At 45.8% G+C, this 49043-nt stretch carries 39 protein-coding genes and 2 tRNA genes; 16 read left to right on the top strand and 25 right to left on the bottom strand.

Features of this window, described 5'->3' with window-relative positions:
- Positions 1 to 815, top strand: an 815-nt coding sequence (locus tag JGK39_RS21245; protein ID WP_293297257.1) for an aldo/keto reductase, incomplete at its 5' end; no start/stop codon positions are given.
- Between the two features lie 205 nt (positions 816 to 1020).
- Here JGK39_RS21245 and JGK39_RS21240 read toward each other — a convergent pair.
- Together JGK39_RS21240 and JGK39_RS21235 are read right to left on the bottom strand one after the other, a co-directional pair.
- The gene (locus tag JGK39_RS21240) at positions 1021 to 1158 is read right to left on the bottom strand and encodes a hypothetical protein (protein WP_293147539.1); all 138 of its coding nucleotides are present in this window, start codon (positions 1156 to 1158) and stop codon (positions 1021 to 1023) included.
- A gap of 372 nt (positions 1159 to 1530) precedes the next feature.
- Complete coding sequence (locus JGK39_RS21235; RefSeq protein ID WP_293256738.1) at positions 1531 to 3216, bottom strand: transglutaminase domain-containing protein; 1686 nt, start codon at positions 3214 to 3216, stop codon at positions 1531 to 1533.
- A gap of 422 nt (positions 3217 to 3638) precedes the next feature.
- On the opposite strand from JGK39_RS21235, the gene JGK39_RS21230 reads away from it, so the two are divergent.
- Together JGK39_RS21230 and JGK39_RS21225 are read left to right on the top strand one after the other, a co-directional pair.
- A complete protein-coding gene (locus JGK39_RS21230) occupies positions 3639 to 4502 on the top strand; it encodes a DUF928 domain-containing protein (RefSeq protein ID WP_293256741.1) in 864 nt (287 codons plus the stop codon).
- Positions 4503 to 4952: 450 nt separating this feature from the next.
- Positions 4953 to 6989: a ShlB/FhaC/HecB family hemolysin secretion/activation protein gene (locus JGK39_RS21225; RefSeq protein ID WP_293256744.1), complete on the top strand. Its 2037-nt coding sequence runs from the start codon at positions 4953 to 4955 to the stop codon at positions 6987 to 6989.
- 117 nt (positions 6990 to 7106) lie between these two features.
- Here the strand turns inward: JGK39_RS21225 and JGK39_RS21220 are convergent, their stop codons facing one another.
- Positions 7107 to 7505 (bottom strand): alr0857 family protein, encoded by a 399-nt coding sequence (locus JGK39_RS21220; protein ID WP_293256799.1) that lies wholly within the window; start codon positions 7503 to 7505, stop codon positions 7107 to 7109.
- Between the two features lies 1 nt (position 7506).
- On the opposite strand from JGK39_RS21220, the gene JGK39_RS21215 reads away from it, so the two are divergent.
- Positions 7507 to 7653: a hypothetical protein gene (locus JGK39_RS21215; protein WP_293202945.1), complete on the top strand. Its 147-nt coding sequence runs from the start codon at positions 7507 to 7509 to the stop codon at positions 7651 to 7653.
- 90 nt (positions 7654 to 7743) lie between these two features.
- On the opposite strand, the gene JGK39_RS21210 is transcribed toward JGK39_RS21215, so the two are convergent.
- A complete protein-coding gene (locus JGK39_RS21210; protein WP_293210828.1) occupies positions 7744 to 8259 on the bottom strand; it encodes an HNH endonuclease in 516 nt (171 codons plus the stop codon).
- A 571-nt stretch (positions 8260 to 8830) separates the two neighbouring features.
- Between JGK39_RS21210 and JGK39_RS21205 the strand changes: the two genes are divergently transcribed.
- The 3 genes from JGK39_RS21205 (at position 8831) to JGK39_RS21195 (ending at position 11417) form a co-directional block, all read left to right on the top strand.
- Positions 8831 to 9175 carry a ribbon-helix-helix domain-containing protein gene (locus tag JGK39_RS21205; RefSeq protein WP_293181586.1) on the top strand — a complete coding sequence of 115 codons (345 nt, stop codon included), beginning with the start codon at positions 8831 to 8833 and terminating at the stop codon, positions 9173 to 9175.
- A 228-nt stretch (positions 9176 to 9403) separates the two neighbouring features.
- Positions 9404 to 10744, top strand: coding sequence for a D-alanyl-D-alanine carboxypeptidase (locus JGK39_RS21200; RefSeq protein WP_293218979.1), 1341 nt, complete (start codon positions 9404 to 9406; stop codon positions 10742 to 10744).
- Between the two features lie 256 nt (positions 10745 to 11000).
- A complete protein-coding gene (locus tag JGK39_RS21195) occupies positions 11001 to 11417 on the top strand; it encodes a DUF2809 domain-containing protein (RefSeq protein WP_293218981.1) in 417 nt (138 codons plus the stop codon).
- 194 nt (positions 11418 to 11611) lie between these two features.
- On the opposite strand, the gene JGK39_RS21190 is transcribed toward JGK39_RS21195, so the two are convergent.
- On the bottom strand, positions 11612 to 12727 hold the full coding sequence (locus JGK39_RS21190) for an N-acetylmuramoyl-L-alanine amidase-like domain-containing protein (protein WP_293218983.1): 1116 nt from the start codon (positions 12725 to 12727) through the stop codon (positions 11612 to 11614).
- A 176-nt stretch (positions 12728 to 12903) separates the two neighbouring features.
- Positions 12904 to 13116, bottom strand: coding sequence for a hypothetical protein (locus tag JGK39_RS21185; protein WP_293218985.1), 213 nt, complete (start codon positions 13114 to 13116; stop codon positions 12904 to 12906).
- 94 nt (positions 13117 to 13210) lie between these two features.
- Here JGK39_RS21185 and JGK39_RS21180 point away from each other — a divergent pair, with 94 nt between their 5' ends.
- On the top strand, positions 13211 to 13396 hold the full coding sequence (locus JGK39_RS21180; protein ID WP_293218987.1) for a hypothetical protein: 186 nt from the start codon (positions 13211 to 13213) through the stop codon (positions 13394 to 13396).
- An 8-nt stretch (positions 13397 to 13404) separates the two neighbouring features.
- On the top strand, positions 13405 to 14526 hold the full coding sequence (locus tag JGK39_RS21175; RefSeq protein WP_293218989.1) for a serine hydrolase: 1122 nt from the start codon (positions 13405 to 13407) through the stop codon (positions 14524 to 14526).
- 261 nt (positions 14527 to 14787) lie between these two features.
- Here the strand turns inward: JGK39_RS21175 and JGK39_RS21170 are convergent.
- Both JGK39_RS21170 and JGK39_RS21165 read right to left on the bottom strand, forming a co-directional pair.
- Positions 14788 to 14859 (bottom strand) — tRNA-Gln (locus tag JGK39_RS21170).
- A gap of 101 nt (positions 14860 to 14960) precedes the next feature.
- Positions 14961 to 17744 carry a GAF domain-containing protein gene (locus tag JGK39_RS21165; protein WP_293297252.1) on the bottom strand — a complete coding sequence of 928 codons (2784 nt, stop codon included), beginning with the start codon at positions 17742 to 17744 and terminating at the stop codon, positions 14961 to 14963.
- A gap of 66 nt (positions 17745 to 17810) precedes the next feature.
- Here JGK39_RS21165 and JGK39_RS21160 point away from each other — a divergent pair, with 66 nt between their 5' ends.
- Entirely contained in the window at positions 17811 to 17993 is a 183-nt protein-coding gene (locus JGK39_RS21160; protein ID WP_293181608.1) for a hypothetical protein, read from the top strand.
- Positions 17994 to 18615: 622 nt separating this feature from the next.
- The gene (locus JGK39_RS21155; RefSeq protein WP_293157809.1) at positions 18616 to 19005 is read left to right on the top strand and encodes a response regulator; all 390 of its coding nucleotides are present in this window, start codon (positions 18616 to 18618) and stop codon (positions 19003 to 19005) included.
- Between the two features lie 178 nt (positions 19006 to 19183).
- Here JGK39_RS21155 and cheB read toward each other — a convergent pair whose 3' ends face one another.
- Together cheB and JGK39_RS21145 are read right to left on the bottom strand one after the other, a co-directional pair.
- Positions 19184 to 20275: a chemotaxis-specific protein-glutamate methyltransferase CheB gene (cheB, locus tag JGK39_RS21150; protein WP_293256802.1), complete on the bottom strand. Its 1092-nt coding sequence runs from the start codon at positions 20273 to 20275 to the stop codon at positions 19184 to 19186.
- A 166-nt stretch (positions 20276 to 20441) separates the two neighbouring features.
- Positions 20442 to 22934, bottom strand: coding sequence for a hybrid sensor histidine kinase/response regulator (locus tag JGK39_RS21145; protein WP_293256748.1), 2493 nt, complete (start codon positions 22932 to 22934; stop codon positions 20442 to 20444).
- Between the two features lie 15 nt (positions 22935 to 22949).
- Between JGK39_RS21145 and JGK39_RS21140 the strand changes: the two genes are divergently transcribed.
- The gene (locus JGK39_RS21140) at positions 22950 to 23093 is read left to right on the top strand and encodes a hypothetical protein (RefSeq protein ID WP_293256752.1); all 144 of its coding nucleotides are present in this window, start codon (positions 22950 to 22952) and stop codon (positions 23091 to 23093) included.
- Between the two features lie 67 nt (positions 23094 to 23160).
- Here the strand turns inward: JGK39_RS21140 and JGK39_RS21135 are convergent, their stop codons facing one another.
- The 9 genes from JGK39_RS21135 to JGK39_RS21095 form a co-directional block, all read right to left on the bottom strand.
- Positions 23161 to 25044 (bottom strand): methyl-accepting chemotaxis protein, encoded by a 1884-nt coding sequence (locus JGK39_RS21135; RefSeq protein WP_293256755.1) that lies wholly within the window; start codon positions 25042 to 25044, stop codon positions 23161 to 23163.
- 67 nt (positions 25045 to 25111) lie between these two features.
- Complete coding sequence (locus JGK39_RS21130) at positions 25112 to 26896, bottom strand: methyl-accepting chemotaxis protein (protein ID WP_293297249.1); 1785 nt, start codon at positions 26894 to 26896, stop codon at positions 25112 to 25114.
- 155 nt (positions 26897 to 27051) lie between these two features.
- Entirely contained in the window at positions 27052 to 28512 is a 1461-nt protein-coding gene (locus JGK39_RS21125) for a methyl-accepting chemotaxis protein (protein WP_293256760.1), read from the bottom strand.
- A gap of 239 nt (positions 28513 to 28751) precedes the next feature.
- Positions 28752 to 29870, bottom strand: coding sequence for a chemotaxis protein CheW (locus JGK39_RS21120; RefSeq protein ID WP_293256762.1), 1119 nt, complete (start codon positions 29868 to 29870; stop codon positions 28752 to 28754).
- Between the two features lie 117 nt (positions 29871 to 29987).
- The gene (locus JGK39_RS21115) at positions 29988 to 31658 is read right to left on the bottom strand and encodes a CheR family methyltransferase (protein ID WP_293256764.1); all 1671 of its coding nucleotides are present in this window, start codon (positions 31656 to 31658) and stop codon (positions 29988 to 29990) included.
- Positions 31659 to 32128: 470 nt separating this feature from the next.
- A complete protein-coding gene (locus tag JGK39_RS21110; RefSeq protein ID WP_293256767.1) occupies positions 32129 to 33913 on the bottom strand; it encodes a R3H domain-containing nucleic acid-binding protein in 1785 nt (594 codons plus the stop codon).
- 297 nt (positions 33914 to 34210) lie between these two features.
- Entirely contained in the window at positions 34211 to 35362 is a 1152-nt protein-coding gene (gene ldpA / locus JGK39_RS21105; RefSeq protein ID WP_293256770.1) for a circadian clock protein LdpA, read from the bottom strand.
- Between the two features lie 449 nt (positions 35363 to 35811).
- Positions 35812 to 37143, bottom strand: a complete 1332-nt coding sequence (locus tag JGK39_RS21100; protein ID WP_293256773.1) for a four-carbon acid sugar kinase family protein — start codon at positions 37141 to 37143, stop codon at positions 35812 to 35814.
- Between the two features lie 525 nt (positions 37144 to 37668).
- Positions 37669 to 38316, bottom strand: a complete 648-nt coding sequence (locus tag JGK39_RS21095) for a hypothetical protein (RefSeq protein WP_293256776.1) — start codon at positions 38314 to 38316, stop codon at positions 37669 to 37671.
- A gap of 96 nt (positions 38317 to 38412) precedes the next feature.
- Here JGK39_RS21095 and JGK39_RS21090 point away from each other — a divergent pair, with 96 nt between their 5' ends.
- Positions 38413 to 39582: an IscS subfamily cysteine desulfurase gene (locus JGK39_RS21090; protein ID WP_293256779.1), complete on the top strand. Its 1170-nt coding sequence runs from the start codon at positions 38413 to 38415 to the stop codon at positions 39580 to 39582.
- Positions 39583 to 39897: 315 nt separating this feature from the next.
- On the opposite strand, the gene JGK39_RS21085 is transcribed toward JGK39_RS21090, so the two are convergent.
- Positions 39898 to 40920 carry a glycosyltransferase family 2 protein gene (locus JGK39_RS21085; protein WP_366049491.1) on the bottom strand — a complete coding sequence of 341 codons (1023 nt, stop codon included), beginning with the start codon at positions 40918 to 40920 and terminating at the stop codon, positions 39898 to 39900.
- 78 nt (positions 40921 to 40998) lie between these two features.
- Here JGK39_RS21085 and JGK39_RS21080 point away from each other — a divergent pair, with 78 nt between their 5' ends.
- Positions 40999 to 41310, top strand: coding sequence for a hypothetical protein (locus tag JGK39_RS21080; RefSeq protein ID WP_293322373.1), 312 nt, complete (start codon positions 40999 to 41001; stop codon positions 41308 to 41310).
- A gap of 1 nt (position 41311) precedes the next feature.
- Here the strand turns inward: JGK39_RS21080 and JGK39_RS21075 are convergent, their stop codons facing one another.
- Entirely contained in the window at positions 41312 to 42073 is a 762-nt protein-coding gene (locus JGK39_RS21075; protein WP_293256782.1) for a C40 family peptidase, read from the bottom strand.
- A gap of 102 nt (positions 42074 to 42175) precedes the next feature.
- Here JGK39_RS21075 and JGK39_RS21070 point away from each other — a divergent pair, with 102 nt between their 5' ends.
- The gene (locus tag JGK39_RS21070; RefSeq protein ID WP_293256785.1) at positions 42176 to 43114 is read left to right on the top strand and encodes a serine hydrolase; all 939 of its coding nucleotides are present in this window, start codon (positions 42176 to 42178) and stop codon (positions 43112 to 43114) included.
- A gap of 156 nt (positions 43115 to 43270) precedes the next feature.
- On the opposite strand, the gene JGK39_RS21065 is transcribed toward JGK39_RS21070, so the two are convergent.
- The 4 genes from JGK39_RS21065 to alr form a co-directional block, all read right to left on the bottom strand.
- Positions 43271 to 43359 (bottom strand) — tRNA-Ser (locus JGK39_RS21065).
- A gap of 163 nt (positions 43360 to 43522) precedes the next feature.
- A complete protein-coding gene (locus JGK39_RS21060; RefSeq protein ID WP_293256788.1) occupies positions 43523 to 44650 on the bottom strand; it encodes a patatin-like phospholipase family protein in 1128 nt (375 codons plus the stop codon).
- A 148-nt stretch (positions 44651 to 44798) separates the two neighbouring features.
- Complete coding sequence (locus JGK39_RS21055; protein WP_293256791.1) at positions 44799 to 45638, bottom strand: mechanosensitive ion channel family protein; 840 nt, start codon at positions 45636 to 45638, stop codon at positions 44799 to 44801.
- Positions 45639 to 45899: 261 nt separating this feature from the next.
- Complete coding sequence (gene alr, locus JGK39_RS21050) at positions 45900 to 47102, bottom strand: alanine racemase (protein ID WP_293256794.1); 1203 nt, start codon at positions 47100 to 47102, stop codon at positions 45900 to 45902.
- 246 nt (positions 47103 to 47348) lie between these two features.
- Between alr and JGK39_RS21045 the strand changes: the two genes are divergently transcribed.
- The gene (locus JGK39_RS21045; protein ID WP_293256796.1) at positions 47349 to 48941 is read left to right on the top strand and encodes a peptidoglycan-binding protein; all 1593 of its coding nucleotides are present in this window, start codon (positions 47349 to 47351) and stop codon (positions 48939 to 48941) included.
- Positions 48942 to 49043: the final 102 nt, after the last annotated feature.

The raw sequence follows: 49043 nt of genomic DNA, 5'->3' as shown, positions 1-49043 counted from the left end.
AAAAGCCTCAAATGATTGCAGAGCAATTATTTGAGGTTTTGAGAATTCTGAATTCTTTTGAAATTAAATCCGATCGAATATCTGCGGAATGTGGGATCGAACTTGGCATTCGCTATTTTGACACGGCGGCCGACTACGGGCCCAGCGAAGAAAACTTAGGCAAAGTTTTGCCAAAATATCGATCGCGCCTGTTCTTGGCCACAAAAACAGCAGCTAGAGACAGAGATGGCGCCTGGAGAGACTTAGAACGATCGCTCAAAAGATTGAAAACCGATCGCCTCGACTTGTGGCAACTCCACCACGTCTCATTTCAAAACGAATTAGACCAGATTTTTAGTGCCAAAGGAGCAATAAAGGCAATCGAAGAAGCCAAACAGCAAAAAATAATTCGTTTTTCCGGCATCACCGGACACCACGAACCCGCTATTATTGTCGCAGGCTTGCAGCGCTATGCTTTCGATACAACATTAATCTCTCTCAACGCTGCCGAAAAACACCACCCGCGATCGTTTGTTACCAGCGCCTTACCCGTCGCCAAAGCCAAAAACATCGGCGTAATTGCCATGAAAATACCAGCTTACGGCAAATTATTTCAGAACGGTGTTTTAGATGGAATGCACCAAGCAATGGGCTATACGCTTTCACTCTCCGGCGTGCACTGCTGCGTCATCGCCGCCGACTCAGTAAAGCAACTCGAAGAAAACTTGAAAGTTGCCCAAGCATTCAAACCCCTGAACAAAACAGAAATGGCAGCAATTGAACAACGCACTGCCGCCGCTTGGCAAGAAAATACATTTTTCCGACAGTGGACTTAAAATCCTAAATCCTTTTTTTCATCTGTGTTGATTGTGCCGCGCGCCTCCCGCCCGTGAATCCTAAATCAAATAGGTTTGTAGTGAGGACTTTAGTCCGCATCAATTTCTGCGGACTAAAGTCCTCACTACAAACCTTTAAAGGCGACCAAGTATGTCGCCTTATTTATTATCATGAAAAATGCAATTTGTCAACAGCAAATAGCGACTATTTTTTCCGTTTAGCGTTATCTAACCGCCTGCGATCGCGCCACTCAACCGCTGTCAAATAGGCGACTCCGCCAGTTACAGTCAGCAACAGCACAAAGGCTACCAAAACCAGCAAATTAGCAATCGAAAATTCCACAACCCCTCCTGCTTGTCTTATACTTGAGATTATGTGCGATCGCACAAACGCAATAAAAAAGGTTTGTAGTCAGGACTTTAGTCCTCATAAAACTCTGCGGACTAAAGTCCTCACTACAAACCTCTTTGTAGTCAGGACTTTAGTCCATAAAACTCTGCGGACTAAAGTCCTCACTACAAACCTCTTTGTAGTCAGGACTTTAGTCCTCATAAAACTCTGCGGACTAAAGTCCTCACTACAAACCTGATAACGGTTATTGTACCGGACGTGCTCTGAATTAGGCGAGTGGGAGAGGATGAGGTAAGAAAAATCTTCCCTCTTCCCTCTTCCTTCTTCCTTCTTCCTTCTTCCTTCTTCCCTCTTCCTTCTTCCTTAAAACAACTCTTCCAAAATTGTAAACCGGACATGATTAATGGCCAGACTTCCCACGGAAACATCCTCCTTCTTCAAAGGAAGACCCCCGCTGGTGAGACTTTGGAAGCGAATTCCCTTGCCAATTTCCACGTGATACCAAGCTAAACCCATAAAAAACCGCAAAGGATAAGGGCCTCTGTCTTGAATGTCATCAGGATTAGATTCCATCGGTACCCAACCAAAACCGGGAATGTAAAACTCCAGCCAAACGTGATTGAAATCGGGTTCCAGCGGCACACCTTTTCTGTCAGCAAAAGCCGGACACTTGTAGCGCCCAATTGTGCGACAAGCAATCCCGTTCAATCTTGCCAAGGCCAACAACAAACCCACGTACTCGCCGCAAGAACCGACGCCGCGACGCAGTACAATATCGGGAGTGTCAATGTGAGGTCTAATTCCGTAAGAAAGTTGGTCGTAAACAAAATTGCGAATGCTCAGTAACTTCCTCAAAATGTTAGTTTCTGTGCCGATGGATGCCGCCGCAGCCGATCGCACAATCTCCGTATCCATCGCCAAATTATCATTGTCCACCAAATACTTAGCTGCAAACTCCGGCGATAGCGGCGGATTTTTTTCTACATCCCGAGGTGACAACTGATACTTAATCGATCGCACTTCTAACAATGCCTTCCAGCCAAAAATTCGCCGTTCCCCCTTCAGTAGGCGATCGAACTTAAACACCGCCACTCGTTCCCCTTCCTGAATTTCCTCAGTAAAAGGCATTCCAATCGGCGTAATTTTCCTCACTTTTTGCCGGTGAGTGTCCGAAGGTAAAGCAATCCGCCACTCCAATTTATCGATTTCTACCTCATCCAGAGGAGACAGTTCCTCCACATAGGACATTTCCATCAAAAAACCGTTTGACAGAGCGTAGCGTTCGGCTTCATTGTAGTGAAAAGATAAAGGGTGAACAAAAGTGCGATCGCGCTTCGTCAACTGAAAAGGATCTTCCGAATTCGGATCGTCCCGGATATACAGTTCATCCCCGGCATAAGCCACGTACAGAACATCTTCGCCCGTCTGAGCATCCTTGTGAAAAGCCAAACCAGAAGGCCACTCAAAGGGAGTCAAAACGCTAAATTTAATCTCCCCAGTTGCCCGTTCCAAACAGTAAACAGTTTGCTCAGTCTTGTCGCAAACCCAAAGTTCCTCATCCCGGACAGTGATATTTTCTATGCCAATACCCGGAGCGTAAAACCGAGTAATTTCCCGACCAGTTTTTACATCAAAAACCAGAATATAGCCCAATCTCTGGCAAGTCACATACAGCGTAGATTTCCAAACAGCAATCCCGTCAGCGGGATAATAAAGGGAAACAAAATGTTCCGGTTTGAGTTCAGCGATTGCCCCATCCCGAATTGCGCCCGGACAGCAACAAATATCCTCATCTCGGGAAAACCAGAGAGTATCTTCCCAAATCGCCAGCCCGGTTGCGCCCGCAAACTTAGCCGTTTGATGAGGATTTAAAACAGTGGTGTTGTCCGTTTCTCGATCGATCTCCAATAGCAGCCCTTCGGTGCGATCGACCGCGAACAACCTATTTCCTAAAAAAGCAATGCCGTGCAGTGCCAAGACTCCGATCGGTCTTACCATCCGCAGCCCCGAAGGCTGTTTGTCCGAGAGAACAGGTGAGTCGAGATTCATGCTAAATTTTTTTGCCGCTATTGTACAGAAAACCTGATTTGTTACTTGTAGCCGATCGCGTAAGACTCCTCAGCAAAATTGCCGAGGTTCCTGATATCCTGGACTGACGCATCAACCGATTTTTTTACGAAAAGACGCTTTTTAGCCTGCGGTCAGAGTAAAAAAAACCGGAATATTAGTCTTTCTCAAAATTGGGTTTGACAAGCTCAACCCAACCTGCTGCCGTGCAGGCAAGTAAGTATAACTACTAAGCTAGCACTGAAAAACGCGACACAGAATTCCATCTCGGTCAGAAGGACCAAACTAATCGTATCTGTTGGAAGATATAAATTAAGTACAACAGATTACTAGATCCGTCATAACCTTGGGTAGAATAAAATCGTGCGATCAAGTTCCTAGGTTCATTAGAAGGCAGGTTCGTCATGGCTTGGAAGTCTGCTCTAAACATCGGTGCTCTTTCCTTAATTCTGTCTTTAGAGGGAGTTGGCGTTGGTAGTTTAATACCAGGTCTTGCTCTCAACAGCCCCGGTAACAATGTTCACCGCCCCTCAAAACCGCAGCTACCGCTCAACTGGCAAACAGTTCAACCCCCGGAACTAAGCGGAAGCAGACCGAACAGCCAGCAATTGGGAGGCACGTGGAATAACTTTCAACCGCCGGAGCAGGGAGTACCCGGAAGGCGGGAAGGGGGAGGAACCCGCGGCTTAGAATGCACTGCCACAAATGCCTTAACTGCTTTGATTCCCCAATCAACTATGGGGCAAACAATATCAGCAAAGCCGACATTTTTCTACTACGTTCCCGTAGCCATCGACAAAACAGTTCAGTTTGAGTTAGCAGACGAAAGCGACAAAACAGTATACAAAAAAAGTTTTCGGATGGTAACGAGCCGTCCTGGTATCGTTAGCATCAACCTCGGCTCCGACGGCAACTCGCCAGCCCTGGAAGTTGGCAAAAACTATCAATGGTACTTTACTATCAAATGCAACCCAAAAAACTATAGAGATGAGGTTCTCGTTTCGGGGTGGATAAACCGCATCGCAGTGGCCCCAACCTTGAAAACAGAGTTGGATCGATCGCCCGACAGTCGCGCCAAGCTCAGCATCTTCGGCAAACAAGCTCTCTGGTACGAGTACCTCGAAACTCTAGCTAAATTGCGGAGTGAGTCTCCCGGCGATGACACTTTAGCCATCAAGTGGTCAGAAGTGTTGAGTGCAGTCGAACTCGGCAAAATCGCCCAAGAACCATTAGTCCCTAGTGAGTTAAAACCGATCGCCAAAAAATAATTCCATATTAGTTTCCCCCAAAAATGTAACGTTAGACCCAGGGTCCAAACCCCGATCGAGCAATCCTCGGATCTGAGTCTGAAAAGAACGCGACCCCTTGTATTGCTATAATCCTTGTAGGGTAAGGATTTCAGGTTTTCCAGTCCTGGAAAATCAATGAGGGTTGCTACAGTCATAAGTCATTGCCAATTCTCAAATCTCAAGTGGAAAATCTCAAATGGTGCGATCGCCCTATTGGGCAGCGCCACATATGATTTATGTGGCGTTGCAGATTTTTTTGGGCGATCGTCCTGCATAAATTAAAATTTTTGTGCTAACGAGCATCACGGTCTCCTTGTCTCTAGAAAGCCGGACTATTGAAAATTTTATGGTCAAATTCCGCCCGATAGTAAATGGTAAACTTGCATAGTGCAAGCAGCAGGCAAACTTATTTTACAAAAAATATTAATTATGCGCCCGAGAGCAAATATTGCAATATTTCGGTTGGGGATTTCACTTCTAACTGCGCTCCCCATTGCTTGCTTTGATGCCCATCAAGCTATATCCCAAACGGACGATATTTATCAGTTGCCCGCCGCCGCTGACAACTTAGCAGATCCGGGCAACGGAGTATTAGCGCTGCAAAAACTCGAAATCAAGCAGGATGAAACTGCAACTAACTTAAATCAACTGCCGGATTTTGCCGAAAACAACCCTCTTGACAATCAGGTCGATCGCTGTTCCACAATTAATGAAACGGGTTGTGATGCCCACCCGGAAACCGAAGCACAAAATCTAGTTGACAGCGAACCGAAATTGCCAAACCAGCTACACAGCAATGTTTTAGCCCAAAACCCACAAACTCCGCTTCCAAACCTGCCCGCTCCACCGACTCAGCCAGATCCAAATCGCGATCGATTTTTGCAACCCGCTCCCCAGCCTTCCCCACAACCTCCTGAAGTACCTCAACCAGTTGCGCCGGAGCGCCCGTCGCCAGTGCCCCTGCCACTGCCGAATCAGGTAATTGAGGTGCAGAAAATTCAAGTAGTTGGCAGCACAATTTTAAGCCCTGACGAAATTAATGCCTTAGTCAAACCGTTAGAGGGCCGTTCTGCCACGCTAGAACAGCTCAAACAAATCGCCGACAAAATCACCGAAATTTACCTCAATCGCGGCTACATCACTTCGAGAGCCGTCTTGCCGCCCCAAACTATCACCGCAGGAGCAGTCAAAATTCAAGTTATCGAAGGCAAGCTGACCAAAATAGAGGTAGAAGGAGCTAAAAGATTGCATCCAAGTTACATCCGCAGCCGGATTCGACTCGGTGCCCGAATGCCTTTAAGTACAGCTTCATTAGAAAACCAACTCCGGCTGCTGCGAGTCGATCCTTTATTTGACAATGTAGAAGCCAGCCTGCGGGCTGGGGATAATGAAGGAGAGAGCATTCTGATCGTCAGAGTTACGGAAGCTAATCCATTTCAATCTAGTTTCAGCATTGACAATTATTCGCCTCCCAGCGTCGGTTCTGAAAGATTGGGTGTTAGTTTGCGGCACCGCAATCTCACAGGAAATGGCGATGAACTTGCGGGTGCTTATTATCGATCGCTCGGCGATTCAGATGTCTTCGATTTCAGCTATCGCTTGCCGCTAAATGCGATGAACGGCACGTTGCAATTGAGGGCGGCGCCTAACCGTAACAGTATAGTACAAGAACCTTTTGATGCTTTTGACATTTCGGGAAAATCGCATTTATTTGAAGTTAGTTACCGCCAGCCGCTGCGGAGAACGCCGATCGAAGAATTTGCCGTATCTGCCGGTCTTACTTATCAGAAAGGCAGAACTTTTGTCGCCGGTGTACCGACTCCATTTGGCTTTGGCCCTGACTCCAATGGTGTCACGACTACCACTGCGATTAAGCTGGGACAGGACTACATTCGGCGCGATCCTCAGGGTGCTTGGGCTTTGCGATCGCAATTTACGATCGGCACAAGCTTGTTTGATGCTACTCAAAATGAAGGTTCTGTCCCTGACGGACAATTTTTGAGTTGGCTGGGTCAAGTGCAGCGAGTACAGCGATTAAATGATAAACATTTATTAATTTTGCAATCAGACTTACAACTTTCTGCTAATAGTTTGTTACCTTCGCAGCAATTTGTAATTGGCGGCGGGCAATCTCTGCGCGGCTACCGCCAAAATGTGCGTTCTGGCGATAACGGCTTCCGACTGTCGATCGAGGATCGGATTACTTTGCAGCGGGATGCTTCGGGAAATCCCAAACTTCAATTAGCTCCTTTTTTGGATGCGGGTACGGTATGGAACGTTGCGAACAATCCTAATAAATTAACCAATCAGACATTTTTAGCAGGTATGGGTTTGGGAATAATCTGGGAACCGATACGGCGGGTGAACTTGCGTGTAGATTATGCTTTTCCTTTGGTGAGAATTACCGATAAAGGCGACAATCTTCAAGATAAGGGCATTTACTTCAACCTAATTTATACACCCTGATCGGATGGGGAGAAGGGGAGAGTGGGAGAGTGAGAGAGTGGGAGAGTGTCAGATGAAGAAAATATTTCATTCAACATCTGACTAATGACTAATGACTAATGACTTCTTGATTTGATATTAATCGCCGACTTCCCCAACAACCTCGGCAGCAGCCTGAGTTTCGAGCCAGAGTCCGAGCAACAACCGCTCCGCCCGATCGCTCAAAACAGTCGCAAACACCCCCTGAGCGCCCTCAGACGCATCAGAAATCCACGTACCGCGCAGAGTCACCTCGACAAAATCAGCATCAGCAACACAAAGGTCGATCGAATCGGTATCATCTCGGCGCGCCTCAGATTCCAACAGAGACAGCGCCGGCAAATTCGCGGGCAGCAAAAATGCCGCAGTGCTCGGTTCGACGCTGATGCTTTGACCAACTCGCATAGCCAGCACAACTCGCAGCGCCACTAACTGTTCGGGAGATTGAGCCAAACGCTCCAGGTTAAAGCCCGTTTCAGTGTAAGTCAACTTCAGCATATTGACAGCCTTAAATTTGGAATTGAAAATTGAAAATTGGGAATTGGGAATTGGGCATTGGGAATCGGGAATTGGGAATCGGGAATTGGGAATTGGGAATTGGGAATTGGGAATTGGGAATTGGTCAAATAGGGAATTGGTCAAATAGGGAATTGGTTATTAGAAAAACCACTAACTATTACCCATGCCCCATGCCCCATGCCCTATTCCCCATGCCCCATTCCCCATGCCCCATTCCCTATTCCCCAATTTGGTATTCGTGCCAAAACATTTCGGCAAAAGCAACAGTGGGGTGAATGGGAGCCTTCGGCTTGGTTCGCAGAGACATTCCAGCTTCTATGGGAGTTCTGTCGCCCTTGCGAGAGTTGCACCGTTCGCAAGCAGTCACCACGTTGTCCCAAGTATGCGTCCCGCCCTTCGATCGGGGCATCACGTGATCCAGCGTCAAATGCCGGTTGTTGCCACAGTATTGGCAAGCATGGGCATCTCGGCGCAGAACTTCTCGCCGATTGACCGGCGGCACTTTCCACAGCCGTTCCCTGTTGCCAAAAGTCAAGCGGATTTGTTCGGGTACGTGGATGCTGGTGCTGGGCGATCGCACTAGATAGCCATTGCCGATGCTAAAATCCAGAGGTTCAGCCTTGCCCGTTACCAAAAGTACGATCGCCCGTTTGATGTTGACACGGCTCATCGGTAGGTAATTTTGAGAAAATACCACAACAGATTGCCTCAATACATCAGTTACTACGGTCACGGCTTGCTCCTCCTCATTTGGATTTTAGATTTGAGATTTTAGATTTGAGATTTGAGATTTGGAATGCTTCCCAGCATTGGCTACATCTAGTTTTTGCGAGTTCCCCAAGCCTTGCCAAATTGCTCCAATCTCCAATCAAATGCCCCCGCTTCTCTTACGAGTGAAGCGGGGGCTAGAAAAACTGCTTTCATGCAAATTTTCATCTTATGTTGGTACAGTCGTTAGCTGTACCTCCCGCTTCGCCTATCTTTATGGTGTGGCCGTGCCACTCCCAGACCGTCCCGGTCTACCTCGTTGTAATTAATTTCTGAAATTAGTCCTAATCCACTATAACCGGGTTTAATTGGGCTTGTCCCAGCCCACGAGGTCGCTGTAGGGGTTAGCAAACCTGTCATAAAGACTTGCCGTGAGGACTCAGCGCGACCCCTGGGGCGATCGCACTTGAGTTGATAAGTAGAGTAGGTGGGGAAAAATTTCACAGTAGGCAGAAAGTGATCTGAGACCTTTAAATCTAGCTTTAAACATACTACACTGATATTACAGATATGTCCACCCGTCACGGAGAAAAATTATGCATACCCTACCTAGAACCTCAACCACCGAAATGGAAGTCACCAGCATTCGATTGGAAAGAGAGCTCAAGGAGAGACTCAAAGAGCTCGCTGGCAATCAAGGCTATCAAGCTTTGATTCGAGATTTGCTCTGGAATTACGTCCAGCAGAAGTCTGGAGAGTATCGTCAGATGTTTTGTCGATCGGATATTCGAGCCAGCATTAATGCCACAGCACAGCAGGAGGAACGCTGCGCCCTTACAGGAGAGTTGATTCGAGTTAATGAGCCGATGTTATTAGGCCTGACGATGCACGGCGAAATGGTGCCGCTGAGTATGGGGAGTATGGGGAGTATGGCTGGATAAACCAGTCTAGCGAGAATTTTTGAGAGCGATCGGCCTGGGGTGAGAACCCCAGGCGCTGAAGATAAAATCCCGAAGCATTTCCAAGATATCTATTTTAACTAACCGCGTTGGCGTAGCCTGCGCGTAGCGCTTAGACGCGAAGTGCGCGAAGGAAGATCGAAGAAGGAAGAGGCGCCCGAAGAGTGCTAAACTTTCCATCGGGTGTGCCGAAAGACGATCGTAAGTTTGATGGAAAAGATGAAGGTAATGCTGAAAAACCGCTACTTGACTGCTGTAAGTTCGATCGGCCTTCTCGCAATTATCACCGGATGCGCCGCTACCGAATCGCCCCAACTTGCAACTCCCTCTCCTGTAGCCGAATCTTCCCCGCCGCCAGTTAAACCAAATCAGCCGTTAACAGTCTCTGTCAACAATCCCGAAACCGCCACAAATACCAAAATCCAGCAATATCTCAACGGATTGACGGCCCAAGGTTCTGCCAAAGAAGACCAAGGCATCTGGATGCAATCGGGCAATACCTTGCTAGCCAACCATCAAGGTACAGTTCCTCTGTCAGCCGCTTCCATTACCAAAGTAGCAACATCTCTGGTAGCGCTGCAACAATTCGGGCCGGAACATCAATTTATCACCGAAATTAGTACCAACGGCACAATCAAAGACGGCGTATTAACAGGCGATTTAGTTATTGAAGGCAGTGAAGATCCGTTGTTTGTCTGGGAAGAGGCGATCGCCCTCGGTAACATCTTAAATAAAAAAGGCATCAAGCGAGTCACTGGCACTTTAATCATTGTCGGTAAATTTTACATGAACTTTGAATTAAATCCCCTCAAATCAGGAGAATTGCTCAAACAAGCATTGAACAGTGAAATCTGGCCGGGCGAAGCCGCAGCCCAGTATCAAACACTTCCTCCCAATACACCGAAACCCCAAATAGTAATTGATGGTACTGTCAAAGTTTTGCCAGCACGTCCCAGCGCCGTACCCTTAGCCAAACATTATTCTTTACCCCTCGCCGAACTTATCAAAAAAATGAATCAGTACAGCAACAATCTCATGGCAGATATGCTAGCTGATACTGTCGGCGGCGCCAAAACAGTCGCGCAAAAAGCAGCAGCAGCAACCGGAGTTCCTCCCGCAGAAATTCAACTTGTCAACGGTTCGGGATTGAGCGACGACAATCGCATTTCTCCTAGAGCGGCCTGCGGGTTATTTATAGCTTTAGAACGCTACCTGCAACCTTACAGCATGACAGTTGCTGATGTCTTAACAGTAGTTGGCAAAGATAAAGGAATACTATCAGAACGGGCGCTGCCAAAGTTAGCAGTAGTCAAATCTGGCACGTTGGATAATGTTAGCGCTTTGGGCGGAGCGCTACCCACTCAAAAACAAGAAACAGTGTGGTTTGTCATTATGAATCGAGGGGCAAATGTCGAGGCATTTCGCACTCAGCAAGAGGTTTTATTGAAAAGCTTTTTGACTGAATGGGGAAGCGTTCAAGTTTCGCCGCCAGAACTAACACCAAATCCTGCTAGAAGTAGTAAGGTATCTCGCAGCGAACTTGTTCAATAATACCAGATTTGATGAATAATATTATGTTCGATTCTTGGCGAGCAGTCAATAGTTGGCACGGTGCGTCAGCACAGAGATTTTCAATAGGTATCTAAAATCGTGCCAACTGACGCACCCTACTACTAATACCAAATTCGGGTTTCCCGCCCCCGATAAGACTCGGCGATTGAAATCGCGTCTACACAAACACTCACGCGCCTGCGCGGGTTTAAGAAATAAAGGGGGTAAGAAACCCGGATTTGGTATAATACCTAAAATGGCATCACCTTTTAATCGCGCCCATCCCTTTTTTAACTATCGAGTTGCTCTTTTATTGACAATCATCCCTATTTTGATTGTCGGTTTAAGCAGCGAATTCTATTCCGGGCCGGGGCGAGAGTTCTTTAACGATTATTTTGGTGATTTTCTCTACCAAATTTTCTTGATTCTGCTAATTGTTTTGATATTTCCCCAAGTTTTTTCGAGTAAAATTGCCTGGGGAGTTTTCATTTTTAACTGTATCATTGAATTTAGCCAATTGTGGAAACCTCCTTTTTTGCAAGCTATTCGCGCTACATTATTTGGGCGTTTGTTCCTCGGTAGCGGTTTTTCGTGGGAGGATTTTATTGGCTATATTTTGGGATGTACTTTGGGGTGGGTTTTGGTGGTTTGGCTGAAGCAAAAAATTAGATAATTTGCTTTTTTGTCAAAGGTCGATCAGGTTTGTAGTGAGGACTTTAGTCCTTCATAAATCAGGTTTGTAGTGAGGACTTGTAGTGAGGACTTTAGTCCTTCATAAATCAGGTTTGTAGTGAGGACTTTAGTCCTTCATAAATCAGGTTTGTAGTGAGGACTTTAGTCCTTCATAAATGCGGACTGAAGTCCTCACTACGAACCAATTTGATTAGGTGTTTTCGCTCTTGCTACTACAATGCCGATCGCACTTTCGACTCTGCTAATATATCTCTGCAAGTCGTAAGCAACTGTCACAGCCCCAGCCGGCGAAGCGTGAATCAAGCCGAGATTCCCGTCTGCATTCCTGTACACAAAACCTGTGTGGGTGACATCCAATCCTTTAACATCCGTGGCTACCGCCACAATATCCCCAGGCTTTAACTGGGAATAAACACTTTTAATCCGATTTGTCGGGATGTAATTAACCGCAGTTTTGGCTAATTCTGCTTCTTGGCTGACTATGCACTGATAAGTTGCTTCATCTTTTACCATTGGCGGGTAACTGCTGCGGTGCTGGCTCATGAAATTTAGTGTTTTATTCATCGGCACTCCGCCCAATTGAACGGTAATGTTTTCTACGGTTTGCCGTTTTTGATTGTCGTTAATCCATTCGGAAAAATAGTGCAGGCGGCTGCAATAACCGTTCATTTTACCGTTTAAATACCGCTGTTCTTCTATGCGATTTACAAAATTTTGATAGTCGTAATCTTTTACTGCTACGCCTCGGGAAATAGCCAAAACCGTCTCTACAAATAGAACGCAATCAAATTTATTCAACGTTATAATTAACTTTTCTTCGCCGGATTTGTCCAGCAAACCCTCGGCGTAGGGTTTTCCTAGGAAGTTATCGCCGATCGCCTGGATGATTTGTCCGATCGGGCGATCGGGCAAATTTTCCTGTTTGGCATACTGTACAATCTTTTCAAAACGTGCTATGTCTTCGGGTAGTATAGCGGTTTCTCTGGCAGTGTTGTCTGAGTCTGGTCGTCTCGCCAGCACTTCCATTAATTGGGAATAGGAAATTTCAGGTAAGTTGTTCAAGTCCCGAAACAGACTGAGGAAACTAGAAACACTTTGCTTATTTTTGGGTTCCCGATTTTCACTTTCTGTGGTGAACTCAGCCGCTACATCCGCGCCGCGTGTTTCTGTTTGTCGATCGACAACAGATCCAGCAGGTTGAGACTGCAATGCCCAAACATCAGGTATCAAATAATTATTCACCCAGGCGATCGCAAATCCCAAAACAGCCAGACTCCAAAAATTTCTCATGTTTTTCTAAGGATTTTGCTTGAACTGAGTGCTATCCTGAAACCTTTACAATTATTAGAACTCTCAATCAGCTTAGGAGCTAGATTAAATTTACGAGAGCGGACTCGATCGACACCCTTGTCATTTGGACGCCGCCCTATTATAAACTGATCGTGCGAGTTTGATACCACAACACTCTAATGCAAGTAGACCGCCGCCGCCGCCCAATCGAGCCCCAACGCCCCATCCAGCCCAGACGCCACAGCAGCGAGCGTCCAGTTGAGCCTCGACGCCCAACTAGCGATCGCCCAGTCAAACCCCGACGCCCTATCCAATCCCGACGCCCGATCGGCGATCGTCGCATCTGGCTCCAACGCCTCATCTGGCTCCAAGGACTCATCTGGCTCCAAAGCTCAATCTGGCTCCAACGTCTCATCTCGCTCCTGCGCCCAATCTGGATTCAAAGCTCAATCTGGCTCCAACGCCTAATTACCGATCGTCCAGTTGAGCCTCGACGCCAAACCACGGATACTCCAGTCCAACCTCGACGCCAAATCAGCGATCGTCCAGTCCAACCTCGACGCCAAACCACGGATACTCCAGTCCAACCTCGACGCCAAATCAGCGATCGCCCAGTCCAACCTCGACGCCAAATCAGCGATCGTCCAGCGCCATCTCGCCGGCGACTGAGGGCAAAATTGTCTCGGCTCAAATACCGCAACATTTTGTGTTTAATTGCGGGGGCGATCGCGTTTTTTTGGCTCCTGACAATCCCCTTCAGAACTCGCCGCGCCCCAGAACCACCCGTCATATTGTCTCAAGAGGCTATCTCGCCACCGACAATTCCAACATCCCAAAATGTAGTCGATAGTAAAAGCGATCCTACCTTCACCTACAACATCAAAACACCTCCCAATCCAGTTTATTCTCAAGAATTGCAAGGGATTGTTGATGAAGCTGTGAACATTGCCACCAGCAAAGGATTGCCCGCAGACAAGCTATCAATTAGCTTGTTTGATGTCAGCAATCCCCAAAATCACAGCTTCGCCGGATATCAAAATCAAAGTCTCAGATTTCCTGCTAGCGTTGCCAAGTTATTTTGGATGGCCGCCTTTTACTCAGCCATTGAAAAAGGCATAATTACGGAAAGAGAATCTGCATTTAAAAATGACCTAGAACAAATGATTCGCATCTCCAACAACGATGCTGCTAGCAGGATTTTAGATAAAATCACCGATACAAAATCCGGCGGACGGCTCGGAGGAGAAGAGTTGCAAACATGGCTGCAAAAGCGCACGCAAATTAACACGTTTTTCCAGTCAGCAGGCTACAATGATATTCGTATAAGCACCAAAAATTATCCCATATACTATTTAAGGCAAGAAGGCCCAGTCGGTCGCGATTTGCAATTGCGGGGCGATGATTCTGTGCCGATTCGCAATCAAGCAACTACTGACCAAGCCGGCAGATTAATATATGAAATCTATACTAGGCAAGCTGTTTCTAGTCTCGCCAGCCGCAAAATGGCTTACTTGCTGACGAGAGATTTAGACCCTAAAGCCTGGAAAAATGACCCTAGCAACTCAATAAAAGGATTTCTCGGCGAGTCTTTACCAACTAATATTTATTTTGGTTCCAAAGTTGGCTATACTTCCAAATCCCGCAGCGAAGCGACTTTTGTCAGAACTTTAGACGATCGCGCGATTTACATCTTAGTCGTTTTCGCAGACGATGTGGCTTATGCCAAGGACGAAACAGCCTTTCCGGCTATTTCCCGATACGTATTCGATCGGCTAAATGCTCGCGGGCCTAGCAATTAGCTGCGATATTATGTGCGATCTAACAAATACAATCGCAGACACAGATCGGACGGCGGTTGAAACCGCGTCTACACAAACGATCGCAGACACAGATTAGACGGCGGTTAAAACCGCGTCTACATAAACGATGTCCGCCGGACGCCGACTAAGAGAGGATAGCGTAATTTTAACCGCTCACTCTTCAACCGGCGTCCGGCTTGTTTTGCCTGACAAGACGCGGTTTCAACCGCCCTTTCATCAACAATCTTAAAAACCATTTAACTGGGGCGAAAGGATTCGAACCTCTGAATGGCTGGACCAAAACCAGCTGCCTTACCACTTGGCGACGCCCCAACGTCTTAACCTTTATCATATTAACACTCAAACACCGGAATCTGTCAAGCACTTTGACAATAAAGTTTAAAAAACGTTTGTGAAACCGATCGGCCGCCAGTTTATTCTTTGACAGCAGCGGGGCGAGACAGCGGGATTTCAATCCAAAACTCCGCTCCCTGTCCGGCTTGGGAGATACACTTCAAACTGCCGCCGTGTTTTTCCACCACAATCTGGTAGCTGATGGACAAGCCGAGTCCCGTGCCTTTGCCCACTGGTTTAGTGGTAAAGAAAGGGTCAAACAAGCGCAATTTAGCTTTTTGGCTCAATCCCGGCCCGCTGTCCCGAATCCGAATCAGCACAAGTTGACCGATCGACTTTCGTGACTCACCTCGATCCGAGTCTTGGGACACCACCGCCGTCGAGATTTCGATCGTCTTGGGTGCGGGCTGATTTTCCAAGGAGTCGATCGCATTTCCCAAAATATTCATAAATACTTGGTTGAGCTGTCCGGGATAGCATTCTACCTTCGGCAAGTCGCCGTAGTCTTTAATTACCTTAATTCCCGGTATTGGCCCGTTTGACTTCAAGCGGCTCTGCAAAATCAGCAGCGTGCTGTCAATCCCTTCGTGAATGTCCACAGGTTTCTTCTCGGCTTCGTCGTGCCGCGCGAAGTTCCTCAGGGAAAGGACAATTTGCCGGATGCGTTCGGCTCCCATCTCCATCGAAGACAGAATTTTCAGCAAATCCGGCACTACGAAATCCACATCGATTTCTTCGCTTTTGTCGAGAATTTCCTCGCAAGGTTCGGGGTAGTGCTTTTGATACAAGCGCAGCAAATCCAGCAGATCTTTCATGTACTGCTCGCAATAAGTCAAGTTGCCGTAAATAAAATTAACCGGATTGTTAATTTCGTGGGCGACGCCGGCAACCATTTGACCGAGAGAGGACATTTTTTCGTTTTGAATGAGCTGAGCTTCTTTTTGCTGCAAACTCTGCAAAGTTTCAGTCAGTTGTCGGGCTTGAGTTTGAGCTGCTAAGGCTGCCGCCCGAGTTTGGGCGTAAAGTTCGGCTTGGTCGATCGCGATCGCCAGTTGATCCACCACCGCTTGCAGCAATTCCACTTCGCTGGCCGCCCAGGAACGGCTGCTGTAATGATTGCAAACTATCGCCCCCATTTGACCGGAGTGAGTCTTGAGCGGTAGCAGCAGCTTAGAAACGATCCCGACACCCCTTAAAAAAGCTCGCGTGGCGGAATCTATGCAGGCTGCTGTGGCAGTGTCGCCGATGCGGAGCGTTTGGCGATCGCGAATTTTCTCGGCTAGTAGCGTTACTTGTGCGATCGGATATTCTGCGAGCAGATCTGTGAGTTCAGGATTTGCCGCCTCATGGGTAATCGCAAAACTCGGCTGCCCCTGCCGCGATACTGAATACCACAAAAAGTAACACTGGTCAACCTGCAACAAGCTGCGAATTTCATTAACAGCCGTATCTAAAATTTTGTCGAGATCTAGAGAATTCCGCATCTGACTGGCGAGGCCAAACAGCAGACTTTCCCGGCGGCTCAACAATTCTTCTCGGGCCTTGACACGATCGATCGCCACGCCAATGGCATTAGCCATCCACCCCAGAACTTCTAGCGCCCCCTCCGTGGCAGCAGCGCTGCTGCATACAGCCATCACTCCCACCAGTCGTTCCTCCACAATCAGGGGATAGGCAATGGCGCAGAGGGACGGGTTCGACAGCAAGCACAGAGGAGCCGTTTCGAGTTTTCCCGTTTCTTCTCGCAGCCAATCTTCTATTAGCCGTTCCCAATCTTGGCTGCTGACTCCTGAATCGGCCTGCAATTCTAACCGCTCTATCTGCGGGTTGAACGTCCAGATGCTGGCTGCTGTGGCGTCGAGATGGTCTACCATTGCGTCGGTGCAGCGGTTGAGGGTGGCCGGTATTGTCCCGCCTTGTCCGAGAGCTGCACCAACTTTAGCTTGCAGCATTGCCAAGCGCGATCGCTCCTGTAGCAAGTCTGCCATTGATTGCCCCTCTGTCACTATTTCGGGAATTTGTTTGGGATCGCGATCGCGCCTCATGCCCGCTGAAGTTTCCCGCAAATCCTGAGATTTGCCTGTTTCGAGCACCGGCAGCTTTTTTGTTGGGAATATTCTTGTGTCCTTCTCTGAAGTCTGTACTGCCCAGAAAAACTCCTGGTTCGATCGAGCTAACTCCGAGATTTGCTGGCCCTGTGAAGCGATATCTTCTACCTCTGCCACCTCTTTCTTGGCTTTGACTAATTGCCACCGCAGCTCCACCAAACTCGCAACTTGCCGAGTTAAAATCTCAATACCATCAATCGTATTTTTTGTCAAGCCTTTAGGTACGGAATCCATGACACAGATCGCGCCCAGCATCTGCCCATCTGAGGTGACGACTGGGATGCTAGCGTAAAATTTGATGAAGGGGTAAGAAACAATTAGCGGATGCTGGGCAAATCGCACGTCTGTGGAAGCGTCTCGGACAATGATGGCAGGCGGTTTATTGCAGGAATTTGCAAAGGGTGCGATCGCATCTGCCGCCGCAACCGCAGGTTTTTGTAGGGGAATGTCCCGGTCAAATTCCGAGTTAGAGTTGGAACTCGCGCCCAACTGTGCGGGAGTTTGGTCGATATAGCAGCGATCGCAAAAATTCAGGTAACGGTGTGCCAAAGTTCGATCGATACCTAGCTGCGACTTCAACCAGTGGCCGGAGGCATCAATCAAACTCAAAAAAGCAATAGGAGTTCCGCTCATCCTGGCGGCCAAGCCTACCAAATCGTCAAAGCAAGCCTCTGGATCGGAACCCAGAAGTTGATACAAGTCGGTGCGATCGAGATCGAACACTGTTTTACCAAGAGGCAAGGGTGCTTTCATCATGTATAAGTGCCCATCTAGTTGCTGGCAACCGCCCTAATCAATACTGGCCGAGGAGAAAAACGAGCCATGAATTTTGTCCCGGGAGACTGCGATCGCAAGTCGAACACAGGCTGCTGGCACCAAACTCAGACCAACCTCTTGACTGACATGGAAACTTTTGATTTATGGGAGTTAGAGCACCGCAGATCTAATACTCTAGAAATTATACTTCGAGTTGACTATGCTTTTGATGTGCCAGAGGCTGGGTGAATCTAAGAGCCTCCGTGGGGACGAAGCACCCTTCAAAAATCTATGGCGGATAGCTTACAGAGAATTTCTTAATAAGTTTAATAGTATTTTAACAGACAGATCTAATCGTGGGTAGCAGGCTTGCTGGTAGATTAAAATAATTGGTTTGTGCCACAATACCAGTACGGTTTACCGGGCTGTTGCACAGGCAACTCAACAAAAGTTAGGAGAGCGACTACACAAACACCGAAAATGTTAAACTTTGTAACAATAGTTGTTCAAACTCCACCATCAAGGGTTTGACGGTTGAGATGCAGATTTTGCAACTGTTGTCATCGCCGATCGACCCCTCGGGCAATCTGTTTTTTCGAGTTTGAGGTCAAAAAAACAGGGGTGAAGTTTCTGCTAATGCTCCAACGGAGTTGGGCACTATTTATCCGAAGGCACTCTTGAAAAATGACCCACCCAAAAACCGATACTTGCTTGCCGACAATTTTGAGGGTCGAGATCGCAATTTTAGACTCAAGTTCAAGCTCCCAGATTCATCTGGAACAGTCAATCTAAAATCTACAATCTACAATCGACTGACGGCGGGAATTATGTTTTCTATTTTCAAGAACTATAAATAAACCGGGAGAAGAATATGTCTGCAACTAGCAGTCAAGTACCAACTATTTTGGCAGTTGATGATAGCGTCGTCATGCAAGGACTGGTCAAACAAGCCTTAAGCAAAGAGTTTCGAGTTCTCGTGACAGACAATGCAGTTGATGCTTTGTCAACAATTTATCACGAACAAATTTCGGTTTTGTTGCTCGATGTTTCGATGCCTGGGATTGACGGATTGGAGCTCTGCCGCACGGTGCGAAGCTTGCCTCAGTTTCAGAATTTGCCGATCGTGATGCTGACAGCCAGAGATGGAGCATTTGATAAAGTACAGGGGCGTTTGGCAGGAGCAACCGAGTATTTAACTAAGCCCTTTGATGCTGACAAGTTGCGCGAAGTAATTGGTAAGTTTATCAATATCAAATCATAAAAGAAGACGGGCGCGGTTGAAACCGCGTCTATACCAGCAAAACCCGCCTCCGCGGGTTGAAGCTCAGACCGTTTAAATTACGTTTTATGTTATTCTATTCAGTCGGCGTCCGGCGGACATCGTTTATATAGAAGCGGTTTCAACCCTACGTCCGATCTGCTATATTCTCCCGCTTGTCCTAAACTTTTAATTTCGCCAACAGTAAAGGAGCGATCGCACTGACGGGTAAAACGTGCTGGGCCGCACCGAGGGCGATCGCCTCTTTTGGCATTCCAAACACAACACAACTAGCCTCATTTTGAGCAATAGTCAAACCGCCGGCTTGGGCGATCGCCAACATACCCTCAGCACCATCTCGCCCCATTCCTGTTAGCAACACTCCCGCAGCCCCGCGACCATAAAAACTAGCAACTGACTTAAATGTTACCGTTACAGAGGGGCAATGTCCCGCTTCACGAGCAGCTTCAGAATAAATAAAACGCCCTTGAGCATCCAATTCTAAATGACGTTTTTCTGGCGGGAAATAAACAATCCCAGCTTGCGGCAATTCCCCAAAACCCGCTATCTTCACCGGCAGTTTAGCTTCAAAACCCAACCAGTCAACCAATCCCTGCAAAAACCCTTCACTGATGTGCTGGATGCAAATTACCGGCACTGGCAAATTAGCCGGAAACTGCGAAATAATCGAGTGCAGCGCTTGCGGCCCGCCCGTAGACGCGCCAACAGCCAATAACTTAATAGTTTGAGAATTGAGATTTTTGCTAGATAATTGGTAATTATGAATTGGTAATTGATAAATTTTTTTGCTGGGGCGACGCTCGCCTGTTTCGATTCCTCCCAGCCTTTGATGCCGCGTAAATACTTTAACTCCCGACAAAACTTTAACTTTAGCGATTAACTCATTCCCCAGGCGATCGTAATCAGACGCCAACCCGCCAATGGGTTTCGGAAAAACATCTAATGCACCTGCTTTCATTAATTCAAATACATTTTGAGTATCCTTTGCTTGGACAGAAGCACTAATTATTAAAATTGGTCGCGGGTATTTTTTCATCACTTCTCGCGTGAACTCTAACCCGTTCATTTCTGCCATATTCAAATCTGTACAGATGACTTCCGGCTGAAGTTTTGGGATTAATTCTAGCGCTTCTAAACCGTTAGAAGCCGTTCCGATAACCTGGATTTCTGGCGAAGCATCCAAAATGCGCTTGAGAACGATCGTAGCTACTGGCGAATCTTCTACTAACAATACTTTAATGGGCGACAACATCATACCATTTTAGATTTTAGATTTTAGATTTTTTTAGGTAATGGGTAATGGGTAATGGGTAATGGGTAATGGGTAATGGGTAATGGGTAATGGGTAATGGGTAATTCTCCCCCTCTTCCCCTGTCCCCCTCTCCCCCTGTCCCCCTCTTCCCTTCCCCTCTGACAATCAAACTAACCTTTTCAAAGTCTCGATTAATACATCTTGATTGAAAGTACCTTTAGGAATATAAGCATTAGCGCCAGCATCAGCTCCTCTTTTTCTATCTTCATCCGACGCCAAAGATGTGACCAAAATAATCGGTAACTCACTGTATTCTTTTTGCTGACGAATTTTAACAGTCAGTCCCAAACCGTCCAAATTAGGCATTTGTACGTCAGAAATCAGAGCATCAAAATAGCGAGTTTTTAATTTATTGAAAGCATCCAATCCGTCCACTGCTGTCACAACTTCATAACCTGCACCTTCCAGGATGCGCTTTTCTTGAGTGCGGGTAGCGATCGAATCTTCTGCTAAAAGTATAACTTGTTTTCGGCTGACTGTCTCAATTGGCGATCGCGCACCCCCAACCCCACCCAACAAAACTTGCTTGCGTACAGATTTTATCAAATCGTGGGGATTGAGCACCATACAAACTTCCCCAGTACCCAGAATCGTTGCACCAGAAACGTTTCGCACCCGTTTCAGCAATTGACTTTGAGGCTTAATCACCACATCCTGTTCGTCAATCAAAGCATCTATAAATAATCCCAATCTTTCCTCCCCAACTTTCAAAACAATACAAGGAATTTTCCGAGAATTATGATTCACCGATTCTACCTCTGTATTTCTCTTGAATTCTCTCCAACTTTCCTGTCTCCACTCCCGATTATTGTGCAACCAATCTCTATTATTTAATTCTAGTAGATCTGCTAAATACGCAACTGACAAAGGCTGATTATCTAAAATTAGTGTTGCCTTGCTTTCGAGAGAAAAAATATCAGAAGAGCGAACCAATATAGCAGTTTCAATAAACTCGATGGGCAGCGCATAAGCAATACCGTCAACCGCTAATATTAATACATTAGCTGTAGCTAAAGACGTGCTGAGTTGCAAGCGAAAAGTGCATCCTTTTTCCAGAACAGATTCAACTTGAATGCGACCTTTTAATGCTTCAACATTAGTCCTAACTACATCTAAACCTACCCCTCTTCCAGAAATTTCAGTAACAAATGTTCTGGTTGAAAAACCCGGAGCAAAAATCAGCGATTGAATTTGGCTTTCTGTCATCGCTGCCAGTTCTTCCGGCGTGCAGATGTTGCGTTTGACAGCAGTTTGTTTAATGCGGTCGAGATTCAGCCCCCGACCATCATCAGCAACTTCAATAATAATATTGCTAGCAGTCTGGTATCCTTTAATTCGGAGAGTAGCGGCGGGAGGTTTACCGAGCTTTTCGCGATCGGCTGGCGTCTCAATTCCGTGATCGATCGCATTCCGAATCAGGTGCATTAAAGGGTCTTTCATTTCTTCTAGAATGCGTTTGTCAGCTCGAGTTTCCCCACCTTCAATGACTAATTTAACCTCTTTTCCTTCCCGCTTAGCCAAGTCTCTAACTGCCCGTGGAAATAGATTAAAAATAGTAGACAAAGGCAGCAGTCTGAGAGTGCGAATTCCTGATGCCAATTCCTCGGAAATTAATTCGAGTCTTGCAGTATCTTCATCAACTCGATTTTTCAATCTATTCACTAGAGTTCCCAGACGTTCTAAACGTTCTTCTGTACGCTGGTAATAATTCTGTAACTGTATGATGAGGGCATTTTGTTGAAAAGCATTTTTGTCCGATTCTATCTGATGAAAAGCCAAGCGATTTATAAAAGCTTCTCTGCTCCAACTTTCCCACAAATTTGTCAGTTTTTCGATATCAGCAAGTCGGTGTACTAACCTAGTTTTTGTAACAGTAAGTTCACCAGCTTGAGTCATTAAATCGTCTAAATTTTTGGTAGCAACGCGAATTGTTTCGATGCGGTAAGACGAACTTGAAGAACTGCTAACAGCGGGTTGGGAAGCCGATGCAGTAGCGGGGGCAGAAGCCCCACGCAAGTTGTGAGATTGGAGCAACAATTCTTGCTCGGATTGTAGAGTCGAAAAAGAATAATTTTTATCTAAATTAGTGGCGGAATAAGTTTCACTATTTGTTTCGGGTTCCGCAGTAGACGAATCAATAAGTTGCGTTTGTATTAATTCTTCTTCTGGTACCTTTGAAGATTCTGGCTGTGCTATGGGGGCGGTGGAAAGGGGCTTGTTAGAAGCACCCATCATGCTAGCGAGCACGTAAAAGGTATTGACACCGGAATCTTGACCAGTCACGGCTTCGTCAACGAGTTTGCGGATGGCGTCTAAACCTTGCGAAAGTCGATCGCTAATTTCTGAAGTTAGTTGAGTCTCTCCCCGCTTGACACCTCCCAAAATATGCTCTATTTGATGAGCTAAAGATGCTACATTTTTTACCGCCAACATCCCAGCATCGCCTTTAAGAGAATGAGTTTCCCGCAGCAATTCTTCTAACTTAGCTGAGTCCCCCGGGTGTTCTTCCAAGTACAGCAATCCATCGTCTAGTTTCTGCAAGTGTTCTTCACTAGCAATTTTAAATACATCTCGGAGTTCTTCATCTTCAATTATCATAGGTGTTTGTGGGGAATGGGGAATTGGGAATTGGGCAAACAGGTAATTGGCCAAACAGGTAATTGGGAATTGGGGATTGGCCAAACAGGTAATTGGGAATTGGCCAAACAGGTAATTGGTAATTGGGAGTTGGTAATTAATCTTCCTTCTTCCTCATGACTAATGACTGCTGACTAATGACTGCTGACTAATGACTAATGACTAATGACTGCTGACTAATGACTTCTTACACTATAGACTTAAGATTTAAAGCAGCTTCATTAAGTTTTTGAGTGCCTACTTTGACTTGAGTAATGCCGCTGATAGTTTGAGATGCAGTGCGGTTGAGAGAGTTCATTTCATCACCTACTTGCCCGATCGCGATCGCCTGCTGTTTAATATTCAAAGAGATTTGTTGATTGCTAGCAAACACCAGATTGCAAGCTTCCCGAACCCCCGTAAAAGCTTCTGCTGTATCCTGCGCTGTTTTCACCCCTGCCGCGACTGTTTTGCGGCTTTCTTCCGTTGCTTTCACCGTCGAGTCGATCGCGCCCTTAATTTCTGGAATAATACCATTAATCTTTTGCGCCGCTTGTTGGCTTTCATCTGCTAATTTACGAATCTCGCTGGCTACCACCGCAAAACCTTTGCCATACTCACCAGCCCTGACAGCTTCCACAGCCGCGTTAAGAGCCAGCATATTTGTCTGAGTGGCTAAATCGCTAACTAAATTTGCCAAAGCCGAGATATTACCAATCTGACTCGTGCTATCCGCCAGGCGCTGATTTTGCTGAGAAATTGCCGCCACAGCTTGTCTGAGACTCAACATTTGATTGAGAGTTTCCTCAACTTTTTGAGTACCTTCTTGCGCGAGAGTTAACGCTTGGCGAGCTGCGGCGGCGACAGCTTCAGCTTGCTCGGCTGTGTGCCGAGAAGATATGCCCAATTTTTCTAAGGTTGCAGTTGTTTCATTGACGGAGAGAAATTGCTCGCCGACGACTTGCTCTTGCTCATTCATATTAGATAATATTTGCATTGAGAATGACGATATTTGATAGATCAATCCTCGAATCAGCTTAATTAGTTTTCCGAGCACAAACAATCCTAATCCCAGAACAGTACCCAGGGACAATATAGCAATAATAGTAGCTATTTTTCTTAAAACAAAAACAGAAGCAAAGAGCGAATATTTAGGTGCTTGATTCACAATTACAATAAATTTGTTGTTATTTTGTTTGCCAAGAAAAACTGTATCATAGCTAATCACTCGATCGCCGAGGTCAATACTGCCTTTGCCACCAGAAAGTATTTGTGTCGCTACCTCTGCCGAATAATCTTTGTGGATATTTTCATTGGTTTTTTTTTCATAAGCCCATTCTTTTTTAGAGTTGAAATGGGAGATATAGTTACCATCTTGATTTAACATAAAAGCTTGCTCTGACTTGTCATGATTGAGGTTTTTAACTATATCGATCAGATTTTTGCCCAAGGAATTGGCAATCAAAATACCTTTTCTTTCTCCTTTAGTATTAAAAATGGGAGTTGCATGACGAATGGTTGGCTTGTAAGGAATTTCTATTTTACCGCGCTCTTGATTCAGATTAAATTGAGAGACATATATTTCTCCAGGTTTTAGCTTCATAGTTAAGTAAAAGTAATCCCTATGAGCTTGATTTTGGAGCTCGGAATTGGGAACAATTTTGATATTTTTGCCATCAGAATTTACGCGCACGAGTTCGTTGCCATTCTCATCTATATAACGCAATTGCATATAATATGGCTTAACTTCCATCATTGATACAAATGTGATTTGCATTCGATCGACCCAATTTTGATAAGTTGAATTAGTTTCTTTGTCTGCTCCATTTCCATCTCTAGCTCTAATTATTCCTTGGATAGGGGGAGTTTTGCTGAAGAACAAAACATCGTAACTGATATTTTCTAGTTTGTTGACAATTTGCTCTCCGCTGGAGGTGACACTTTCAGTAAGATTAGTTAAGGCTAAGGTTTGCAGTGCTGCTGCGGAAGAGGAAATTCCATACCAGCCAACAAGAGATACTGGAATCAAGGTACTTAAAATTAAAAGCAGTAGCAGTCGGTTTTGGATTTTTTGGAAAAATTTCTTAATCATTGGGAGTGGGTAATTGGTAATTGGTAATCGATAATCGGCAATCAGCAATAAATCTTCCTTCTTTCAACTACACTGCTGATTTGAGATTTTGGGCTGCTTGGTTTAGTTGAGCAATGCCGAGTTTGACTTGAGAAATACCGGAGGCAGTTTCCTGAGTGGCGAGGTGAAGAGAGTTGACGGATTCAACTACATCCTGAATGGCGATCGCCTGGTTTTTCGATGTAACGGAAATTTGTTTGCTGTTGGCAGCAATGCGATCGATCGCCCCGGCAACTCCAGCAAATGCGTCGGCGGTTTTTCGGGCAATTTTCACGCCATTTTCTACAGTTTTTGTGCCATCATCGGTTACTGTTGCTGTCGAAGTAATGGCTTTCTGGATCTCTGCAACTAAAGCATTGATGTTGCTAGCAGATTCCTTGCTGCGATCGGCTAATTTGCGAATCTCGCTGGCAACAACAGCAAATCCTTTGCCGCTTTCACCGGCTCTGACTGCTTCGACAGCAGCGTTGAGGGCGAGCATATTTGTTTGGTTGGCTAAATCGCTGACTAAACTGGATATATTGCCAATGCGATCGGTTTGATCGCTTAAATGCAAAATTTGTTTTTGAATTGCTCCGACATTTTCTGTCAAAGTTGCCATTTCTTTCAAGGTATTATCTACCGCTTGACTGCCTCCTGCTGCAAGTTTAAGGGCTTGGGCTGCCCCAAAAGCCGCAGCTTCGGCTTCGGAGGCACAAGCTTTGCTTGATTCGCTCAATTCGTTCATTGTACTCGCAGCGCGATCGACTGCATATAGCTGTTGGCTGGCGATGCGTTCCTGCTGTTCGACGGTGACAGCAATTTGGGACGAAGAAGAGGCGATCGCCCGCACAATGTGATTAACCGAGCGGGTAGTGCGACGAGCCCAAAAAATTGCGATCGCGCTAACAAGAGTAGCAGTAAACCCAACTCCTGACATCAAAGTATACAGTAACTCTTGTTGGGGAGCAAATACATTTTTTGTATCGTTAGCAATAATCACGCTCCAACCCAATTCTGGGATATTTTCTAATGCTTCAATAGGAGCATAAGTAAGCAATTGCTTAGCTCCATCGATGCGATCGATATCTATGGCACTGTCAATTTTTTTGTTAGCTTGCATTTTGGCAAAAACACTAAAATCAGAGGCTGCATCTCTGCCGATCTGCTCAATTTCTGTTGCTGAAAAAAACTTGCCATTGCCATCAATTAGATGGAATTCCTCTTTTTTTAATCCTTCAGAACTTCTGGTTAGCTTTTTTTGTGTTTCCTTAAAAGTCTGCTCTAAATAAGTTATGGGCGTGCGAGTCCTGATGACGGCGATAGTTTCGTTAGTATTGACATCCACAACCGGAGCCGCAGTAAAAAGGGCATATTTGCCGTCAAGCGATGACTTTATAGGCTGCATAATGACAGCCTGATTAGTTTTTGTTACTTCCTGAAAATAGTCCTGCTTTCCCAAATCTACAATTTTTTCTCCAGTGGATTGAAAAATAGTATTTCCCTTGAGATCGGCGACTGCAATGCTGTCGTAGCCTTCGTCTTCTTCTATATATTTATCTAAGATAGCTTCCTTTTGAATGGTTGAAGTCGTTTGGCTGACTCTGGGGTCGTTAAGTATGCTTAAGCTTGCTAGTTGCTTGATATCTTGGTAGCGTTCTAACATAAAATTGCTGACTTCATTGGCAGTAGCGAGCGCCCGCGTTTCTTGATAATTAATTACATAGCTAGTGATACTTTGATTGGCTAAGAAAAAAGTTATTGCCCCAGTTAAAATTACGGGAATTGTTCCGAGGGCGATCGCAAAAACAATCGCTTTAATTCTTAAAGACATTTTTTTCATTGGCTTTTCATAATTATTAATGACTCATACCATTTGAGAATTGAGATTTTAGATTGAATAATAGGGATTGACTAATGAGTATCGGGGTTTGGAAGACGGGCATACTGTTAGATTCGCTTTTCAAACTATCAGAACTGATAACTATGCTAAACAACTGCTTTTAAATCTAAAGCAGCTTCATTTAATTTTTGAGTGCCGACTTTAGTTTGAGTGATACCGCAAGCTGTTTGTGCTGCTGCTTGGTTGAGACAGTTCATTGCTTCGACTACTTGTTCGATCGCGATTGCTTGCTGTTTAGCATTCAGCGAAATTTGCTGAGAACTCAAAACTACGTTGTTAATGGCATCAGCTACTCCGGCAAATGCTGCGGCAGTTTCTTCCGCAATATTTACGCCAGATTCCACGGTTTTAGTTCCTTCGTCTGTCACCATGACTGTTGAGTTGATCGCGCGCTGAATATCAGCGACTAAGAGATTTATTTGCGCGGCAGATTTTTTACTGCGATCGGCGAGTTTGCGAATTTCTGAGGCGACAACGCCAAACCCTTTGCCGTGTTCGCCGGCTCGCACTGCTTCGACAGCCGCATTTAATGCTAACATATTAGTTTGATTTGCCAAATCACTGACTACAGTTGAGATATTGCCAATGCGATCGGTTTGCTCGCTCAACTGCATAATTTGTCCTTGCATATCCTGCACTTTTGTTTTCAGTATTGCCATTGCTTCTAAGGTTTGTTCCACAGCTTTTGTACCGCCACCGGCTAAAGTTAAAGCTTGCATTGCTTGACTTGCGGCAGTTTCTATCTGCTGTGAAGTCGCCCTAGAAGATGCACCCAATTCGTCCATTGTCGTAGTAGTTTCATTGACTGAAATTGCTTGCTGGCTTGCCATGCGTTCCTGTTCTTCAACTGTGGCGGCAATCTGGGCGGAGGAACTGGCGATCGAACTAATTGCGCGATCGATAGTTCCAGCAATTCCTGATGAAATCACCCAAGCAACAGTGGCACCCAGCAGCACTAACAGTATCGAACCAAACACCAGCGTCGATACCAAAAAGCTTAAAGCTGCCTTCGTAATTTTCGTTTCTTGCTTAATAATTTTTAATTCTGTTTCCCGAAATAGCCGGTTCAATTCCACAAATTCATTCACAAATTTGGTATACTTGCCTGTATTAAATATAGCTAGGGCTTCGGCGGTCTGATTTTGTTGAAACAAGCGTACTATTTCGTTAGAACCATCATAATATTCGTTGACCAGCTCTGACATTCTCTGCAAACGGGCTTTTTGTTCGGGATTTTTTACAATCGGCTTTACATTAATTGCTGATTTTCTAGCCAACTCTGCACCTGTTTTAAAATCGTTTAAAAACTGCTGGTTTTTATTAACTAAATAGCCGCGCATCCCCCGTACCATTTGCTCCGCACCTACGGACATATTGCTTGTTTCTCCGATAAATATTTCTACCCTTTCCACTTCTTTGAAAGTCTCAAATACCTGATTTGTAGTAGCGAGGACTAGGACCGGCAGCCCTAAATAAATAGCTGCTGGTGCTAGATATCCGACGAGCATCTTGTTTCTAATGTTTAATTTTTTAATTGATAAAAACATATTTTTTCGTTAATTTAAGATAGCATTGGCATTAGTAAGGTTCTGACGCTGCGATAGTCGTTGGGAGTCCGCGGTTGGCAAGGGAAATCAGCTAACCACTTCTGGTAGAGATGCCGTACAGTGACACTAGAAAATAGTATCATAGCAAATTCTGTTCTCTTGCTCTCTTTTCTTTAGTTTCGAGTGGTGGTGACATCGGTTTTGCAGGTGCGATCCCGATTTAGCCGTAAAATTTTTCTTCAAACCTCCTCGTCAACAGCAACTCCTCCTTTTGTTAACAGTTTCTGCAAGTTCAGAACAGCGATAAGTTTTTCCTCGTAAAAAGCGGTGCCTCGAAGATATTCGCGGTTGGCCGAATTTAGTGCAGCAGGAATAGTTGCAATCTCTGCCACATTTAAATGTATAATATCCAAGATTTCGTCAACGACTATACCGGCGACCAAATCTTCAATTTCAACAACGATCGCCTTTGATAGAGATTTTGTGTCGGCTGACATATTTAAAACATTCCGAATGTCCACTAGGGTGAGAATCTCGCCCCGCAAATTCATATTTCCAATAATGCGATCGGGAGTGCAAGGAATGGGAGTTACTTGGCGAATGTCAGTGAATTCGCGCACTACACCTAGGTTAATACCAAAGTATTCGCTGTTTAAAACAACTACGGCTAGGGACATATCAATTGCGGTGGAGTTTTCGATCTCGCCCTGCTGCCTCAAATTCTGAGCCCTGTCTCGAAAAATTGCCTTTTCTTGTGCTGTAGCATTCGGACAAAAAACGTGAATTTTGACCAAAACTTTAGCATCTTCTGGTAACAATTGTGGCTCTATTTCTAACTGCAAATTGGTGGTTTCTAGGTTGCCGGAGGCCGCGGAAACTCCTGCATCGCTTGCAGACACTGGGATTGGGGCTTCTGTTTTGTCGGGAGAATATCGAATTAGCCGATCGAGATCCAGCAGCATAATCATATCGCCTTCACAGCGGGCAAATCCAGCTAAAAAATGATGGGGGGCTTCTGGGTTGTCTCGCCCGTAAGATAGCTGGGGAGTTATGGCATCTGCGGAGATCTGCTTAACTTCGTTAACTCGATCGACAATGATAGCAAGTCGAATTTCTTGCCATTCTATGACGATCGCACTATCTGTGACAGAATAGTCCTGCCAAACGTAGCCAAAACGGAGATTTAGATCCATCACGGGCAGAATCGATCCCCTGAGATCGATCGCCCCGACAATATCTTGAGGCGCTTCGGCGATCGGTGTCAACTCCGGGAGAAAGAAAATTTCTCGAACGCAGCCGACTTCTACACCGCAGAGCAAACCGTTATGTTCAAATATAAGATAGGGCTTAGTTTCCATATTTACCGCGACACTTTATTGACTAGGACTTGCAAAAAAAAACTGATTTCTAAAAGCATATTACGTTGGGCACCGGCGCACTTACAAAAAACAGACTTTTTAGCTTTTCCTGGCGCGTCAGTTTGGTTTGCTGTACAATTTTACCAATTTTTTTTGAACATCAATCAATACTTGAGTCGCTGTCATTTTTCCCTGTTGCTCTATCGGAGTATTGGGCGGTAGTTTTTTGAGAATATCGCAAGATGAATTATACATTTTAATAGCTTTATTTAGCTTACCTTCTTTATTGTATATATTCCCGAGTTCGAGATAAGCGGAAACAAAAGACGGGCAAAGATAAATAGTTTTTTTTAAAAATCTTTTAGCTGTTTCCAAGTCGCCCTGTTCTTCAGCGATGTGAACTTGCAAATAATAAGGAAATACTGACATAGCATCTACTTTGCTGGCTCGCTTGCAGTGTTCTATCGCCTGAGAATACTTCCCTAAATTTGCATAAATTTGAGCCAGCAAACAATCAGCCTCAAAATTGTGAGTTTGGAGGTTTAGCGCCTGTTTGGCTTTATCAATTGCCTCAGCATAAGCTTTATTTTTAAAACAAGCTTTTGCCTCTAAAATCAGCATTTTAGGCCTTTGGCGATCGGCTTTTTCTGCTGCGATTGTGGGAGATAAACCAGATATTTTATTGTTCGCCAGCTCGCCCTCTACATAGCGACTTCGCAGCATCTTTCCCAGCCCGGTACTTGCTGTTAACAGCGACCCGACATCCGCAAAATTGCCGTTAGCAAAACTAGCTGGCACAGTTTCCTCTTCCCTCGGTAGCAACTGACCCCTGTTGTTTTCCAATTCCGATTTATTTCCCGATTCCCCAAAGGCAGATTTTGCTTTAGATTCTGGTGCAATCAAAGACTTTCTGTTACCTGGTTCCTCCTCTAGGAAATTCTTGGCTTGATAAACAACCGACTCCGGGAAACTCTTGGGCTGAAAATCGTTAATCGCGTGACTGTGAATTTCAGCGTGACCGGTCATTAAATATCCTCCTGGTCTTAGGGTTTTGGCAAACTTTTTCAATACCTGTGAAATATACTGAGCTTCAAAATAAACAAAAACATTTCGGCATAAAATCAAATCCATTTTATGAAGATCTGTGTAAATATTAGGAAAATTTTCTGTCACTAAATTTACAGCTCTAAAACTGACAAATGGGCGCAATTTCTGGTCGATTTCCCAATCGGTTTCCCGCCGAGAGAAATATCGATTTTGCAGTGCCGGGTCAACTAAGCGAAACGACCAATGGCTATAAATTCCTCGCTGAGCTTTTTCTATTGCTGCTTGATTGATATCAGTACCTAAAATTAAAATTTTCCATTTGTCCCAATCAGGAATTAGTTGTTTTAAAATAATCAGTAAAGAATAAGGTTCTTCACCAGTCGAGCAGCCGGCACTCCAGATTCGCAGTCTGGGCTTAATTCCCAATGTCTCGTGCACTTTTCTTGTGCGTGCGATCAATTCCGGGAAAATCACTTTTTCCAGCAGCGAAAACTGTCCTTTGTCCCGCATGAAATAACTTTCGTTCGTTGTCAGCAGCAAGGTTAGTTCCCGCCATTCATTTTGACTTTCCGGACTCGAAGCGGCTAAAATTTGATAATATTGGTCGGGAAAGGCTATTTTTAAAGCTTTCATTCGAGTCAAAATTTTTCGAGACAAACCCGATCGATCTTGCGGGCGAATTTGTAAACCCGTGCGAGCGGCAATTAATTGGATAAATAGCTGAATTTGTGCATCATTCATGTCAACTTCGGTAAATATAGCCGAGTCTCAGAAAGATTCGCGGACTATCGGCCCGCGCAGGGCATAGGGCATAGGGCATAGGGCATAGGGCATAGGGCATAGGGCATAGGGCATAGGGCATACCTCATTTTTTTGAGAACCGCTGTATGTTTACTTATAATCTGTTATCTGTTATTGTAGGGGGTTTGGAATTGGGAATTGGGAATTGGGAATTGGGAAGAAAGCCCGATCGCACTCACCGGCAAAAATCATAGCAACGGGAATAATATCACGTGCGGTCGATAAACCACAAGATTCGGGTCTACGCAGTGTACCGCGCTACAAGAATCATAGTTAATTGAGCCGACACGATATCGAAGGCAGCAGGTAGAAAACAGACAGCAGCATGAAAAAAATTCGGTCGCTTGCCTTCTACCTGCTGCCTTCAAGCAGTAAGGTGCGCAGTGCGCACCCTACATATAGAGGGCTGTTTAAGCTGGAAAAATCCGCAGGCGGCGGTTTGGTTCTTCCCCAAAACTGTGAGATTTCAGGTGATAGTGTTCCACAAGTTCGTGCTGCATTTTGCGGACATTGGGAGAACGGGGTAAGAGTTCCACCGGCTGTCCCTTGGGAATGACAATTTGCTCGACGGCCAAGCGCGTTTCTTCGAGAGCTTCGAGCTCGTCAGAATTACCGCTGCGGGCGAATAAGGCGAGGTCTGCCACTTCCGGCGTGCCCGGGTCGTCCATGTCCAACAGGCGCCGCAAAGCTCTCGCTACGTGGGGAATAGTCCCAGCTTTGATTGTGTGCAGGGGAACTTGGCGAGTTTTGGCCAAGTGCCTCAATTTTGACTGGTTCCGCACGTTCGATCGCAAAGCCAACACCACGTCAGCACTTTCAATATCCTTCGTCAACTGCACCGGCAGGTTCAGCGTCGAAATCACCTGTTCGAGCTGGTGGCGAGCTATGCCGTAAGGATAAACGTGGAGGGGCAAATCTTCGCCGTTAGGGCCGACATTCTGGGAATAACGACCTCGCTGCTGCGGTACAGGTTCCACGGACAGGGATTCTTCGAGGAGTTGCTCGAAATACCGAGCCTCTGTCACGGGCGCGCTGTTAGCAGCGGTAGCAGCAGCGAATTTCTCGCCTGGAGGGGGCATCGGCACCATTTTGCCCGCACTCCGCCACCCAGAAATCGGTGTGACTGGCCGCATTCCTGATACCGCAGCGGAGCCTGAACCCGAAGCTGGCATCCCTGGGAACCGGGCGGGGGGAGCGGCTGATTCGCGCTCGATAATTACTTCTCCGCTGTCGCTGACGCTTCTGATTTGCTGGTTCGGTTCGCGTCCCCGCAGCAGAGTGTCGATCGAATCTGAGACTCTTTCGTGGATTACCCAGCGCTGGCGTTCGAGCATTTCGACGGCAATTTCAAAAGTTGGCGGTGATTTGCGCTCCAAAACCGTCTTTTGAGAACCGCGCCTTCTCGCCTCGTCATCTCCCAGCGTCACCGCTTGGATGCCCCCAATTAAATCGGCCAGAGTCGGGTTTTTCATCAAGTTTTCGAGCCGGTTCCCGTGGGCGGTACCCACCAACTGCACGCCCCTTTCCGCGATCGTCCGAGCGGCCAAAGCTTCTAATTCCGTACCGATTTCGTCAATCACGATGACTTGCGGCATATGGTTTTCCACTGCTTCGATCATGACTTGGTGCTGGAGTTCGGGACGGGAAACTTGCATTCTGCGAGCTCTGCCGATCGCCGGGTGCGGGATATCTCCATCTCCAGCAATTTCGTTGGAGGTGTCGATGATTACCACCCGTTTATCCAAGTCATCGGCGAGCACGCGGGCGATTTCCCGCAAAGCCGTAGTTTTGCCGACTCCGGGCCGCCCGAGCATCAAAATTGATTGACCGGTTTCCACTAAATCGCGGATAATGCCGATCGTCCCGAACACAGCGCGGCCCACCCTCAAAGTCAAGCCGATAATCTCGCCGCTGCGGTTGCGAATGGCGCTAATTCGGTGCAGGGTTTGCTCGATACCGGCTCGATTGTCGCCGCCGAAGCTGCCGACTCGATCGATGCAATAGCTGATGTCTGCTTTGGAAACTGGTGTTTGGGAAAGAGGTTCGGCCAAGGATGGAAAACGAGCTTCTGGTAGGCGGCCCAAATCCATCACAATCTCAATGAGATTGTTGCGCTGCGGGTGCTGCTCTAAGGGCTGCCGGATCTCATCTGGCACGATGTCTAATAGTCTGTTGAGGTCGTCTGTAATCTGCATTCGCCTCGGTGTGTTCGGTGACGTTTTTAACTTTTTAGTCAGTTGGCATTAGTCATTAGTCATTAGTCATTAGTTATTAGTCATTAGTTGTCTATTTACGGATTACGCATCGGTAGGCGAGAAACCCGGTTTCTACGAGTTTTGCGTTGGGTAACGAGAAATATAGTAAGAAACCGGGTTTCTGAGGTCGCAAGTGCGATCGCGAAATCGCAAAATACAGTTGTCAGTTTTCAGTTTTTTTTTATTAACTAATGACTAATGACCAATGACCAATGACCAATGACCAATGACCAATGACTAATGACTTTTGATTTGGGAAACTAGAGAACGAGCTAAACTCACCGCCTCCGAGAGAAGTTCTGGGACGGCTTCGAGCTGAGTCAACCGAGGTGTTTGAACTTCGGCTGCGTCGCAAGCGACTGCTACCCCAACGGCATAAGCTCGATCGGTCTGCATTGTTTCTAATTGTTCTAAAATTGGTGACAGCAAAACCCTGGCATAACTGCCATAAGCTATACCTGCAATGTGTGGGACATCAGGAATTGACAAATTTTTCCGATGCTCCCTCATCAGTCCAGAGGCTCTGAGTTTGCTGACAGTGTGAGCATTAGTGCCGCCTGCAAGTTGCACGTATCCGGGTAAGCCGGCCGCCAAAACTTTTTGACCGAGTTTGACTGCGGCTCTAGTAGTTCCTATTCCGATATCTCCACTCATCGGCCTACCGTCGGTTTGCCAAATTAGAGGACAAGGAAGGGGGGAAATTATTTGATAGAGTGTCCGCAAATAATCAATCAAACCGTCTCCATCGGGGCAACTAATTGCTATTAATTTGAGTTGATCTACCCAGGGAGCTATGCTCGACCAAAGTCTCGCAAAATCTGCCTCTCTGCCTACTTGCGTGTGGATTTCTAGGGCATCCGCACCGGATTGCAAGATTAAAGGTGCGATCGCAGCGGGAGCAGACACGTAAGAACGAGTGTAAATTAATTGGCTCGGACAAACAGGCAGACAGCGACCGCAGCCATAGCACTGCTTGTCGATCACCCCGGAAAAACCACCGCCAGCACTCGGAAAAACTATTGCGGAGGCTGGACATATTTTTTCGCAAGGCCGCCAGCAGTCCACCGGACAATCGGCTGGGTTGAATTCGGCTTTGCGAAAATGCGGATCTTCCCCATCGTTTAAACTCACCATCAGCCAGGGCAACCCTTCGCCGCCAAACCTGCGGTTTTGAGTTTTTGCCTGTAATTCGCTGGCAACTTGTAGGGCTTCTTTTGCTGCTGCGACGGCGGCGGGATCTGCCGCGACATCAATACAGTCAGCACCTGCTAAGGTGTAAGCCAATGTGAGATTCCGAACCGCCGGCAGGTGTTGAAAGCTCGCCCCACAGATTAGCTTGAACCAATGACCATCTTTTAATGAGTTTAGTGGATGATAATGTTCTGTCACCGTTATATGCTAATCCTTTCACCTAAAAATTACCATGCGAAAATTTTTACTTAATTTTAAAATTTAGGCTGAGACAAGCTGGAAACGCTACTGATAGCAGTACCTCTGGGGATCTTGGCTCTATATGTAGAGTTCGGGCTTAATTTTTTTTCCTAAATTTGATTTTTTTGATAGCGGTGTTCCAGGGGCGATCGGGTTTTAGATTATAGATTTTAGATTATAGATTGCGAATTTCAAAGGATGACTATTTTAAAGGCAGACTCTCTACAGTAGCATATTTGTGCGGTTTTGGCAAGAACAAAGTAAATGCTCGCAGCAGGCACGATGCCTACCCCACAAGAAAAAAAATTGTGGGATGGGCATCTTGCCCGTCCTAGTTATTTTGGCAATTCAAGTCTATTGTCCTCCATGACTAGAAGTGAATTAATCTGCGTCAATCTAAGGCTCAACTAGCTATCATGCTTGCTCAGCCGCTTGTAAACCGTAGCCAAAGCATTGCTGTCCCCCACATTTCCGGGAAACAAAACGATGGGTAAATCTGGAAACAGAGGATGGTCTGGCTCGGTTTTTACCACAGAACAACCTGCAATAATTTGACCGATTTGCCTGACACTTTTCAGCGACAAACCTGTACTCAACACATCGTTAGAAGTAATCCCGCCCTTGCTAATTAAAAAACCGATATCAGCAGGCAGTCCCCGCACGATATCCATCAACAAAGCAGAAACTGCCGCTCCAAAATTTAGCCGCACTTCTGCATTTTCAAATTGTAGTTCCTGGCGGCTGGTATAAATTACAGGAGTTTTGCCATCTGCATAAGCAGTGCGAACTTTTTCGAGAATTTCATCGAGGATTTGGATGCGAGACTCGGGAGCATCTTCTAGCAAGTGAGATACATCTATTTCAATGCTAACTGTATTGGGTTCTTCTAACAAACGTTCCAATTGATCTGTAGTTTTCTTAACGTGGGAACCAACTATTACTGCACCTGGTTTGCCGTCTTTGACGTATTTTGACATTTCATCGGCGGCTACTGGCTGGTTGCCTAGGTCAGCTAAGGATGTTAAAATACTAGCTCCACTGCGGAATAAAAACTTTTTGCCTTGACTGGCTGCATCAAGAATGTGTTTGGCAAATGTGTTTAAATCGCCTTGGCTTTCGCCGTCAACAACTGCACATTGGTTGTCTGTCATCTCCATCAATCTATCTAAACTTCCGTAGCGGATGTCTGCAAGTAATATGCGATCGACAGTATCAGCGTGGATGCGACCTTTGGTTTTTTCTTCTACGTAGTCGGGGAGGTAACTGTGATGGTAGCCGAAGACTGAATCTTTGGCAAATTCGGTTTCGTGAACGGGGGTTTCGACGCCGTTAACCATGAGGTAGTGGACGCTGTTGCGGGTAATTCTGCCTCCTTCAAAAAAGGCGGGAATTAGAAAATGAGCGTCGAAAGGGCCGAGTTCTTCGGCGATGACATCGGTTTCGATCGGATAGTGACCGCGCAGGGTAGAATCGGAACGGCTAACGATTAGGAAGTCTTCGATTTCTTCGATCGCGATCGCCCTTTTGAGATTTTGGCACACTTCGCGGGTGACGGAGGCGGCTGTTTCGGGAGTTAGCGATCGAGTATTTGTCAGTATAAAAAAAATCGGGGACTTGTCCCGCAGTCCCAAACGCAGGGTTTCTTCGTCCCAACGTGTCAGCAGCAAACAACTGTGCACGGTTTGAGAACCTGTGGGATCGTCATCGAGAACTATAATCTTAGGTTTGGTAGAAGACATACTGACCTGGTTGTTAACGTCACCTTTCCAAGATATCCTTACCTGTTACACAACAGGTAAAAATTTACAATTATGATTTTTCTTAACAATTCTCATAACTTATAAATTTTAAAATGTGTTTGAGTTCGATTCGTTCACAGTTGGTGCCCGTTGCTACCAAGAAGACGGGGCGGTTGAAACCGCGTCTATTGGTGCGCGTTGCTAGGAAGAAGACCGGGCGGTTGAAACCGCGTCTATACAGACAAAACCTGCCTGGTGCAGGTTGAAGAACGGGCAGTTAAAATTCAATATGGTTGGGTTAATGCTAAGGTCGGAAGAGATATCTTAGGGTTAGCGCAGCGATCCCAGGGCGATCCCATCGCCGAAACTATGATAGTTATCAATTAACTGATGTGTGCGAGGAGAAGTTAGCTTTTTAACTGAACCTTATTTGGCTAAAATTACGTTATTTTATTCATTCCGCGCACCATCCGGAATTTGTTTGTGTAGATGCGGTTTCAACCGCCGTCTTATCTTTCCATTTTGTTAATTAGCAGCATTTCGATCCTGCAACTTTTTCATTTCTGCTTGAACTTCCACAGCTAGCTGCAAAGCTTGGTTGAGCAATCGCCCCGGCTGGCTCGAACGATCGCTAATTTGCAGGGCATTCAAAGTTCTTAAATTATTGGCAAACAGTTCTGAGTTAGTATCGACAAATTTTTTGTTTTCCCTGAGAATTTTCTCGGTTTTCAAAGCTCGAACTAAATCCTCTCTGATGAGCTGCAAGGCTTTAATAACTTTGGCGCGATCGCCGATTTTGACGTTCGGATTGCCAGCATCTTCGATCCGGTCATTAATTTCGATCGCTTTGATTATACCATTATAGCGATCGACATCATCAAAAAGACGAATTAAATCTTGGTTCCGGCTGCACCAAATTTTCCAGGCATCTTCCAAGATCAAACCGGCGATCGCACAGAGGTGCAGGGCCAACCACAACAAATAAGCCCTAGGAAATATCAGCACCAACAGCCAACAACTAATTAGAACCAAAACAATTAAACAGACTGTTTTCAAAGCTTCGCGGGCAAACTTAGTCGCAGTCGCAGGCCGGTATACGCGATCGGGCCGGGCGCCGCACAGGTGCTTGAGCTCACCGACAGTAATTTCTAATCCCTGAATGTCAGGTCGCATAAATCTTCACAAATATTTGTTAAATATAAAGTTTTGTGGTAGAACAAAGGGCTCGTCTACAATAAACCTAACACCTTTTTTAACCAAAACCCAACTATGTCCGCACGTCCTATATACCTCGACAACCACGCCACAACCCCTGTAGACAAACGAGTAGTTGATGCGATGCTGCCGTATTTTACCGAACAATTCGGCAATGCAGCCAGCATCAACCACGTCTACGGCTGGGAAGCAGAAGCAGCGGTAAAACAGTCACGACAAATCATAGCAGAAGCGATCAATGCCTCTCCCGAAGAAATTGTTTTTACCAGCGGTGCAACGGAAGCAAATAATTTAGCGATTAAAGGCATCGCTGAAGCATATTTCAGTAAAGGAAAGCACATTATAACAGTAAAAACTGAACACAATGCAATTCTTGACCCCTGTACGTATTTGCAAAAATTGGGGTTTGACATTACTGTTTTACCGGTAAAAAGCGACGGACTGATTGATATCGGCGATTTGATCAAAGCGATTCGGGCGGAGACAATTTTAGTGTCAGTGATGACGGCTAATAACGAAATTGGTGTGATTCAGCCGATCGCCGAAATTGCAGCAATCTGTCGCGGAAATGATATTCTGTTTCACACGGATGCGGCCCAGGCGATCGGCAAAATTCCCCTCGACGTAGAGGAAATGAACATCGATCTGATGTCCTTGACGGCGCACAAAATCTACGGGCCAAAAGGCATTGGCGCCCTCTACGTGCGCCGCAACAAGCCGAGAGTGCAGCTAGCGCAACAAATGCACGGGGGAGGGCACGAACGGGGAATGCGATCGGGTACTCTCTACGCGCCGCAAATAGTCGGATTTGCTAAAGCAGTAGAATTAGCCATTGCTGAAATGGAGGCGGAAACAGCACGAGTTGTGAATTTGCGCCAGCGTTTGTGGGAAAATTTGAATGAATTGGGTGATGTTGTTCTCAACGGTCACGCTACTAAAAGATTACCTGGAAATCTGAATATTAGTGTCGGCGGTGTTGACGGTCAAGCGCTGCTGTTGGGTTTGCAACCGGCGGCGGCGGTTTCTTCGGGTTCTGCTTGTACTTCGGCGAAAATATCTCCTTCTCATGTTTTAGCAGCGATCGGGCGATCGGACAAATTAGCCTACGCCTCAATTCGCTTTGGGATTGGCCGGTTCAATACTGCTGCTGAGATAGATGCAGTGTCTCAACACGCGATCGCCACTATTCAATCTCTGCGCCAAGCTCAAAAAGTCATGAGTTAACAATAATATCATGTCCTCACTACAAACCTCTTGATTTCGGTTCGTAGTGAGGACTTCAGTCCTGTATTTTTTGGGACTTCAGTCCTGTATTTTTTGCGGACTAAAGTCCTCACTACAAACCTCTTGATTTCGGTTCGTAGTGAGGACTTCAGTCCTGTATTTTTTGCGGACTGAAGTCCTCACTACAAACCTCTTGATTTCGGTTCGTAGTGAGGACTTCAGTCCTGTATTTTTTGCGGACTGAAGTCCTCACTACGAACCTTTAGATTGCGTGTTATTTACAAGACTAAATTTTATTCAATACAAATCATTGTCTTATTTAGAACCAAACACCTCGCGCACCCGATAAATCGGCTTTCCCTGAGACTCGTGATAAGTCCGCATCATCACTTCCGCCAGCAAACCGAAACAAAATAACTGCACGCCAGTCAACAGCAAAACCACAGCCAAAATCAGCAAAGGACGATTCCCAATAATTTGACCAAAACCCAATTTTAAGACTGTCAAATAAATTCCTAAAACCGTTCCCAACGCCATAGAACTCAGTCCCAAAAGTCCAAAAACGTGCATCGGTCGAGTCAGGAACTTCTTCATAAAAGAAATAGTTAGCAAATCCATCAACACCCGAAAAGTCCGCCAAATGCCGTACTTGCTTTGACCGAAACGCCGCGCATGATGTCGCACCGGAATTTCTGCAATTCTCGCGCCTTCAATAAACGCCAAAGCCGGCAAAAATCTGTGCAACTCCCCGTAGAGATTTAAGTCTGCAACTAATTCAGATTTATAAGCTTTCAAAGAACAGCCGTAGTCGTGCAAAGTTACGCCCGTAACGCGACCAATTAACCAGTTAGCAATTTTAGAAGGAATCAGGCGGCTGATAGTATTGTCTTGCCTATTTTTGCGCCAACCGCTAACTAAATCGTAGCCTTCATTTAACTTTTCCAGCAACATCGGAATATCCGCAGGGTCATTTTGCAAATCGCCGTCTAGGGTAACAATAGCACGGCCTGTCGCGCGATCGAAACCTGCCGACATCGCAGCAGTTTGTCCGTAGTTGCGGCGCAAAAGCACAGCACAAAGGTCATCGCGACTATCGGCTAGCTGTTTGAGAAGGTCAGCAGAACCATCTTTAGAACCGTCGTCTACACAAATAATTTGATAGCTGAGTCCAGATGGTTGAATTGCAGAGGCGATCGCCTCAATCAGATGAGGCAAACTTTCTACCTCATTATACACCGGCACCACCACCGAAACGTCGAGAATAACCTCATTTGCAGCCTGCTGTGCGGCCAATTTTTCCAAAAATAATGCAGCGTCCATTGTTTTGTTAGATAACATCAGTAACTCACACCAACAAACAGTATATACTCAGCAGTCATTAGTCAGCAGTCATTAGTCATTAGTCACTGGTCATTGATGAACATTACGGTGGATACGGTATCAGAGACAACTATTGGCGATTCTGTGATGCCGTTTGAGCAAGGATATGCGGTTTGTTTATCACCACAAACTCAGCAGAGCCTACAGAACTTAGGCGTGGGTGGCCAGAAACCGGGTTTTTTACGAAAATACTTCGTTAAAACCATCAATTTAGGTGAAAAACCCGGTTTCTTAGTTCGTAGTGCGATCGCCAGTGGCCAGAAACCGGGTTTTTTGCAAAAATCATTTGTTCCAACCCTCAATGCCGGTAAAAACCCGGTTTCTTTGTTCATAGTACACAAGCCCTAAACTAACTAGGTTGATAACTTGCCACAACTTTACCATATCCGCGCAATTGCTGGTAATAAGCCCGACTGACTGCATCCCCATCATCCGACAAAACATCGATACCAATACCATCGCGACCTTGAGTTTTTCCAGAACTGTGAATGTAGCGATTTTCTCCGATATACAATCCTACATGAGTGGCTTTTTCCGGCGTCCCAAAAAATACTAAATCACCCGGTTCTACATCGCTAACACTAATAATAGATGTCGTAAAAGCTTCTTGCTGGTAAGCATCCCTCGGCAACCAGATGCCCGCCGCCACAAAAGCAGCTTGCATCAATCCCGAACAATCATAATTGGGCCCGACTGTACCGCCCCAAAGGTAATAATTGGATTCCTGCATCGCCTCGCGAGTAAAGGTAATTGCGATCGCCAATTTTTCCTTAATTTCATCCTGAGAAACCACCAGAGGATGATACACTGTTTCTGTGACTTCGAGCAATTCAAGATCTCGAATATCCAGCCATCCCGGATAATCGTCTTCGCACAGCCGCACCATCACAGCCGTTGTATCCCCCTGCACAAGGGAATCTATGCCATCTCTCCCCCTCTTGTAGGGGCGGTGGATGGTGCGTGCCCGCCCTGGCTGGGGGGGGGCAAAAACGAGCAAATGCCGCCCCAAGGCTGCTTGAGTGGCCAATCGATCGCACTTTGGGGAATCGTAAATATTTATGTGCGAGATCGCCCGATACTCCACACCATTAGATAATTGATAATTGACCATTGCTAATTGCTAATTGTTTGCTGTTAATTGTTCGCACTTAACGATTTATTGCCATTAGCCAACCGCCGTTAACCGTTAACCGTCAGCAGTCAGCCATTAACCATGACATTTTTCCACAAAGACGAACAATTAGAAACCCTCGGCAGTAGCATTATAGATGCAGTCCAGGCAGAATTTACAGGATTGAAGGGCGATCGATTGGCCATCACCTGGATCGTCTACGATCCGCCAGTCCGAGTCAACACAGGCGGCGCCCTCAGCGTACAAGAATTTTGGAAATATCAACCGCGAGGCTTTAGCGCCAGAGAATCCGATCGAATTTATCCCGCCAGCGTCGTCAAACTATTCTACCTTGTTGCCATCTGGGAATGGGCACAAAAAGGCATGATTCAAACATCGCCAGAATTAGAACGCGCCGTCCGAGATATGATAGTTGATTCCAGCAACGACGCCACCAGCTTAGTAGTAGACGCCCTCACCGGCACCACCAGCGGCCCAGAATTGTCACCAGGCCCCTTTGAAACTTGGAAACAGCAGCGAAACCTCATCAACCGTTACTTTCAATCATTAGATTGGCCGGAATTACAAAACATTAACGCCAATCAAAAAACTTGGTGCGACGGCCCCTACGGTCGCGAGCGAGCATTTCTGGGAGAATTAATGGAAAATAGAAATATGCTAACTACAAATGCAGCGGCGCGTTTGCTGCACAGTATCATCGGTGGCGTAGCTGTTTCTCCAAAAGCATCGCAAGATATGATGGGTTTAATGAAACGCAGTTTAGCACCAGCAGAATTAGAAGCAGATCCCGAAAATCAAGTTACAGGTTTTTTAGGCGGCGGATTACCAGAAGATGCAAAATTGTGGTCAAAAGCGGGGCTGACAAGTCAAGTTCGTCACGATGCTGCTTATATTGAAATACCTGGTTTGCGGCCGTATTTGTTAGTTGTATTTACCGAGGGGAAAGAGAATAGCAAGAATGAAGAGATTTTGCCTTTTATCTCGCGGCAGTTTGTCCAAGCAATGAAGGCACTTGATTAAATTTAGTAGCTGATGGTTGCTGCTAGACAAGACTTGAATTGCAAAAAAAAATTGGGACGATGCTCAAAGCCCATCCCATAATAAAATTCTGTGGGATGGGCTTCTAGCCTGTCCCCCAAATTTATTAAAAAGAATGTTTTCCTAGAAGTTTTAGAACGGAGAGGGGGGGATTCGAACCCCCGAAGGATGATAACACCCTTAACAGATTAGCAATCTGCCGCTTTCGACCACTCAGCCACCTCTCCAGATGACAGCAACTTACTATAGCACACACATCTGGCTGTTGCCAACCCCTAAATCAAAAATTCCTGAAACCCTTACCCTGTATGAAATTCCGTTGTCCGTTGTCCGTTGGAAGGCATAAAAATTCTTCCCGTCGAACCCTCTCCCCGTCTCCTACAATCAAGACTATTCCCCAAAGCCCCTAGCCTTCAAGTGCTTTTCCCAGCTAAAATTGGAACTCAAAAAGAACCTCTTAGTAGACAAATACCCCAATCGATACAGTTTAGCCTTGCGATCGCCATCTAGATTAAAATCCGTCGTCGTCACCCCAGCTTCAGTCACATCAATATTAATAACTCGCCCTTTATCCATTTCCCGCTGGTGATAGCGGTCTCTTGCTTTCATCATCGTTCGGAACATCCCCGCCAGCATCGACAGCGGAGTGTCAATCTTGACTTGATTTTCAATTCCTGTATCTACCAATCGAAACCCAAAGGTAAACCAACGCGGCACAACCGGAGTCGAACCGACAGATTGTTTGTCATAAATCCACAGCGGGAAATTGCTCAGAATTCCGCCATCGACAATTAAGTCGTTGCCGAGTTTTCCAGGCTCAAAAAATAGCGGAATGCTCATCGACAGCCGCACCGCTTCAGCTACGCTAAAATCTTCGGGATTTTGGAGACCCAACTGCTGGTACAAAGGATCGGAATCTGCTGAGTCTTGCCGCCGCAAGTCGTCGGGAATCACTAACATTTCACCGCGAGTCAGGTTGGATATTACTACTTTTAATTCCCGGTCTTTTGTCAGTTCTTTGACATCGGCAAAAGTGTGCAAGTGACCTTTACCAAGTGTTGCTTCCAACCACTGCCGGAAAGGTTGGGCAGAATATTCTCCCATCTGGCGGCTAATTGTGAGAAAAAGTAGCGTCCAAGCTGGAGATTGCAAGTCGTCGGCGGGGTCGCCGTTTAAAATTAGAGGACTATTTTTTTGACTTAAAAATATGCTATAATCGAGATCTCCTAACAACTCTTCTAAGTCATCCATTGACAAGTCTGTTGCCAATACTGCGGCAGTAATTGCACCCGCAGAAGTACCGGCCAATTTTCGCCAGCGAAGGCCCAAATCGTGGCAGCATCTGAGTGCTCCTAAAAAGGCAAGCCCGCGCACGCCACCTCCTTCAAAAATGGCGTCGGCATAGATTTGTTTTTTTTCGTCGGGAGGCGGAAACTTTTTAAGAATAGTTTCTTTCTCGGTGGCGGACATCCTGATGCCCGGTTCTTGTAAAATTTGCTGGGGATATAACTTGCTCATTTTAGATTTTGGATTTTAGATTTTGGATTTTGGATTAATACAGAAGATGCCAGCTCGATGGGGTACATATCAGAAACATGGGAGGGCGGGCACGGACACCGCCTTAAGAAAATCGTTTTTTGTGCTGCGTTTATTTGAAAAATGTTATTTATTGTTGTTGATTTTTGTGGGCATTCATGGTTTCTTTGACGTGTTCTTGAATTTGCGATCGCACTTGTTCGTAGGCCACCGACGCGCACCAGGGTCGGAGAGATAGAATAGTTGTATCTGGAGTTATCTCGATTACCAAACAAGTCGGGGGCGGATTTTCCAACACCAGCGGGTGAGAGTGGGCAATTTCCAGTAAGTCGGCTATAGTTGGACGGATCGGGCGATCGCCAATATCAATTTTTAAGTCTACTCGCCTCGTACCCATCGTTGTGGTATTTTTCAGTGTACCGTTAAATAAATTATTATTCGGAACAATAATTTTTATGCGATCGTCCGTCACGACGGTTGTCGAAAAAATCCCGATGCTATCGACAACTCCCTTAACATCCCCAGCTTCGATCGCATCTCCGACTTCAAAAGGCCGTAAACTAATCAACATTACCCCAGCAGCAAAGTGGGATAGAGTATTTTGCCACGCCAAACCAATCGCCAAACCCGCCGCGCCGACTACCGCCACCACGCTAGTAGTTTGAATTCCCAACTGATTCAAAGCCGCAACTACGCCGACAACCAAAATCACAATTTCCGCAGCTTGAACTAAAAATTTGCGTAGCGTGGGCTCAGTACGACTCAGAGTTCGACGAGTCACGTTACCCGCCAACCCGATCGCAAATCGCGTAATTAACAAAATGCCGATCGCCCACAGCATTTGAGGTACAATTTTAAATCCCAATTCTACGAATTTTTTCGTTAATTCTTGGGCTACTTGCATCGCCTGTATTCTTTCTGCATTTAGCGGCAGACTTTGAGCTATTTGTAGAAATGTGTTGGCTGTCATGTCAATTGGTAATTGGGAATTGGAAATTGGGCATTGGGCATTGGGCGGAGCGAAGCGGAGGGATTGGGCATTGGTAAACGCAGTCTTAGTCTTATCGCTTATTCCGAGAGTCCGACAGGGGTTAAAAACCCCTGTCTCATAGCTAAAGTCCTCTAAAAGAGGACTAAATTAAATAATTTTATCCTGCAAAATCTTGAGTCGGTTTTAACCGACTTTTGCTATGAGGCTGGGGTTTAAACCCCAGCCGGACTACTGCTACTGTTAAGAGTTTACCGCTACGCGAGGCAATCGGTGTTTAAAACCGCAGAGAATTTCCCAAGAAATAGTTCCTAAAATTTGGGCCCAATCGTCAGCAGTAATTTGATTTTCTCCATCATTCCCCAACAACGTCACCACTTCACCGACTTCTAAATCGGGAATATCGGTCACATCCAGCATTAATTGATCCATCGTCACGGCCCCGACTTGCGGCACAAATTTACCTCTAACTAAAACCTGCATTTTAGTAGAAAGATTGCGCGGAATCCCATCTGCATAACCGATACCAACTACCGCAATCTGTGTCTCGCGCCCAGCAATAAATTTATAGCCATAACTGACGCCGGTGCCTGCTGCAATTGTTTTCACCTGCGTTACTCGGGCTTTTACCTGCATTGCGGGCTGCAAAGAAGCGATCGCCTGCAAGTGAGGGGCAGGATAAAGACCGTAGGTAGCCAAACCGACTCGCACTAAATCGTAGTGCAAATCGGGGTCTGTGAGAGCGGCAGCAGAGTTTGCCAAGTGCAGGCGACAGGGGTTAATTCCTGCTGTTTGGATTTGGGCGATCGCCTTTTTGAACCGTTGCTGTTGCTCTCTCATCACGGTTGGATCGGGACTGTCGGCTGTCGCCAAGTGAGAGTAAATGCTGGCTAATTTTAAATTTGGCAAACTGTTGACTAATTGCACAAATTCTGTTGCGTCTTGCCAAGGCGTACCCAAACGAGACATTCCCGTGTCTAACTTAGCGTGAACGGGCAAAGATCGATCGAGACTGACGAGAACTTCGGAAAAAATTAGGGCTTGTTTGGCAGTACAAATAGTGGGCTGCAAGTGCCATTGGGCGATCGCCTTTACCTGTGCCGGTGTATTGGTTGCCCCCAACAGCAAAATCGGCGCTTCTATCCCAGCTTCCCGCAATTCTATGCCTTCGGGAATTGTCGCGACTCCCAGCCAACTAGCACCTGCTTGCAATGCTGTTTGACTGACTGCGATCGCACCGTGTCCGTAAGCATCCGCTTTCACAACTGCCATCAGTTCTGTGTTGGGAGATAATAGATGCTTAAGCTGTTTTACATTGTGAGTTAAAGCTGCTAAATCTATTTCTACCCAAGCCCGCTGGCAAAGTCCGCCGTCACCGTCCCACAGCACCGTCTGGCGGGATTTTTGGGTTGTTGATGCTGCGGTTGTTTGTTCCTCACTCAACATTGTCGATCGCTCCTACTTGCTTGCACCATTAAAAACTGCTCGGAGATTGCACCCTCGGTGTAATTATAATAAAATTTTCCTTTTAATCAATGTGTTATACCGGTTAACAAAAATCCTGAAACCCTAGACCAGAGCCAAACCGTTATATAATCAGCGGTTGCCAAATCTTAAATCCAAAATCCAAAATCTAAAATCTAAAATGGTATTGGCTGGTGTATCATAGCATCAAAAATACCCGTAAAAACTATGGACGGATTGGCTTACCTGCATTTAGCTGAAACTTGGGAAACGCCCCCAGCTCAAACTCGATCGCCCAACTCGAAACAGCACCTAAATTTAGCTGCAACTCCTTTACTCTTCTTTACAATATGTCTCACAATTTTTAATTTAGTCTATCCCGCCCTCGCCATCAAAATGACAAAAGGCGATAGGGGCCCGGAAGTTGTCGAACTACAGAAAACTCTGCAAGCATCAGGACATTTTGGCGGTAGGGCTACAGGATTTTACGGTTCCGTCACCCAGGCTGCGGTGAAAAAGTTCCAAGCAGAGAACAACCTAAAAGTTGACGGAATTGTCGGCCCTCAAACCTTGTCAGCCCTCAAAGGCAAGTCGCCAGCCGCCAGCGCTGACAAGGAATCTGCCCAAAAAACAGCATCAAAGGTCGATCGACCTTCGCCATCTCCTACCCCCACAGAAAACAGCAACCAACTCGAATATCCAACTAAAAATCAGCCCAAACAGCCTCTTTTTGAAGAACCATTTTTACCACCATTTAAAACAGAAACTGCTGCGCCAACCTCCGACAAAAAAGAAAATGAATTACCCGGCAAAAGGCTTGCAAACACCGAAGAAAAAATGACTTTGAAAAAAACTATTTACGGCAAAATATCGCCGAAATCAATAGTTTATTCGGGAGATGGTTTATTTTTTGCTCAAAACATGATGTACAGCCACAGCATCACCGTTTACAATAGGAAATTTAAATTAGTCAAGACTATTTCCGATACAGTAAACTTGTCAAAATTTGGCTTTTCTAAATTCAAAGGCAATTACAAAGGTTCTCCCGTAGAAGCCGCCTTTTCAACAGATGGTAAATATGGCTATGTATCGAACTATCAAATGTACGGTTCTGGGTTTGACAATCCCGGTAGCGACAGGTGTTCTCCATCGGCCAAACACGACCAAAGTTTCATGTACCGTATCAACACCCAAACGTTGAAAATAGAAAAGATAATTCCTGTAGGTGCGGTTCCGAAATTTAATGCTGTTTCGCCTAACAATCGTTTCGTACTTGCTAGCAATTGGTGCAGTTGGGATTTGAGCGTAGTTGACATCAATAAAAACCGCGAAGTCGAGCGGGTAAAACTGGGTGCATATCCTCGGGGTATTGTGGTTACTCCCGACTCAAAAAATGCCTATGTTGCTGTGATGGGTTCTTCCGATATTGCGAAAGTGAATCTGATAGACTTTTCGGTAGAATGGTTGAGAAATATTGGCAATGCGCCGCGTCATTTAACGATAGATCCCAATGGCAAGTATATGTATGCCACTTTGAACGGTGAAGGGAATGTGGCAAAAATTGACCTAAAAACTGGTGAAGTGGTAGATAAAGTTTCCACGGGAAATGCACCTCGCAGCATGACAATTTCTGGTGACGGTAAACTGATTTATGTGGTTAACTATTCATCAAATACTGTTAGCAAGGTGAGGACTAGCGATCTCAAAGTGCTGCAAACAGTGAATGTTAATTCAAGTCCGATCGGGATTACTTACGATCCTGAAACTAATCAGGTTTGGGTGGCTTGTTATTCGGGCAGCATTATGGTGTTCCAAGATTAATCTACCAGGTTCGTAGTGAGGACTTCAGTCCTAAAAAAATCTAAGAAAAGGACTAAAGTCCCTACTACAAACCAGGTTCGTAGTGAGGACTTTAGTCCTAAA

The sequence above is a fragment of the Microcoleus sp. PH2017_12_PCY_D_A genome (assembly GCF_020738565.1).
GTDB lineage: Bacteria > Cyanobacteriota > Cyanobacteriia > Cyanobacteriales > Microcoleaceae > Microcoleus.
This window is presented reverse-complemented; position numbering and strand designations above follow the sequence as displayed.

Coding starts and splice junctions, on each gene's coding strand:
- JGK39_RS21145 (WP_293256748.1), bottom strand. CDS start 22,934: ATGATAATTGAAGATGAAGAACTCCGAGATGTATTTAAAATTGCTAGT.
- JGK39_RS21230 (WP_293256741.1), top strand. CDS start 3,639: ATGGCTTGGAAGTCTGCTCTAAACATCGGTGCTCTTTCCTTAATTCTG.
- JGK39_RS21070 (WP_293256785.1), top strand. CDS start 42,176: ATGACATTTTTCCACAAAGACGAACAATTAGAAACCCTCGGCAGTAGC.
- JGK39_RS21095 (WP_293256776.1), bottom strand. CDS start 38,316: ATGCGACCTGACATTCAGGGATTAGAAATTACTGTCGGTGAGCTCAAG.
- JGK39_RS21235 (WP_293256738.1), bottom strand. CDS start 3,216: ATGAATCTCGACTCACCTGTTCTCTCGGACAAACAGCCTTCGGGGCTG.
- JGK39_RS21190 (WP_293218983.1), bottom strand. CDS start 12,727: ATGAGAAATTTTTGGAGTCTGGCTGTTTTGGGATTTGCGATCGCCTGG.
- cheB (WP_293256802.1), bottom strand. CDS start 20,275: ATGTTGTCGCCCATTAAAGTATTGTTAGTAGAAGATTCGCCAGTAGCT.
- JGK39_RS21085 (WP_366049491.1), bottom strand. CDS start 40,920: ATGTTATCTAACAAAACAATGGACGCTGCATTATTTTTGGAAAAATTG.
- JGK39_RS21225 (WP_293256744.1), top strand. CDS start 4,953: ATGCGCCCGAGAGCAAATATTGCAATATTTCGGTTGGGGATTTCACTT.
- JGK39_RS21130 (WP_293297249.1), bottom strand. CDS start 26,896: ATGTCTTTAAGAATTAAAGCGATTGTTTTTGCGATCGCCCTCGGAACA.
- JGK39_RS21135 (WP_293256755.1), bottom strand. CDS start 25,044: ATGATTAAGAAATTTTTCCAAAAAATCCAAAACCGACTGCTACTGCTT.
- JGK39_RS21155 (WP_293157809.1), top strand. CDS start 18,616: ATGTCTGCAACTAGCAGTCAAGTACCAACTATTTTGGCAGTTGATGAT.
- alr (WP_293256794.1), bottom strand. CDS start 47,102: ATGTTGAGTGAGGAACAAACAACCGCAGCATCAACAACCCAAAAATCC.
- JGK39_RS21075 (WP_293256782.1), bottom strand. CDS start 42,073: ATGGTCAATTATCAATTATCTAATGGTGTGGAGTATCGGGCGATCTCG.
- JGK39_RS21110 (WP_293256767.1), bottom strand. CDS start 33,913: ATGCAGATTACAGACGACCTCAACAGACTATTAGACATCGTGCCAGAT.
- JGK39_RS21080 (WP_293322373.1), top strand. CDS start 40,999: ATGAACATTACGGTGGATACGGTATCAGAGACAACTATTGGCGATTCT.
- JGK39_RS21195 (WP_293218981.1), top strand. CDS start 11,001: ATGGCATCACCTTTTAATCGCGCCCATCCCTTTTTTAACTATCGAGTT.
- JGK39_RS21045 (WP_293256796.1), top strand. CDS start 47,349: ATGGACGGATTGGCTTACCTGCATTTAGCTGAAACTTGGGAAACGCCC.
- JGK39_RS21115 (WP_293256764.1), bottom strand. CDS start 31,658: ATGAATGATGCACAAATTCAGCTATTTATCCAATTAATTGCCGCTCGC.
- JGK39_RS21060 (WP_293256788.1), bottom strand. CDS start 44,650: ATGAGCAAGTTATATCCCCAGCAAATTTTACAAGAACCGGGCATCAGG.
- JGK39_RS21125 (WP_293256760.1), bottom strand. CDS start 28,512: ATGTTTTTATCAATTAAAAAATTAAACATTAGAAACAAGATGCTCGTC.
- JGK39_RS21220 (WP_293256799.1), bottom strand. CDS start 7,505: ATGCTGAAGTTGACTTACACTGAAACGGGCTTTAACCTGGAGCGTTTG.
- JGK39_RS21090 (WP_293256779.1), top strand. CDS start 38,413: ATGTCCGCACGTCCTATATACCTCGACAACCACGCCACAACCCCTGTA.
- JGK39_RS21055 (WP_293256791.1), bottom strand. CDS start 45,638: ATGACAGCCAACACATTTCTACAAATAGCTCAAAGTCTGCCGCTAAAT.
- JGK39_RS21205 (WP_293181586.1), top strand. CDS start 8,831: ATGCATACCCTACCTAGAACCTCAACCACCGAAATGGAAGTCACCAGC.
- JGK39_RS21200 (WP_293218979.1), top strand. CDS start 9,404: ATGGAAAAGATGAAGGTAATGCTGAAAAACCGCTACTTGACTGCTGTA.
- JGK39_RS21160 (WP_293181608.1), top strand. CDS start 17,811: ATGAATTTTGTCCCGGGAGACTGCGATCGCAAGTCGAACACAGGCTGC.
- JGK39_RS21120 (WP_293256762.1), bottom strand. CDS start 29,870: ATGGAAACTAAGCCCTATCTTATATTTGAACATAACGGTTTGCTCTGC.
- JGK39_RS21140 (WP_293256752.1), top strand. CDS start 22,950: ATGGGGAATTGGGAATTGGGCAAACAGGTAATTGGCCAAACAGGTAAT.
- JGK39_RS21100 (WP_293256773.1), bottom strand. CDS start 37,143: ATGTCTTCTACCAAACCTAAGATTATAGTTCTCGATGACGATCCCACA.
- JGK39_RS21165 (WP_293297252.1), bottom strand. CDS start 17,744: ATGATGAAAGCACCCTTGCCTCTTGGTAAAACAGTGTTCGATCTCGAT.